Source organism: Amycolatopsis minnesotensis, from assembly GCF_039529815.1.
In the GTDB taxonomy this organism is placed as follows: Bacteria; Actinomycetota; Actinomycetes; order Mycobacteriales; family Pseudonocardiaceae; genus Amycolatopsis; species Amycolatopsis minnesotensis.
Window position 1 is genome coordinate 230687 of sequence record NZ_BAAANN010000004.1, and the last position, 56669, is coordinate 287355.

Genomic DNA, 56669 nt, shown 5'->3' on the forward strand with positions numbered 1-56669 from the left:
CACCTGTGGAATGGCCCGCGATGCCCAGCTTCTCGCGGTCCACGCTGATGCCGTCGGGGCCGAGCCGGACTCCGGTGACGAGGTCGAGCGTGCTGCGCAGGTCCGAGGCGAAGATCCGGTGCGACGGCAGCGGCCCGCGCTGGGTCGCGGGCGCGGCCGCGACGATGCCCCAGCTCGCCAGGTGGCTCAGGAGGTCGCGGTAGCGGCCGGGCGGCTGGAGCCAGCCGTGGCCGAACGCGACCGCGGGGAGCCCGAGCCCGGCGCGCGGGGTGAACACGACGCCCGGGAGCCCGATGAGCGCGAGGTTGCCTCGCAGCACTTCGTGGGGGCCGGGGTGGGACAGCTCGTCGAGCAGCTCCTTGGGCTTGCTGGCCATGCGCGTGACCTTACTGCGCCACTGGCCGCCGAGCCCGCCGACTGCCCGCCCGCGACGTTTAGCGGGCTAAACGTCGCGGGCGGGGGCCCGGGGCAAGTGCCGGGCGAGGGAGACCCAGGTCTCTCGTTACGCTGGTGGGCGTGTGCGGAATCGTGGGATATGTCGGTCATCGCCAGGCGCTCGACGTCGTGCTGGGCGGCCTTCGGCGGATGGAGTACCGGGGATACGACTCGGCCGGTGTCGCCGTGCTGGACGGCGAGGGTGCGCTGACGGTCGGCCGCAAGGCGGGCAGGCTCGCGAACCTGGAGGCCGAGCTCGACTCGACGGGGCGCGCGGGCTTCGCGGGCACGGCCGGGATGGGCCACACCCGCTGGGCGACGCACGGTGCGCCGGTCGACCGGAACTCCCATCCGCACCAGGACGCCTCCGGCAGGGTCGCGGTCGTGCACAACGGCATCATCGAGAACTTCGCCGCGCTGCGGGCCGAGCTCGAGGCCGACGGCGTGGAGATGGCCAGCGACACCGACACCGAGACCACCGCGCACCTGATCGCCAAGGCCTACGCCGACGGCGACACGGCGGGCGACCTGCCCGCCAGCGTGCGCGTCGTGTGCCGCCGTCTCGAAGGCGCGTTCACGCTGGTCGTCACGCACGCCGACGAGCCGGACACGATCGTCGCCGCGCGCCGCTCGTCGCCGCTGGTGGTGGGCGTCGGCGAGGGGGAGACCTTCGTCGCCTCCGATGTCGCGGCGTTCATCGAGCACACCCGCGAAGCGGTGGAACTCGGCCAGGACCAGCTCGTGGTGATCACGCGCGACGGGTACGAGGTGCGCGACTTCTCCGGCGAACCCGCGCAGGCGAAGCCGTTCACGGTGGACTGGGACCTCTCGGCCGCCGAGAAGGGCGGCCACGAGTACTTCATGCTGAAGGAGATCGAAGAGCAGCCCGAGGCGTTGACGAACACGCTGCGCGGGCACTTCGAGTCCGGCCGGATCATCCTCGACGAGCAGCGGATCTCCGATCAGGACCTGCGCGACGTCGACAAGGTCTTCGTGGTCGCGTGCGGTTCGGCCTACCACTCGGGGCTGGTCGCGAAGTACGCGATCGAGCACTGGTGCCGGCTGCCCGTCGAGGTCGAGCTGGCCAGCGAGTTCCGCTACCGCGACCCGGTGCTCGACCGCGACACGCTCGTCGTCGCCGTCTCGCAGTCCGGGGAAACCGCGGACACGCTGGAAGCCGTCCGCCACGCGCGCGAGCAGAAGGCCAGGGTGCTGGCGGTCTGCAACACGAACGGCGCCCAGATCCCGCGTGAGTCGGACGCCGTGCTCTACACCCACGCCGGCCCCGAGATCGGTGTCGCGTCCACGAAGGCGTTCCTCGCGCAGATCGCGGCGAACTACCTCGTCGGCCTCGCGCTGGCGCAGGCGAGGGGCACGAAGTACCCGGACGAGGTCGCCAGGGAGTTCGCCGAGCTCGAGGCGATGCCCGCCGCGGTGCAGAAGGTGCTGTCCACTGTGGACCAGGTGCGCGACCTCGGCCGGAAGATCGCCGAGTCGAAGGCGGTGCTGTTCCTCGGCAGGCACGTCGGCTTCCCGGTCGCGCTCGAGGGGGCGCTGAAGCTGAAGGAACTCGCCTACATGCACGCCGAGGGTTTCGCGGCTGGCGAGCTCAAGCACGGCCCGATCGCCTTGATCGAGGACGGCTTGCCGGTCGTGGTCGTGATGCCGTCGCCGAAGGGGCGTGCGGTGCTGCACGCGAAGCTCGTGTCGAACATCAGCGAGATCCAGGCCCGCGGCGCGCGCACCATCGTGATCGCCGAGGAAGGCGACGAGACGGTGCGCCCGTTCGCCGACGAGCTGGTCGAAATCCCGGCCGTGCCGACGTTGCTGCAGCCGCTGGTGTCGACCGTGCCGCTGCAGGTGCTGGCCGCCGAGATCGCGCGCACCCGCGGTTACGACGTCGACAAGCCGCGTAACCTGGCGAAGTCGGTCACGGTCGAGTAACGGAGGCGCCGCGTGCACGGGATCTGGACGACGGATCGGATTCGCGCGGCGGAGGACCGGCTGCTCGCGATCACGCCCGACGGCGCGCTGATGCGGAAAGCCGCGTTCGGAGTGTCGGTGGTCGCGGCGAGGATGCTGGCCGACCACACCGGGGCCGTGGCGGGGCGTTCGGTGGTGCTGCTCGTGGGTGCCGGGAACAACGGCGGCGACGCGTTGTGGGCCGGTGCTTTCCTGCGCAAGCGCAGCGCCGGCGTGACGGCCGTGCTGCTGAACCCGGAGCGCGCTCATGCCGAAGGGCTGGCCGCGTTGCGACGCGCGGGTGGTCGTGTCGTCGAGGCCGCGGAAGGCCCTCGGTGGATCGAGCGCGCGGATCTGGTGATCGACGGCATCGTCGGGCTTTCCGCGCGCGGTTCGCTCCGCCCGGACGCGGCGGCGCTGGTGCGCCGTGTCGTGGCGCCCGTGCTCGCGATCGACCTGCCGAGCGGCGTCGATCCCGACACCGGAGCCGTCGAGGGAGACGCCGTGCGGGCGTCGTGCACGGTGACCTTCGGCGCGCGCAAACCCGTGCACGCGCTGAATCCGGCGTGGTGTGGCGACGTCGAACTCGTCGACATCGGGTTGCTCCCGGAACTCGGTGATCCGGACTTGGTGCGCCTGGACGTCGGCGATGTCGCGGCCGCTTGGCCGGTTCCGGGACCTGACGACGACAAGTACAGCCAGGGCGTCGTCGGTATCGCGGCGGGCTCGGCGACGTACCCGGGTGCCGCGGTGCTCGCGACCGGTGCGGCCGCGCTGGCGACGTCGGGGATGGTCCGGTACGCGGGCAGTGCCGCCGACCTGGTGCGGGCGCGCTGGCCGGAGGTGATCGCGACCGGCTCGGTGACCGACGCGGGCCGGGTGCAGGCATGGGTCGTCGGGCCGGGGATCGGTACCGGGGGTGAAGGGCGCTCGACGCTGGAAACGGTGCTGGGCGCCGGGGTTCCGGTGTGCGCCGATGCCGACGCGACGACGTTGATCGCGCGCGTGCCCGAGGTGCTGGACGCGCGCGATCCGGGAACGCCGCTGGTGCTGACCCCGCACGCGGGGGAGTTCGCGCGGCTCATGGGGGACAAGCCGGGCGCCGACCGGGTCGAAGCGGCGCGCGCGGCGGCGAAGAAGTACGACGCGGTGGTCCTGCTCAAGGGGCACTGCACGGTGGTCGCCGAGCCGGGCGGGCGCGCGCTGGTGAACACCCCGCGCGGCTCGTGGCCGGCGACGGCCGGATCCGGTGACGTGCTCTCGGGGCTCGTCGGCTCGCTGCTCGCCGTCGGCCTCGATCCGTGGCTCGCGGCGGGCGCGGCCGCGTACGTGCACTCGGTGGCAGGCGAGATCGCGTCGCGGGGCGCGCCGGTGCCCGCCTCGGCGCTGGTGGATGCCATCCCGGACGCCCTGCGCTCCGTCCGCTCGCTGGCCCCTCGGGACGTTTAGCCCGCTGACTGCAGGTCGGGGCGGGGCTGAGCGGGGCCTCCCGCCTGCTGCCACCTGGCCGGGTCCCGCGACGTTTAGCCCGCTAAACGTCCCCCGCAGTTGAGCCGTGAGAATGAAGTTAACTAGTTATGTGTTAGGAATGGGGTCGATTTCTGGTAGGAAGGTCCCGGCGGCTCGGGACGGATGGTGGGAGTGGTGACCGGTGAGCGAGATCCCCGAAGCGATGAAGGTGTCCGTGCTGAACGGGATCCACGAGGTGGTGACGGAGGAGCGCGCGGTGCCCGAGCCCGGCCCGCGCGAGGTGCTGATCAGGGTGGGCGCCGTCGGCACCTGCGGCAGCGACGTGCACTACTACGAGCACGGCCGGATCGGGGACCACGTGGTCCGCGCGCCGCTCGTGCTGGGGCACGAACCGAGCGGCGTCGTCGTCGCGCGCGGTGCCGAAGCGCGGACGCTCGACATCGGCACGCGAGTGGCGATCGAGCCCGGCGTCCCGTGTTCGGTGTGCGCGCAGTGCAAGGCGGGCCGCTACAACCTCTGCCCGGACATGCGCTTCTTCGGCACGCCGCCGATCGACGGCGCGTTCTGCGAGTACGTCGTGCTGCGGGAGGACTTCGCGCACCCGGTGCCCGATTCGATCAGCGACGAGGCCGCGGGCCTGCTGGAGCCGTTGTCGGTCGGCGTGTGGGCGTGCCGCAAGGGCGGTGTCGGTCCCGGCAGCCGCGTGCTGATCACCGGCGCGGGCCCGATCGGGCTGGTCGCGGCGCAGACCGCGCGCGCGTTCGGCGCGAGCGAGGTCGTGGTGACGGACGTGAACGCGCAGCGGCTCGCGGTGGCGAGCGAACTGGGGGCCACCGGCACGGTCGACGTGTCGGCGCAAACGCTTGCCGACAGCGGGTTCGAGCCGGACGTGCTGCTCGAATGCTCCGGGGTGCCCGCGGCCGCCGGGCAGGGCATCCGCCAGGTCGGGCGCGCGGGCAGGGTGGTGCTGGTCGGCATGGGCGGTGACGAGATCCCGCTGCCGCTCGCGCACGTGCAGTCCTGCGAGCTGGAACTGACCGGCACCTTCCGGTACGCGAACACCTGGCCGACCGCGATCGCGCTCGCGGGCACCGGCGAGATCCTGCTGGACCGGCTGATCACGCACCGGTTCGGGCTCGACGAGGTGGAGCGCGCGCTCACCGTCGCCGCGCGGGACCCCGCGGTGATCAAACCCGTGGTGCTGCCCCAGGTCGCCCGTGCCTAGGACACGGCCGTCCGACGCGGAGGTGGAACAGCGCCGCCAGGACGTGCTCGGGCACGTGATCGAGCGCGGCGAGGTGCGGATCGACGATCTCACCGAGCGGTTCGGCGTCAGCCTCATGACCATGCACCGCGATCTCGACGAGCTCGCGGACCGCAGGCTGCTCCGGAAGCTGCGCGGGCGCGTCGCGGCGTATCCCGCGCTGACCATGGAAACCGCGAAACGGTTCCGGGAAGGGCTGAACCTCCGCGAAAAGGAAGCGCTGTGCGCACTGGCCGCGGCCGAGGTCCGGCCGGGGCAGACGGTGCTGATGGACGATTCGACGACGCTGTTCCCGCTCGCGAGGCGCCTCGCGGAGCTGGAGCGGCTCGTGGTGATCACCAACTCGCTGGAGATCGCCAGGATCGCGGGCCCCGCGGAGGCGGTCGAAGTGATCCTTCTCGGTGGCCGGTACACCGAGTTCGATTCCTGCATCGGGCCGGACACACTCGCCGCGCTCGGGAAGCTCCGCGCGGACATCGGGTTCGTCTCCGCGACGGCGGCGGCCGCGGGCCGCTTCTACCACCCGGTGCGCGAATACGGCGAACTGAAGGAAGCCGTGCTCAAGGCGGCCAACCGGAACGTGCTGCTGGCGGACCATTCGAAATTCGGGAAGACCGCCACCTTCGCGCACGGTGACGCGGGCGATTACGACGTGGTGATCACCGATGACATGACACCCCCGGAAGAGGTGGAGGCGATGCGCGGTTTCGGCGCAACTGTCCTAGTCGCAACTCTCGACAAACATGTCCAGACCAACGAAGCTCGGGACCATGAACGGGACGGCTGACGGCGCGCGGCTCGTCGCAGGCGTCGATTCCTCGACCCAGTCGACCAAGATCGTGGTGTGCGAAGCCGCCACCGGCCGGGTCGTCCGCACCGGCAGAGCCGCCCACCCCGACACCACCGAGGTCGATCCGTCGGTCTGGTGGCGCGCTTTCACCGAGGCGTCCGGCGGTTTGCTCGACGGGGTCGAAGCGATCGGGATCGGCGGCCAGCAGCACGGGATGGTCGCGCTCGACGAGTCCGGCGAACCGGTGCGCCCGGCGTTGCTGTGGAACGACACGCGTTCGGCGAAGGCCGCCACGGACCTCGCCGGTGAACTGGGCGGTCCGCGCTCGTGGGCGAAGACGGTCGGTTCGGTGCCCGTAGCCAGTTTCACCGTCACGAAGCTGCGGTGGATGGCGGAGCACGAGCCCGCGCTGGCGGATCGCGTCGCGCGCGTCCTGCTGCCGCACGACTGGCTGACCTGGCGCCTGCTCGGCGGCGAACCGGTGACCGATCGCGGCGACGCCTCCGGCACCGGCTACTTTTCGCCCGCGGAAGGCACCTACCGCACCGACGTCCTCGCGCACGCCTTCGGCGGCCGCACACCGGCACTGCCCAGGGTGCTGGGCCCCGCGGAAGCCGCGGGGCGCACCGCCGACGGCGTGCTGGTCTCCGCGGGCACGGGCGACAACATGGCCGCCGCGCTCGCACTGGACCTGGGCCCGGGTGACGTCGTCGTTTCGCTCGGCACCAGCGGCGCGGTGTTCGGCGTGAGCGAGGCGGCGCCCGCCGATCCGACCGGGACGGTCGCCGGGTTCGCCGACGCCACCGGGCGGTTCCTGCCGCTGGCCTGCACCCTGAACGCGGCGCGCGTGCTCACCGCGACCGCGGCGATGCTGGACGTCGGGCTGGACGAGCTGGACCGGCTCGCGCTCGCCGCGGAACCGGGTGCGGGCGGTCTCACCCTGCTGCCCTACCTGGACGGTGAGCGGACGCCGAACCTGCCCGGGGCGAGCGGTACGCTGCTGGGCTTGCGACGCACGAACATGACGCCGGAAAACCTGGCACGCGCGGCCGTCGAAGGCATGCTGTGCGGGCTCGCGGCCGGGATGGACGCGGTCGCCGAGCACAGCGGGACCGTGCGGCGGGTGCTGCTGATCGGCGGCGCGGCGCAGTCGGCGAGCGTGCGCGCGGTGGCCCCGCTGGTGTTCGGGGTGCCCGTCGTAGTGCCGGAGCCCGGCGAGTACGTGGCGCTCGGCGCCGCACGGCAGGCAGCCTGGGCGCTGAGCGGCGGCCAGGAACCGCCGCGATGGCGCGGCGGCGAACCCGTCGAACTGGGCGCTCCTTCTGCCGGCGGGCTCGAAGCGGGGCGCCGCCTTCGTCTGTCGCATTCGGACGCACGAGAACTCGTACACGGTGTTTCTTCAGGCTCAGGAGAGGACTGACGGATGGCGACGATCACCTACGACAAGGCATCGCGGCGCTACCCCGGCGCGGAGCGGCCCGCGGTCGACGCGCTCGATCTGGAAATCGCCGACGGCGAGTTCCTGGTGCTGGTCGGGCCTTCGGGGTGTGGGAAGTCGACGAGCCTGCGGATGCTCGCCGGGCTCGAGGACATCGACGACGGTGCCGTGTGGATCGGCGACCGTGACGTGACCGAGCTGCCGCCGCGCTCGCGCGACATCGCGATGGTCTTCCAGAACTACGCGCTCTACCCGCACATGACCGTCGGCGAGAACATGGGCTTCGCGCTGAAGATCGCGGGCAAGCCGAAGGACGAGATCAAGCGCAAGGTCGCCGACGCGGCGAAGCTGCTGGACATCGAGGACTTCCTCGACCGCAAGCCGAAAGCGCTTTCCGGCGGTCAGCGCCAGCGGGTCGCGATGGGCCGCGCGATCGTCCGCGAGCCGCAGGTGTTCCTGATGGACGAACCACTGTCCAACCTGGACGCGAAGCTGCGGGTGTCCACTCGCACCCAGATCGCCGCGTTGCAGCGCAGGCTCGGCGTCACCACCGTGTACGTCACGCACGACCAGGTCGAGGCCATGACGATGGGCGACCGCGTCGCCGTGCTCTCCGACGGCCTGCTCCAGCAGTGCGACTCGCCGCGCGCGCTGTACGAACGCCCCGCAAACGTGTTCGTGGCCGGGTTCATCGGCTCGCCCGCGATGAACCTCGCGCCCGCGCGCCTGACCGAAGGCGGCGCGCTGCTCTCGGGGACGACCGTGCCGCTTTCGCGCGAGCTGATCGCCGCGGCGGACGGGGACACGGTGACGCTGGGCTTCCGCCCCGAGTCGCTCGAACGCGCCGATGGACCTGGCGAAGGCATCTCGGTGACGGTCGATCTGGTGGAAGAGCTGGGCTCGGACGCGTTCTGCTACGGCAAGCTCACCGACGACACCGATGCGGCGGACACCACGATCGTGGCCAGGGTGGACCCGCGCACGACGCCCGCCATGGGGGACACGCTGCACCTGCGGATCCGGCCCGACGAGCTGCACGTCTTCTCCGCCACCACCGGGCAGCGCCTGCCGTAGCGAACCTCACCCTCACCGGAGCCGCCGCGCGCGTGCTCCGGTGAGCGTGGGAAAATCGGAGCCGTTATGGCTTCCGATCCCGTACGCGCCGAAGCGGTCATCGACCTGGGCGCGATCAGGCACAACGTCGCGCTGCTCGCCGGACGCGCGGGTGGCGCGGCGACCATGGTGGTGGTGAAGGCCGACGGCTACGGCCACGGTGCGGTCCCGATCGCGAGGGCCGCGGTGGAGGCGGGCGCGAGCTGGCTCGGCGCCTGCTCGGTCGCCGAGGCCGTCGCATTGCGCGAGGCCGGGATCACCGCGCGGCTGTTCAGCTGGCTCGACTTGCCCGGCACGGACTTCGCGCCCGGCCTCGAAGCCGGGGTGGACCTCGCGGTCAGTTCGAGGGCGGAACTCGCGGCCGTCGCCGACGCGGCGGCCCGCACCGGCGTCCGCGCCGAGGTGCACCTGAAGATCGACACCGGGCTGTCGCGCAACGGGTGCCCGCCCTCCGAATGGCAGGCGCTGGTCAAGGACGCCGCCGCCGAGCCGGGTGTGCGCGTGGCCGCGATCTGGTCGCACCTCGCCCGCGCCGACGAGCCGGGGCACCCGTCGATCGACCTGCAGGCGGCGCGTTTCCAGGCCGCGTACGACATCGCGCGCGACGCGGGACTGGACCCGTTGCGCCACCTCGCGAATTCGGCGGCCACGTTGACCAGGCCGGACCTGCACTTCGACCTCGTGCGCCCCGGTATCGCCACCTACGGGCTGAACCCGGTGCCACAGCGGGAAGATCTCCGCCCCGCGATGACGTTCCGCTCGTCGGTCGTGCTGACCAAGCGGATCGCCGCCGGCGAGTCCGTCTCCTATGGACACACCTGGACCGCGGCGAAGGACACCACGCTCGCGCTCGTCCCGGCCGGCTACGCCGACGGGGTGCCGCGCGCGCTGTCCGGGCGGATGGAGGTGTGGCTCGGCGGGAAGCGGCGGCCGGTGGCCGGGCGGGTGTGCATGGACCAGTTCGCGGTGGACTGTGGTGACGACGAACCCGAGATCGGCGCCGAAGTGGTGCTGTTCGGCGACGGTGCGTCGGGCGGGCCGACGGCGCGCGAATGGGCGGACACGCTCGGCACGATCGACTACGAGATCGTCACCGGGATGTACCGGCCGAGGGTGGCGCGCCGGTACGCCGGGGAGACGGGCTAGTGGACCGCAGGCTGCTGACCATCGCCGGCACGGTGACGGCGGTGGTCACCGGCGCGGCCGCGGCGGGGATCGCGATCGCGACCACGCAGCAGCGGCGCAACGGCGAGGATCCGCTGGCGGACGAGGAACTCGGCGACCTCTCGCCGGTGCGAACGTCCACTGTGGCCGCTGACGACGGCACGCCGCTTGCAGTGTCCGAAGTGGACTCCGAGGACGGCGAGCCGGAGCTGACCGTGATCGGGGTGCACGGGTTCGCGCTTTCCCAGCGCTGCTGGTACTTCCAGCGGCGGGCGCTCGGCTCGTTGAGCCTGCCGACGGTGCGGCAGGTCTACTACGACCATCGCGGGCACGGGCTTTCCGGCGCCGCGAACCAGGAAACCAGCACCATCGAACAGCTCGCGCGCGATCTCGACGCGGTGATCCGCGCGGTCGCGCCATCGGGGCCGATCGTCCTCTTGGGACATTCGATGGGCGGCATGGTGCTGATGGAGCTCGCGGAGTTCAACCCGGAGCTGTTCGCCGACCGGGTGCTCGGCGTCGCGTTCATCGCCACCGCGGCCGGGGAGGTCGGTGGCACCGGGCTTTCGCGATCGCTGCTGTCGAAGTACAACCCGCTGACGCGGGGCGTCGGCGGCCTCGCCGGGTGGCAGCCGGGGCTCGTCGAGTTCGTGCGCGCCGCGGGCGGGCAGCTGACCAGGCAGGCGGTGCGGCGGCTCGCGTTCGGCGATCGCGACGTCAGCCCGAGGCTGGTCGACTTCATGCTCGAGATGCTCGCCGTGACCCCGGTGCGGGGGCTGGTGAACTTCATCGACACGCTCGGCAGCCACAACCGGTACGCCGCGCTGGCCGGGCTGAAGCACGCGCACGTGCTGGTCGTCGGCGGGGATTCCGACCGGATCACGCCCTACGCGCACGCGGAGCGCATCGCGGCCGAACTGCCGGACGCCGAGCTGGTGCGGGTGCGCGGCGGCGGGCACATGGTGCAGCTCGAACAGCCGGACCTGGTGAACAGCCACCTGATCGACCTGGTGCAGCACTGCCTCGGGGTCGACGGTGCGGAAGGCAGGCGGCGGAACTGGTGGTGGAAACGGTGACGGTGGAACTGCGGACGCCGGAGGACACGGTGGCGTTCGGGGAACGGCTGGGCGCCTCGCTCGCCGCGGGTGACCTGGTGCTGCTCGCCGGGCCGCTCGGTGCCGGGAAGACCGTGCTGGCACGCGGCGTCGCGGCGGGGCTCGGCGTGGCGGGCCGGGTCAGCTCGCCGACCTTCGTGATCGCGCGCGTGCACCCCCCTGGCGCACGCGGCGTCGGGCTCGTCCACGTCGACGCGTACCGGCTCGGCGGCGATCTGGCCCAGCTCGACGACCTCGACCTCGACTCGGATCTCGAACGGTCCGCCGTCGTCGTCGAATGGGGCGAAGGCGCCGCGGACCGGCTCTCCGCCGACCACCTCGTGATCCGGCTGGAGCGGCGGCCCGACGACGTACGGGTGGCCACCCTGGAGCCCCACGGCACCTGGACCACCCGGCTGCCCGGCCTGCGGTTAGCGGGCTGAACGCAGTCCTTCGACGCGTCGAAGGACCCGGCCGAAGCGCGGCTACCCGGGGAAGCCGTACGAACGGACCGTTCGTGTGCCCAGGGACCCCCCGAATTCAACGTTACCGCGAGGGGCCGACGATTCCGGTGGCGACGCCGAGGTCGACGACGTCCTGGGGCCGCAGGCGGAGCTGGTCCGCGGTGGCGGGCACCTGGTCGTCGTCGCGTTTGAGGATGGCCGCCGCGGCTTCGGGCGAGGTGACCGAGAAGTAGCTGTCGGGTGCCATCCAGGTCCGGCCCGGTGCGGCGAACGCGAGCGCCCCGCCCGAGCCGCCTTCGCCGGCCACGAGCGTCGTGATCGGCACCCTCGCGGCGCCGACGGCCGCGAACATTTCGGCGATCGCGGGCCCGGCCCCCGCGTGCTCGGCCCCGGGTCCGTTCGCCGCACCCGGGGTGTCGACGAGGGTGAGCACCGGGATTCCGAGCTTGTCGGCGAGCCGGACGAGCCGCGCCGCCGTGCGAAACCCGGCGGGCGTGGTCGCCGTGCCCCGTTGCGCCGCGTACGCGATCGTGCGCCCGCCACGCGAGCCGAAACCGCACCGCACGCCGGGATCGACGCCGCCGCACCGGTCGCCGCTGATGTCCTCGCACCAGTCGAAGTAGGCGGCGAGGTAGTCATCGGCGTGGGGCCGCTCCGGCGCGCGTGACCGCAGCACCGATTCCCATCCCGTCGACGGCGGCTCTTCATCGCCCAACGCGTGCGGTGGTTCCGGCGCTTCGGGAAACGGCCTGGTCAGCAAGGCCAGCCAGCGGCCGAGCGAGCCGGGGAGATCGCTGACGATCTGGTCCACCTGGCCGGACGAATGGTGCCCTTCGGCGGTGTAGGCGGTGGCGTCGCCGTCCGGCCGCACCCGCGACCCGGCGAATCCGATCTGCGCGCCGGGCAGCGCCAGCGTCACGTCCGCGGCACCGCCGAGCGTGGCCCACCCGCCGCCGGTCGTCGGATTCCGCAGCACCGCGACGTGCGGCAGCCCGGCACGCGCCACCAGCGCCAGCTGGCCCGCGATGCGCTGCAGCTGCGACAGCGCGCGCATGCCTTCCTGCATCCGGCTGCCGCCCGTCGCGATCAGCGACACCACCGGGGTGCCGAGTTCTCGGGCCTTCGTGAACGCCAGCTCCAGCCGGTCGCCGGTGCGCGCGCCGAGCGAGCCGCCGAGGAAGGCGAACTCGAACACGATCAGCGTCGCGGTGACACCGCCGATCTCGCCCGTCCCGCACAGCACCGATTCCCGCTCACCGGAGGAGTCCACCGCCCGCTCCCGTGATTCCCCGTACCCGCGCCAGCCGATCGGTCCGTCCACATCGGACGGACCGGTGGCGACGCTGAACTCGTCGAACCGGTTGGTGAGCGCGCCGATCAGGTCGCGCGCTTCACCCATCGAGCGCTCGTTTCAGCACCTTGCCCATGTCGTTGCGCGGCAACGCGTCGAGGTACCGCACGACCCGCGGCCGCTTGTGCGGTGTGAGCAGACGCGCGACGTGGTCGGCGAGCTCCTGCTCGCTCGGGCGCTCGCCGTCCGGCACGATCCACGCCACCACCCGCTCGCCGAGATCGGGATCCGGTTCGCCGGTCACCGCGGCCTCGGCCACGCCGGGATGCTCGAGCAGGGCGTTCTCGATCTCACCGGCGCCGATCTTGTAGCCGCCGCTCTTGATCAGGTCCGTCGCCTTGCGGCCGACGATCTTGAGGTACCCGTCCGCGTCCCGCGTCGCCATGTCGCCGGTGCGGAACCAGCCGTCGGCGAACGCCTCCGCCGTCGCGTCCGGCCGGTTCAAGTACTCGGTGAACAGGTTCACGCCGCGGACCTGGATCTCGCCCACCGATTCGCCGTCCGAACCTTCGAGCACCGCGCCGGACTCGTCGACCAGCCGCACCTCCACCCCTGGCAGTGGCACGCCGACCGTGCCGGGCCTGCGCTCGCCGTCCACCCGGACGCTGGTGTTCATCAGCGTCTCGGTCATGCCGTACCGCTCGACGACCTGCTGCCCGGTGGCCGCGGTGATCCGCTCGTGGTCGTGCACGGGCAGCGCCGCCGACCCGGACACGAGCAGGCGGGCACCGCGCAGCGCCGCCGCCAGCTCGGGCTTCGCGCCCGCTTCCTCCGCGATGCGGTGGTACATCGTCGGCACGCCGAACAGCATGGTGCCGCCGCTCGCCAGCGCCGCCGCGACGCCGTCGGTGCTGAACCTGCCGAGGTGCCGCACCGTGCCGCCGCGGCGCAGCGGTCCCAGGATGCCGAGGATCAGTCCGTGCACGTGGAACAGCGGCAGGCCGTGCACGAGCACGTCGCCGGAGGTCCACGCCCAGGCTTCCCGCAGCGCGTCGAGGGTCTTGGCGACCGCGCGCCGCGGGAGCACCACGCCCTTGGGCGGGCCGGTGGTGCCCGAGGTGTAGACGATCAGCGCGGGTGCTTCGGCGTCCGGCTCGGGGAGCGGCTCGACCGGATCGCCGGTCAGCTCGACGTCGATCCGGGGCAGCTCGGCGAGCGGGCCGGGCAGCGCCGCACCGGGTTCGGCGAGCACCAGTGCCGGCTCGCTGTCCCCGATGATGTGCCCCAGCTCGCGCTCGCCGATCTTCGGGTTCACCGGGACCGCCGGTGTGCCCGCGAGCAGCGCCGCCACGACGGCCACGCTCGTTTCGATCGTCGGCGTCGCCCATACCGCGACCCGGCCGGCGCCTTCGAGACGACGCGCGAGCGTGCCCGCGACCGCGGCCAGCTCCGGATAGGTCAGGCCGCGGCCGCCGAAGCGGAGCGCTTCCTTCGTCGGCGGTGTGACCAGCGCGGGGAACAGGTGCTCGGGCACTCGGCGGCCTCCTCGTCCTCGGATGGGCCCCTACGGCCCCGATGACCATGATGGCGGCCGAGGCGGGCGCCGAGCAGCCCGAGTGCGCATCCCCACTGGCCCGCCCGCGACGTTTAGCCCGCTAAACGCAGCTCAGGGCGTCACCGTCAGATCGACGCCGCCCGCGTTGCCGCCCCCGCAGCGCTGGCCGACGTGGTAGACGCCGGGTGCGACGTCCGCCCTGACCACGGTCGAGCCCTTCAGCCCGCCGTCGGCCTCGTCGTGGAACGGCACGACGCCCCCATTGCCCTGGTACGGGCCGTCGTCGCCGGTGGGGGAGAAGGCCTCCGAACCGACGAAGTTGAGCCCCTCGCCGTCGCTGCACCTCGCGACGACGCGCACGGTGTCGCCGGTGGTGACCGTCGTCCGGTCGAGGTGCAGGTAGGTTCCCCCGTCGGCGGACGCGACGCCGGAACCCGCGGCGGCGATGCCTGCCACGGAAAGGGCGACGAATGCGGTGCGAACGATGTTCATGATCAGACCCCTTCCTTCGAACAGCGATTAGTTACCAAGTGGCGACTTATCGCCTTGGTTTGCCAGACTTTCACTAAGGAAGACGCGCCGGACCCGGACGGGTTGCGTGCCGGGAGCCGAAACGCCGGTCGTAGGCTCGTAACGTGCTTGTTCTCGCCATCGACACCTCCACCCCCGCGGTCACCGCGGGCGTCGCGACCGTGACCGACGAGGGGATCACCGTGCTCGGCGAGCGGATCACCCACGACGCCAGGGCGCACGGCGAACTGCTCACCCCGCACGCGCTCGAAGCCGTCGTCGCGGCCGGGGCGACGCTGCGCGACCTCGACGCGATCGCCTGCGGGGTCGGCCCCGGCCCGTTCACCGGCCTGCGCGCGGGCATCACCACCGCCGCGACGCTGGCCGACGCGCTCGGCATCCCCGCGCACCCCGTCTGCGGTCTCGACGCCATCGCTGCCGACGTGACGCCGGGCGAACCGTTCCTCGTCGCCACCGACGCGCGCAGGCGCGAGGTGTACTGGGCCGCCTACGACGCGAAGGGCGCGCGGATCGACGGCCCGCACGTCCAGCCGCCCGCCGAACTGCCCGGTGCCGGACTCGCGGCGGGCGACGGCGCACGGCAGTACTCGCTCGGCGCGCGGACGATCGAGCCCTTCTTCCCTTCGCCACGGGGCCTTGCCGCCGCCGCGCGCGCCGCCCTGCTGTCCACAGTGGACCCGGAGCCGCTGGTGCCGCTGTACCTCCGCCGTCCCGACGCCACCGAGCCCGGTGCGCGCAAGAGGGTGAGTGCCTCGTGAAGCTGGAGGCCATGCGGCGCGCCGACATCCGCGCCTGCGTGCAGATCGAAAAAGTGCTCTTCGCAGGCGACGATCCGTGGAGCGCGTATGCGTTCCACTCCGAACTGGACATGGGCGGCTACTACCTCGTGGTGCGGACCGACCACGGTGAAGTGGCCGGGTACGGGGGCCTCGCCGTGGTAGGCGGGCCGGGGGAGTACGAAGCCAGCGTGCACACGCTCGGCGTCCTGCCGCAGTACCAAGGGAACGGCTACGGCTCCGCGCTGTTGCGCGCCCTGCTCGACCGCGCCGATTCGCTCGACGCCCCGGTTTTCCTCGAAGTCCGCACGGACAACGAAACCGCGCTCGCGCTCTACGCGCGCTACGGGTTCAGCCGGATCGGCTTGCGCAAACGCTACTACCAGCCCTCGGGCGCGGACGCGTACACGATGGCGCGCCCCGCGCGGTCCGCCCAGGAGGTGAACGGCTGATGCCCAGGATCGTGATGGGGATCGAGAGCTCGTGCGACGAAACCGGGGTCGGCCTGGTCCGCCTGCACGACGACGGCTCGGTCGAACTGCTCGCCGACGCGGTGGCGTCCAGTGTGGACCAGCACGCGCGGTTCGGCGGCGTGGTGCCCGAGGTCGCCAGCAGGGCGCACCTGGAGGCGATGGTGCCGACGGTGCACCGCGCGTTCGCGGACGCGAGCCTGAAACTGTCCGATGTGGACGCCATCGCGGTGACTGCGGGGCCGGGGCTCGCCGGTGCGCTGCTCGTCGGCGTGTCCGCGGCGAAGGCGTACTCGGCGGCATTGGACGTTCCGCTCTACGGCGTGAACCACCTCGCCGGGCACATCGCGGTCGACACCCTGCAGCACGGGCCGCTGCCAACCCCGTGTCTCGCGCTGCTCGTTTCGGGCGGTCATACGCAACTGCTGCGAGTGGACGACATCGCGTCCTCGATCACCGAACTCGGGTCCACTGTGGACGATGCGGCCGGTGAGGCGTACGACAAGGTGGCCAGGCTGATCGACCTGCCCTACCCCGGTGGCCCGCCGATCGACAAGGCCGCCGCCGACGGCGATCCCGCCGCGATCGCGTTCCCCCGGGGCATGACCGGCCCGCGCGACGCGAAGTTCGACTTTTCCTTCTCCGGCTTGAAGACCGCGGTCGCGCGCTGGGTCGAGGCCGCCGAACGCCGTGGCGAGCCGATCCCGGTCGCGGACGTCGCGGCCTCCTTCCAGGAGGCCGTCGCGGACGTGCTCACCGCGAAGGCGGTCCGGGCCGCGAAGGAGTCCGGAATCGGCACACTCGTGATTTCCGGTGGTGTCGCGGCGAATTCACGGCTCTCCGCACTCGCCGCGCAGCGCTGCGCGGATGCCGGTATCGAACTGCGCGTGCCACGGCCACGGCTGTGCACCGACAACGGCGCGATGATCGCCGCGCTCGGTGCGCACGTCGTCGCCGCGGATCGCCCAGCGTCCTCTTTGGACATTTCGGCGAACCCGGCGTTGCCGGTCGGCACCGTGTCAGTCTGAGAGTGCTGCCTTCGCGAGTAGCGGTTCGGGTAGGCAGAGGAGGCTTTCGATGGCGGTGACGGCTCGCGCGGACGCTTTGCCGTCGCCGTAGGGGTTTTCGACGCCACTGGCGCTGATTTCGCCGGAGAGCACGCGGGCCGCGGTGGTGAGGATGCGGTCGGTGTCGGTGCCGACGAGCCAGGCGCAGCCCGCATCGACGGCTTCGGCTCGTTCGGTGACTTCGCGCAGGATCAGCACCGGGGTACCGAAGGTCGGGGCTTCTTCCTGGATGCCGCCGGAGTCGGTGAGCACGAGTTCGGCGAGCCGGAGCGCGCGCACGAGATCGGGGTAGTCCAGCGGATCGGTGAGGGTCACGCGGCCGAGGTCGCCGAGCGCGGCCCGGACCTGGGCGCGGACGTCGGGGTTGGGGTGGACGGGGAACAGCACGTGCACGTCGGGGTGTGCTGCCACGAGTTCGCGGACGGCGTCGAGGATGCGCCGGAGCGGCTCGCCCCAGGACTCCCGGCGGTGCGAGGTCACCAGGACCATGCGCTTGGCCCCTTCGCCGATTTCCATTTCCAGCAGCGCGAGCGCGGTGTCGCGGGCGGGGAGATCGCGCGCCGCGACCGCCCGCACCGCGTCGACGACGGTGTTGCCGGTGACCGTGATCCGCTCGGCGGGAATGCCCTCGGCGCGCAGTGCGGCCGCGGCGGGTTCGGTCGGCGCGAGGTGCAGGGTGGCGACCCGCGCGGCCATCTGCCGGGTGCCCTCTTCGGGGAACGGCGCCGCGAGATCGTGCGTGCGCAGGCCCGCTTCGAGGTGCACGACGGGAATTCCGCGCCAGTACGCGGCGAGCGCGCCCGCCAGCACGGTCGCGGTGTCGCCCTGGAGCACGAGCGCGCCGGGGCGGTGGCGGGTGAGCGTTTCGTCGAGTGCGGGCAGCAGGCCCGCGAACAGTTCGGCCTGCGACCCGCGCACGCGCGGCGGCACGTCGAGCCAGAGGTCGACGCCGAGGCCGAACGAGGACAGCGCCTGTTCGACCATCCGCTCGTGCTGGCCGCTGTGCACGAGGACGGGCCGGAACACGGGGTGCTCGGCCAAGGCCAGCGCGAGCGGGGCGAGTTTGACCGCTTCCGGGCGCGTCCCGGCGAGCAACATGACATCCACGGGTGGGGACTCCTCTGGGACGGCGGACATGCTTTCAGCGTCCTCGGAACGGGACACGGCGTTGGTCGTGTGACCGGCGGACGGCACGCAAGGGGCGGGTGCCGTCCGCCGGTCGCGCCTAGCTCAGGAGCGGGACCTGGCGAGGCGCTTGGTGCGGCGGTGTGCGGCGATGACCGCGGCGGTGCCGAGGACCAGCAGCACCACGCCGACCGCTATCCACCAGCCGACATCGGCACCGGTGGCGGCGAGGGTGCCCACCCCGCCACCGGCCGCGCCGACACCGGCACCTGGCAGCTTGTACATCGCGACCTCACCTCGGCGATCAGGCCGCGGCCGATGCCGAGGACCTGCGGTTGCGGGTCACGCGGATGCCGACCGGCACCGCGATCGCGCCGAGCAGGCCGAACCCGATCCACATACCGGCACCCGAGGCGAGCGGCACCGGAAGACCGGCGGGGCCGCAGGTCGCCGAGGAGATGATCACGTCGCCGGAGCCGATCGCCCCCGCGAGCCCGCCACCGAGCAGCTTCACGTGCAGCGCGTTGACGGTCAGGCTGCCGTCCTTGGTGTTGTTGATCTGCTCGTTGAGGATGACCGTCGCGACGTTGCCGATGACCGGCAGCTTGACCTCGAGCTTGGTGTTCGCCGCCGGGGTCACCGGGACCGAACCGAGGCTGCCGAGGTTCGCACCGGCCAGCGTGCTGCTGCCCGTGACGCCCTTCTGCGTCGCGACGCAGGTGGCCTCGATCGCTTTCGCGCCGACGTTGCCGAGCGCGGCCTTCAACAGCGGGAGGCCGACGTCGGCGGTGCTCGCCTTCGCGTCCACCTGGCCGGAGTTGTCGTCACGCTTGGCCTCGGTGTTGATCACACCGGAGGTGAGCACGCCGGGGAGGTTGACGCCCGCGAAGGTGTTCTGCGTCGGGCCCTTGGTGCTGGCGGCGGCGAACGGGCCCGCCTTGACCGCGTCCGCGCCGAGCAGCTTCACGTCAACGGAAAGGCCGAACGCGGAACCGTCGCCGGGGGCCGCGGCCGCGGTGCCCGCGCCGACCAGCGCGACGCACGCGACCACCGCTGCGAGGAGCCCCCCGCGCCGAAGGTGGGTCTTCATCAAATGTTCCTCTTTTCTGTTGAGAACACACGATCACCGAGGGGAGAAAGGCAGGAGAAACCCGGCCATACCCGAGGTCGGTTCGTGGATGCTGTATCGACGGAAGTGGCCGAAGTGGCACAGAAAATATCTGTTACTACCCGAATGGGTTACTTTTTTCGACGTTTCCGCAGGTCGGCGCGAAGAGTACCCGTTTGGAGCAGTCGGTCTAGCGGATAGTAGGCCGGACGGCCGTAATGAAACGGCACGTGCGGGCGATAGGGGTGCACAGACGGGTGGCGGCGGGTTCGCGCTCCCACTTCGCGGAACCAGGTGACGATCGAGAGGACCGCTGTGTCCGTAGCCAGTACGCCGACGTCGAAGTCGTGGCAGTTTCCCCTGCGCTGGGGCGTTTTCGTGGTCCTCGCGGCCGCTGTCGCCCTCGTCGTGGCGGAGCGCGCCTACCGGGTTTTCGAGGTCCAGTTCGCCGGGGCGATCCTCAAGGTCATCACCTCATCGGGGGTATACGTGGCCGGTGAGCGGGAAACTGTTTACTTTGGGTTGTCCGGCACTGATCCACTCGGGTTGAGAATGACGCCGGAATGCTCATCGGCGTTCATGCTCATCCCGTTGTTTCTTGTCACCGCTGTGATGATGTGGTTCCGGCCACGGAATACCCGCCGCCTCTTCCTTTCGTTGGCGATCTCCGCGATCGCGGTCATTCTGGTCAACCAGTTACGGATCCTGGCCATCGCCGGGCTCGTGCACTGGCTCGGCATCGACCGCGGGTACTACTGGGGCCACACCCTGCTCGGCTCGCTGGTGAGCGTGCTCGGCGGCGCGCTGGCGCTGGTGCTGTTCGTCTGGCTGGGCACCCGCGGCTCGAAGGGGCCGAAGAACCGCGAGAGCGCCTCGTGAGCGGTGAGTCCTTCAAGGTCCTGCTGGCGATCACGCAGGCGTTCGCGCTCACGATGAGCGTCGCGTTCATCGTCTACGTGATCGTCATCGTGGTCCCGTTCCTGCGGCGCGAACCGGCCCCGGTCGGCGACGCGGACCGGTTCTCCTGGCACTTCTTCGTGCCGTGCCGTGACGAGCAGACGGTGATCGGCGAGACGGTGCGCTACCTGCGCTCGACGTTCCCCGCCGCGCACGTGTGGGTCGTCGACGACGACTCGGAGGACCGCACCGCGCGCGTGGTGCGGTCGCTGTGGCGGCGCGACGGCCAGTACGACCCGTTCCTGCACCTGGTGTGCCGCCGCCGTCCCGACGCCAGGACCGGCAAGGGCGACGCGCTGAACGCCGCCTACCGCGAGCTGAACGCGTGGAGCGACGGCTCGGTCCCGCGATCGGACGTCGTGGTGGTCGTGGTCGACGCCGACGGCAGGCCCGCGCCGAACTGCCTCACCGTGTGCGCGGCGGACCACCTCTTCGGCGACGGGACGATCGGCGCGGTCCAGCTCGACGTCCGGATGGGCAACCGGTCCACCCCGCCGCCGCGGAAGTCGTGGTTCGGCAGGGCTTTCGGGCTGAAGCTCGCGCAACTGCAGGACCTCGAGTTCCGCACCGCGATCGCCGCGATCCAGACCTCGCGCGGTTTCACCGGCACCATCTCGATGGGCGGCAACGGCCAGTTCACCCGGCTCACCGCGCTCGACTCGATCGCGGGCGAGGACGGCACGCCGTGGCGCGGTTCGCTGCTGGAGGACTTCGAGCTCGGCGTCCACCTGCTGACCGCGGGCTGGCGGACCGGCTACACCCCGGACTCGTACGTGGCGCAGGAGGGCCTGTACAGCCTGCGCCGGTTCCTCGTGCAGCGGACGAGATGGGGCCAGGGCACCATGCAGTGCCTGCGGTACCTGCGGCGGATCTGGGACTCACCGCACATCAGCACGTTCGGCGCGGCCGAGATGATGTACTATCTCGCCCAGCCGTGGATGCAGCTGCTCGGCTCGCTGCTGTACCCGATCCCGTTCCTCGTGCTGCTGGTGAACACCGCCGGTGATCCGGCGACGATGTGGTCGTGGTTCACCGACGGCGCCTGGATCCTGTTCGCGATCTACGGCTCGTTCGGGCTGCTGCCGTTCGTCATGTGGGGTCCCATCTACCAGTGGAAGTGCTTGCGCAGCAAGAACATCCTCGCCGGGTTCGGCATGGGGCTCGCCTACGCCGCGTACATCTACACCTTCTACATCACGTCGTGGCGCGCGCTGTTCCGGCTCGTGCGCGGTCGCAACGGCTGGTCCAAGACCCGCCGCAACACCGAGGCCGCGACGGGCGCGAAGGTAGCGTTGGACAGCTGATCAGAACGCGGGCAGCACCAGCACGTCGTCGGCGTTGACGTAGGCGATCCGGTGTCCGAACTGGACCTGCACGTACTTCGTCCTCCCTTTGACCACAAGGTGTTCGGCCGGGTCGAACCGGGTGGCGTAGTAGTACTCGGAACCGATCGTGCCGCTCGACGAGTAGCGCTGACCGGACTGCAGCGAGTACGGCAGCGGCACGATCGGCTGCGGTGTCCGCCCCGCCGGGTACGCGGACGCCTCGGGGTAGGCGGTGCCGTAGACCGGGACCGAGGCCTTGCCCGGCTTCGGCACCACCACGGTGCCGATCGCGGGCTTGGCCGTCGGTGCCCTGCGCGGGTTGAGGAACCAGCCCTTCTGGCCCAGGTACCAGACCGCCGTCCAGTCGCCGCGGACCTCGGCGACCGCGTAGCGCTGGCCCGCGTCGATCCGGCTGCCCACATCGGACACGTCCATAGTGGACGGAGTGCCGTCCGGGTGCAGGCCGATGTCCTTGAGCAGCGGCGCGTCCGCGGCCGGCTCGGTGTGCAGTATCTGCGAGGCTGAACCCCTTGGCGTACAAGGCTTTCCCGGTGATTCGCAGCCGGTGAACGCGGGCTGGTTCGCCGCGAAGCCCGGCGTGCTCGTCACCAGTTTCGAGCCGGGCAGGCCGAAGCCGTGGTCGAACGGGGCGCCGAGCAGGTCGAAGTAGTGCGACCAGTCCCAGTAGGGGCCCGGGTCCCAGTGCATCGACGGGATCTTCGCGGCGTTGATCCCCGGCACGTTGTCGTGGCCGATGATGTGCGCGCGGTCGAGCGGGATCCGGTTCTTCTCCGCCAGGTACCGCACGAGCTTCGCGGACGTGCGGTACATCGCCTCGGTGTACCAGGCGCCCTTCGCGGCGAACCCTTCGTGCTCGACGCCGATCGACTTGGAGTTCACGTACCAGTTGCCCGCGTGGTAGGCGACGTCCTTCGTCGGCACGTGCTGGGCGATCTGCCCGTCGGACGAGCGGATCGAGTAGTTCCAGCTCACGTACGCCGGATCCTGGACGAGCTTGAGCACGTCGTCCCAGTAGCCCTCGGTGTCGTGGATGACGATGTAGTCGATCTTCTGGCTCTGCGGGCGGTTCGCGAGGTCGTGGTTGCCGTAGCCGCCGCCGGGCAGCTCCTGGTACGGCGCCGGGACGGACTCGCACGAGACGGACCGCGGGCATTCGACCTTGCCGCCCGCGGGCGAGCCGGTGCGCGGCAAGAGGTTCGGTGTCGGCGCGAGGGTCAGGTGCTGGCCGTCGTCGGTGACGCGGTCGACGCCCGACTTCAGGGTTTCGAAGACCTCGTCGGCGAACGAGGAAGCGTCGGGTGTGCCGCCGTAGCGGGCGATCGCGCCGTACCAGTCGGCCGGGGTCTCGCCGCGCGCGCCGGTCTGGCGCTGGTAGTCGGCGAGCAGCGCCGCGCCGCCGCGGATGTTCTGCGCCGGGTCTTCGCGCAGCGTCTCGGCGCTCTCCCCGATGAGCTGGGCCGCGCGGTCGACGGTCTGCAGCGGCGGCGTCACCGGCGCGGGGCCGGGGGAGGACGGGTGCAGCTCGGGACGGCGCCCGTCGCCGCGCGGGTCCTCGCCGCCTTCGTCGTGGTGGCTGCCGCCGGTCCCCGCGGCGCGCAGGTCCGTGAGGTGCATCGGGCCGTAGCCCGCGGCGGTGCTCGGCGTGCCCGCGTTGTAGTCCCAGCGCGATTCGAGGAACGAGACGCCGAGGAGCACGTTCTCGGGAACGCCGAACTCGTCGGCCGCGGCCGCGAAGTCGCGCTGGCGCTGCTGGTCGGCGGGGGCGGCCTGGGCGGTTGCGGCCGGGGCGGCGAGCGCGAGACTCGCGACGGCGAGCAGTGCGCCGCCGCGGCGGAACGAACGACGAGACATGTCGGGACCCCTCGTGAGTTCTCGGAAGGATCTGAACCTTACAAGAAAATCCCCATCTCCAGCCCCTCCGAGCCGAGCGGGCCCGGGTCGCGTTTAGCCCGCTAACTGCAGGTGGGCGCCCCGGACCCGTTCGAAGTGCAGTTAGCGGGCTAAACGTCGCCGGCGTCAGGCGCGGTGCAGGGCGGGGCTCCGGTCCTCCACCACGAAGCTCGCGGCCGTCTCCGCGGCGGCGTCCGGCTTCGACACGAACGGCACGATCCGGTAGTCCGCGCGCAGCTCGCCCGCGGTGAACTTCGTCCGCACGTAGCCCCGCCGGTTCTTGTGGAACTTCACGTGCGGGTTCTCGTCGAGCACGGCCTGGTTGGTGCCGTCGTCACCGTCCTTGCCGCTGGTGATCGAGGTCGTGATGAACTCGGTGCCGACCCCCTTCGAGTCCGGCGAGCCGTAGGTCTCCTTGATCTCGGCGGCCCAGTGCCGGTGGACATCGCCGGTGAGCACCACGCCGTTGCGCACCCGCGAGTTCCCCATCGCCGACGCGATCCGGTCGCGGTTCGCCTGGTAGCCGTCCCAGGCGTCCATGTTGTAGCCCTCGGCGGCACCGGGCGTGAGGTCGATCTGCGAGAAGAACACCTGCTGCCCGAGTACGTCCCAGCGCGCACGCGAGCTGTGGAACCCGTCGACGAGCCACTTCTCCTGGCGCTCGCCCGTGATCGACCTCGTCGGGTTCAGCCGCTCGTCGCAGCCGGCCTTGACGCCGTCGCCGCAGGCCTGGTCGTCCCGGTACTGGCGGGTGTCGAGCATGTGGAAGGTCGCCAGCGAACCCCAGTTCAGGCGCCGGTAGAGCTGAATGTCCGAGCCATGCGGCTTCGCCGAGCGCCGCAGCGGCATGTTCTCGTAGTACGCCTGGAACGCGGCCTTGCGACGAGCCATGAAGGCGGGCCCCCGTGGCGTCTGCGAGCCGGCTTCGGGGACCTCGCCCGCCCAGTTGTTCTCGGTCTCGTGGTCGTCGAACACCACCAGCCACGGCGCCGTCGCGTGCGCGAGCTGCAGGTCGGCGTCGGTCTTGTACTGGCCGTGCCGCAGCCGGTAGTCGGCCAGTTCGACGGTCTCCGGGCCGAGCACCTTCCGCACGTCCTTCGCCTTCGACGCGTACTCGTACTGGTAGTCGCCGAGGTGCAGCACGAGATCGGGGTGATCTTCGGCGAGCCGCCGGTAGGCCGTGAAGTAGCCCTCGCCGTAGTGCGCGCACGACGCGAAGCACATCGTCAGCGCGCCGAGCGTGCCGAGAGCGGGCGCGGTGCGGGTCCGCCCGACCCGCGAAACCGCCTTGCCGCTGCGAAACCGGTAGAAGTACTCGGTGCCCGGCGCCAGGCCCTCGACTTCGACGTGCACGCTGTGCGCGGAATCCGGCGTCGCCACCGCGTTCCCGGCCCGCACGATCTTGGTGAACTGCTCGTTCTTCGACAGCTGCCACTGCACCGGCACCGCGCGGCCCGGCATGCCGCCGAGGCCGTTTTCGGCGACCGGGTCGACCGCGAGCCGCGTCCAGAGGACGATGCCGGTGGCCGTCGGCTCGCCGGACGCGACGCCGAGGGTGAACACTTCGCCGAGCGGCTGGGCGAGTCCGGCGCCTTCGCTCGCGCCGGCCCTGGTGAGTCCGGCGGCGCCGGCGGCGACCGCCACCGCTCCCGCGCCGCCGAGCAGGAAAAGCCTGCGGTTGACCGATTCGGGCATGGCTGACCTCCGTGTGGTGGGGGACCGTCCCGTCGATCGCACCTTCGGGAAGACGAACGGGACAAACCCGAAAGGGTGACCGCGAGGTGAATTCCCGGCATGCGTGAATTTGGTCAAAGATCCGCCGTGGTGGCCGGGGGCTCTGGGACCGTGGACGGATGGACGGATCCGGCTGGACTCCGCGCGATCACGCCGAACTGGTCGCGGGCTGGCGCCTGTGGCTTGAGCTGAGCTCGGGCGTGCACCCCGGACCGGACTGGGACGGCACGCCCGCGGCCGCCGTCGCCCGCCTGCGGGACCTGGTCGGCCTCTGCGACGCGATCCAGGCCGAGTACGTCGCGGCGTCCGGCGATCCGCACGGGGCGATCCTCGCGATGCTCCGCTCGGTGGTGTTCCTCGCGAGCTCGTCGATCGAAAACTGGTGGGACGACGATCTCGATTTCTGGTCCGGCGGGGCCCGCCCGCTCGACGCCGAACGGCTCACCCTGCTCCACGCCGACCTGGCCGCGTTCAGCGAGCGACTGGCGGTCTTCCGGGCAGCGCTCGCCGAGGGCGGCGGCTGGCGGGGAATCGAGCCCGCCTTCCCGTCGGCTTGAGGGTTCTGAGCTGCGTTTAGCGGGCTAAACGTCGCGCGGCGGTGTCTCAGGATGAGGCACCGAGGGCACCCTCCTTGCGAAGCTGGCACTCGCGTGGCTAGAGTGCTAATTGCACGGCACCGCACACGCCCCGGCACCCGCGACGGCGGGGGTGGTAGGAGTCGTAACCAACAGAAACCTGCCAACGCTTTCGACGACCCGTGGAGGTCAACCCGGTGAGCGTGAACATCAAGCCGCTCGAGGACAAGATCGTTGTCCAGACGAGTGAGGCCGAGGAGACGACGGCTTCCGGTCTCGTCATCCCCGACACCGCCAAGGAAAAGCCCCAGGAGGGCAAGGTTCTGGCCGTGGGCCCCGGTCGCATCGACGACAAGGGAAACCGCGTGCCGGTCGACGTCAAGGAAGGCGACGTCGTCATCTACTCGAAGTACGGCGGCACCGAGGTCAAGTACAACGGTGAGGACTACTTGATCCTGTCCGCCCGCGACGTGCTGGCCGTCATCAACTGACGTCCGGTTCCAGCGGTGAACGCCCCGGGCCCCGATAGACCGGGGGCCGGGGCGTTTCGCTTTCCCATCATCGAAAGGTAAGCGGAACTCGCTATGCCCAAGCAGATCAATTTCGACGAGGACGCTCGTCGGGCGCTGGAGCGCGGCGTCAACAAGCTCGCCGACGCCGTGAAGGTGACGCTCGGCCCGCGCGGCCGCCACGTCGTACTCGACAAGAAGTTCGGCGGCCCGACCATCACGCTCGACGGTGTCACCGTCGCCCGTGAGATCGAGCTGGACGACCCGTTCGAGAACCTGGGCGCCCAGCTCGCGAAGAACGTCGCCACCAAGACCAACGACGTCGCCGGTGACGGCACCACCACCGCCACGGTGCTGGCGCAGTCGCTGGTGAAGGTTGGCCTGCGCAACGTCGCGGCCGGCGCCAACCCGACCGCGGTCGGGCGTGGCATCGAAGCGGCGGCCGAGAAGGTCGTCGAGGTGCTCAAGTCCAAGGCCACCCCGGTCAAGGGCCGCGACAACATCGCCCAGGTCGGCACGGTCACCTCGCGTGACGCCAACATCGGCGCGCTTCTCGGCGAGGCCGTCGAGAAGGTCGGCGAGGACGGCGTGATCACCGTGGAGGAGTCCTCCACGCTGGCCACCGAGCTCGAGATCACCGAAGGCGTCCAGTTCGACAAGGGTTTCCTGTCGGCGCACTTCGCCACCAACCCCGAAGAGCAGCGCGCGATCCTCGAGGACGCGTACGTCCTGCTGCACCGCGAGAAGATCTCGGCGCTGGCCGATCTGCTCCCGGTGCTGGAGAAGGTCGTCGAGGCCAAGAAGCCGCTGCTGATCATCGCCGAGGACGTCGACGGCGAGGCGCTGTCCACCCTCGTGGTGAACTCGCTGCGCAAGACGATCACCGCGGTCGCCGTCAAGGCGCCGTTCTTCGGTGACCGCCGCAAGGCGTTCCTGGACGACCTCGCGGTCGTCACGGGCGCGCAGGTCATCTCCTCCGAGATCGGCCTGAAGCTGTCCGAGACCGGCCTCGACGCGCTGGGCAAGGCGCGGCGCATCGAGATCACCAAGGACGTCACCACGATCGTCGACGGTGCGGGCACCAAGGACGACGTGCAGGGCCGGATCGCGCAGATCCGCCGCGAGATCGACGCGACGGACTCCGACTGGGACCGCGAGAAGCTGCAGGAGCGGCTCGCGAAGCTCGGCGGCGGCGTCGCGGTCATCAAGGTCGGCGCGGCCACCGAGACCGAGCTGAACGAGCGCAAGCACCGCATCGAGGACGCGGTGGCTTCCACCAAGGCGGCCGTCGAAGAGGGCATCGTCCCCGGCGGCGGCTCGGCGCTGGTGCACGCGGTCAAGGAATTGGCAGCGCTCGAGTCCTTGACCGGTGACGAGGCGACCGGTGTCGCGATCGTCCGTGACGCGCTCACCGCGCCGCTGTTCTGGATCGCCACGAACGCGGGCCACGAAGGCGCCGTGATCGTGAACAAGGTGCGGGAGCAGGGCTGGGGCCACGGGTTCAACGCGGCCACCGGCGAGCTGACCGACCTGCTCGGCGCCGGCATCATCGACCCGGTGAAGGTGACCCGCTCCGCGGTCGCCAACGCCGCGTCGATCGCCAGGCTGGTGCTCACCACGGAAAGCTCCGTGGTCGAGAAGCCGGTCGAGGAGGACGAGTCCGCGGCCCACGGCGGCCACGGGCACGCCCACTGACGTACCCGGACACCGGAACGGGGCGGCACCCACCTGGGGTGCCGCCCCGTTCTTTTTGCCCGCTTCATCCGGTTTCGCAGGCTCGCCGCGCACAGTTAGCGGGCTAAACGCGGTAGTGAGCAGTGCTAAGCGTTTATGCCGCCGTCGACGGTGATGGTGGACCCGGTGACGAACCGGCCCGCTTCGCCTGCCAGGTGGGTGACGGTCGCGGCGATGTCCGACGCCGCCGCGTACCGGCCGAGCGCGCTGATCTCCCGCTGCGCGTCCGAGTGCGCGCCGTCTTCGGGGTTCATGTCGGTGGCGGTGGATCCCGGCTGCACGAGCGCCGCGGTGATCCCGCGCGCTCCGAGGTCGCGGGCCAGCCCCCTGGTCAGCCCGGACAGCGCCGACTTGCTCGCCGCGTACAGGCTCAGCCCCGGCCACGGCACCCGCTCCGCGAGGTTGCTGCCGATCGTGATGATCCGCCCGCCGTCGGGCAGGTGCTTCACGGCCTCCCGCGCGGCCACGAACACGGCGCGGACGTGGATCGCGAACGTCCGGTCGATCTCCTCGACGGTCAGCTGGTCGATCGTCGCGCTGGGGAAGACGCCCGCGTTGCTGACCAGGATGTCCAGCCCACCCAGCTCGGTGGCCGCGGTGCCGACCGCGGCGGCCACGTCGTCGGCTTCGGCGACGTCGGCCCTGATCGCGAGCGCCCTGCGGCCGAGTCCTTCGATCGCCGCGACGACCGCGTCGGCGCGGTCCTTCTCGGCCCGGTAGGTCAGCGCCACGTTCGCGCCGTCTTCGGCAAGGCGTGTCGCGATGGCCGCGCCGATGCCGCGGCTGCCACCGGTCACCAGTGCCACCTTGCCCTCGAGTGGGGACATGTCGGACTCCTTTTCTGTAGTGGTCGACACATAATTCACCGGCGTACGATCGGACGTCAAGAACTTGTGTGCGGATCAGTACAGAAAGAGGCTCATGTCACCTCGGGGACGCCCCCGCGGTTTCGACCGCGAAGTCGCGCTGCGAGAGGCCATGCACGTGTTCTGGGAGCGCGGCTACGAAGGCGCCTCGCTGGCCGACCTGACCGCCGCGATGGGGATCAACTCGCCGAGCATGTACGCGGCGTTCGGGGGCAAGGAAGCGCTGTTCCGCGAAGCGCTCGCGCTCTACGGGAGGACGTCCGGCAGCCAGACCGATCGCGCGCTGGCCGCGGCGACGACCACCCGTGACGCGGTCGAAGCGATGCTCAGGGACAACGCGCGCGTCTACGTCGAGCCGGGGCATCCGCGCGGCTGCATGGTCGTGCACGCGGTGACCAACTACGCGCCGGGCAACCAGGTCCTGCACGACGATCTCGCGAAACTGCGGCGCGGTGCCGTCTGCGCGCTACGGGACCGAATCCGGCAGGGGGTGGCTGCGGGCGAGCTGCCTGCGGACCTGGACGCCGAAGGGCTCGCGTCGTTCTACGTGGCGGTCCTCAATGGACTGTCCACATTGGCCAGGGACGGCGCGGGCGGGGCGGAGCTGGACGCCGTGGTCGAGCGCGCGATGAAGGCATGGAACACGTTGAGCGGTATGAAAGACGACGAGGGGGCGGCACCCAGGTGAGCGCCGCCCCCTCGATCGCGATCTCAGCTCGAAGACAGGCTCAGCGTCCGCTTGCCCGACTTGATGATGTTCTCCCGCTCGGATTCGGACAGGCCGCCCCAGATGCCGTAGGGCTCGTGGACGGCCAGCGCGTGCTGGCGGCACAGCTGCAGCACCGGGCAGGCCTGGCAGATCGCCTTCGCTCTGGCCTCCCGCCGTGCCCTGGCCGGCCCGCGTTCGCCGTCGGGGTGGAAGAACGAACCGCTGTCCATTCCGCGGCACGAGCCCTCCAGCTGCCAATCCCAGATATCGGCGTTGGGGCCGGGGAGCCTGCGCGTGTCTGCCATCGTGACCGCCTCCGTCGTGACCTGCGGTTGCCGGTACTGCGACTACTCCATTTGGTGCAACGGCGGTAACGTTAGAAGCGCGCCAATAGTTGTTCAAGAGATTCGGTCCGATTCAGCCGTTAGGCATCCCCCGTATGTGTGAGCGGCGTCTCGGACTCCGGTTGCCGCGCCCTCGGCCCGCCTGGATATTGGGTCGAGTGGGATCCGACGCCGACACCGAACCCACGATGCCGGTCGCCTCCGTCGCACGGCGCCTCGGCGTCGCGCCGTCCACGCTGCGCACCTGGGACCGCCGCTACGGGCTCGGGCCCAGCAGGCACACGGACGGCAGGCACCGCCGCTACGGCGCGTCGGACATCGGCAGGCTCGAACTGATGCAGCGCGCGCTCCTGCGCGGCGCTTCGACGGCCGAAGCCGCCCGGTACGCCCTCGAACAGATGCCCAAGTCGACGCCGACGCGTCCGGTCGCCGAGGAACCGCGGCCGAAGGCGTCCGTGCGGATCGACACCCCGGCGGGCGCGGTCGTGCTGCCCGCGGAGGAATCCGGTGACGGCGACCCGATCGGCGCCTCGCGGCTCGCGCGCCGGGTGAGCGCCGCCGCGCTCGCGATGGACGGCGGCGCGGTGCAGCGCCTGCTCGCGTCCGGCGTCGCCGATCTCGGCGTGCTCACCGCGTGGGAGGTGGTCGCCCAGCCCGTGCTCACCGCCTTCAGTCCGCGGTGGCGCGGCAGCGAGGTCGGCGGCGAGGTCGAACAACTGCTCGCGGAGTGCGTGCTCGCGACCCTCGTCAGGGCGACACCCGTGCTCGACGAGCCGCGGAACCACCGGCCGGTGGTGCTGTGCGGCGCGCCGGACGAACGCGACACGCTCGCCCTCTACGCGCTGGCCGCGGGGCTCGCCGGGCGCGGTGTCGGTACGCAGGTGTTCTCGGCGCCGCTCCAGACCGAGGTGCTGGCGGTCGCCGTCCGCCGCAGCGAACCGTCGGCGACCGTGCTGTGGGCGCAGCGGGCGGCCGCCGCCGACCCGAGGCTGTTCTCGCGGGTTTCGCGCGGCAGGAACCGGAGCAGGCTCTTCGCCTGCGGGGCCGGGTGGCAGCACGACGTTCTGCCCGCGAAAGTCGAGGTGCTGGGAGATCTCCCGTCGGCGGCGGACCGGATCGAGTACGTGCTGTTCGGCCGCGCCCGCCGCCGGGAGAATGCCGTCCGTGGATGAAGACGAGCTGCGGAGGGTGGCGTTCGGCCGGTTGACCTCGCCCGCCGATGCGGATGACGTCGCGTTGCTCCGGCCGGGGCCGAACTGGTTCGCGGGCGTCGTACTCGGCGCGCGAGGCCGGTATGCCGCGGCCGCGTCCGTGTTCGGCGGGCTGGCTCGCGGGAAGGACCCGGTCATCGCGGCCGCCGCCCTGACCGCGCTCGCCTCCCACCGGCGCCAGCTCGGCGGGCACGCCGTCGCGCGAGGCCTCGACGGGAGAGCGTTTAGCCTGCTAACTGCAGGCAGCGGGGCCGAGGATCCGGACGGGGTGGACGCGGCAGGGATCAGGGCCGACGCGCTACTCGGGCTCGCCGCGGACAACCTCGCCCTCGGCGGCCAGCGCGCCGCGCGGCGGTTGATCGCCGCGGTGACCGACACCCGCTGGCGGGCCGCCGTGCGCACCGGGTGGGTCAGCGCGGAGGTGGAGCTGGCCGCGGGGCGGGCCGCCGAAGCGGTCGCGCCCGCCCGGCGCGCGCACGAGATCGCCACCGCGCGCGGCGCCGACCGCCACCGGGTCAAGTCGGCGCTCGTGCTGTCCGCCGCCCTCGTCGCTACCGGCGAGTCGCCGGCGCGCGGCCGGGCTGCCGAACTCGTCGAATCCGCGCTCGGGGACGTGGAAAAGTTCGGGCTGAGCTCGCTGGCGTGGCCCGCCTGCCTCCTCGCGGCCGATCTCGTTCCGGCCAACGCCGAACGGTATCGATCCAGAGCACTAGAGGTGTTGCACGCAGTGTTACTACGCTCGGACCCTGAAGGGAGGCGGATCGCCGCTCGATCGCCATGGATGCCGCGGTGACCCGGGTGAGACCCGTCGGAGCGGGTCATACCGACATCCGGGCTAAGAACTTTTAAAAAAAGCCACCGGATCGTGTCAAGGTGGGGTCTAAAGCGTCCGATAGGGGATATGGAATGTCACCCGGCTGCAGGAAGGAAACCCCGTGACGACGGTCTTGATCTGCGACGACCGACGCAGTGTCCGCGAAGGGCTCACCCGCGTGATGTCTGCCGTCCCCGGCGTCAGTCGCATCGACTGTGTAGCGCACGGTGACGAGTTGCTTGCCCGCTACTCGCGGCAGCCGGTGGACGTCGTTCTCGTCGGCACCCAGCGCGCCGTGCCCACCGGAGTGGAAGCGACCCGCCGGCTCGTGTCGGCCAACCCGCAGGCGAACGTGATCGTGTTCGGCGCACCGGACGACGCGGGCAGCATCGCCGCCGCGATCGCCGGCGGTGCCCGCGGCTACCTCCGCTGGGACGCCTCCCGGCCGGAACTGGTCGCCGCGCTGGCGCACACCCTCGCCAGCACCTCGGTGCCCGCGCCGAGGCAGCCTTCGGATCCCGGCGTCCAGCTCACCGAGCGCGAACTCCAGGTGCTGCGCGGGATGAGCCAGGGCAAGAGCAACGGCCAGATCGGGCGCGAGCTGTACCTGTCCGAGGACACCGTGAAGACCCACGCGCGGAGGCTGTTCCGCAAGCTCGGCGTGCGCGACCGCGCGCAGGCCGTGGCGCACGGCTTCCGCCGCGGTTTGGTGTCCTGACGGCTTGCTTCGCCGTCAGCGTGAGCCAGGACACCGCGTCTCGCTTCGTCGTGTCCTGGTGTCACCGCCTGGCCGGGAGATCGGACCTGGGTTCACTCGAACGGACGCGCTGCCGGCGTATCTAGTGCCGTACTTGTCGCCTCTTTGTCACTGCGCCGTATCCCCCGCGCGAGCCTTTTCGTTGAAACTTTGATCAGTCAACGGAGAGGTGGTCCTGAGGCCGTACGCGTGGGGGCGCGCCGGGAGCGACCGTGAGTGAGCGCTGTCGGTGTCGGAAGGTACGGTGGGTATCACCGGCGTGAGGGACACTTAGCCGCACGCCGGCCTCTTTGCACGCCTACACGTAACACTGGGACTGTTGTCTGCGATGGCCAATGTGGGGGATGGACTGGATGAGCCAGTCGCCGCTGCTGTCGAGGGTGATCCCCAGGCAGTAGAGCGGCTGCTGGCCGCTATCCGTCCCCTTGTGGTGCGGTACTGCCGCGCCCGAGTTGGCAGGCAGGAGCGTTCGTTCGCTTCCGCAGACGATGTGGCCCAGGAGGTGTGTCTCGCGGTGCTCACGGCATTGCCCTCGTACCGTGACCAGGGGCGCCCGTTCCTGGCGTTCGTCTACGGCATCGCACAGCACAAGGTGGCGGACGCGCATCGCGCCGCCGCCCGCAACCGTGCGGAGCCCGTCGCGGAAGTGCCTGACGAGATCGAAGGCGGCGTCGGGCCCGAGCAGCGCGCACTCCAGGGAGAGCTGAACGAGCGCATGTCACAGCTGCTCAGGGTCCTTCCGGACAAACAACGTGAGATCGTCGTGCTCCGCGTCGTGGTCGGGCTGTCCGCCGAGGAGACCGCGGACGCGGTCGGTTCCACCCCCGGCGCCGTCCGGGTGGCCCAGCACCGGGCACTCGCACGGCTTCGCAAAGTACTGGCGTCCGAGGAGGTGGTCTGAGTGACCGATCGCGACAGAGCCCACGATGTCCGCCGCGACCGCGGTCCCGGCCCCGACCGGTCCTCGTTCGTCGCGGACGGCTTCGCCTCGTCCGAGGCCGAGTTCGCCGCCGACCTCTCCGCCGTGCAGGCGGACGACGCGCTGCTCGACGCGCTCGGCGGCTCCGACCCGAAGGTCGCCGACGGCCTCGGCGACCAGGAGCTGAACGCGCTGCTGCTCGCGTGGCGCCGCGACATCGACAGCGAGCCGCTCGCCGAGCTCGTCGACACCGACACCGCCGTCGCCACCGTGAAGACCGCCGCGCTCGCCCGCAAGCACGCGGGCACCGGCCGCAAGCGCCGCTTCATGGTGCCCGTCGCCGCGGCCGCCGCCGTGCTCGCCATCGCGTTCACCGGCACCGGGCTCGCCGCGCGTGACGCGCAGCCCGGCGACACGCTGTGGGGCCTGACGAAGGTCCTCTACGCCGATCACGCCCGGTCGATCGAGGCCGCCGCCACCGTCCGCAGCGATCTCGAGGCCGCGAACGTCGCCCTGCTCCAGGGCCGCTACGACGACGCGCGCAAGGCGCTCGACGCCGCGCAGGCCGCGCTCAAGCAGGTGTCCACCGAGGACAGCCTCGCCCAGCTCATGGCGAGGCACCAGGAACTGAGCGCGATGCTGCAGCAGAACCCCAGCGGCCAGCCGCCGGTGCAGAGCAAGCCGAATCCGCCGCCGCCGGGCAGCCAGCCGGGCACGGTGCCCTCGACCAGCAACCCGCAGCCGGGCACTCCGCCGGAGAACACCGGCCTGCCGCCGCTGACGTCGTCGAACAAGCCGACGCCGCCCAGCTCGGACACGTCTCCGCCACCGCCGTCCACGAGCACGCCACCAACGTCGTCCTCGCCCAATCCGCCCAACCCGCCGGGCGGGGGCACCGGAGGCGAGCAGCCGCGCAGCGACCCGCCAGCGGGCACCCCGGAAGGGGCCGCGCAGGTCCCGGCGAACTGACGAACACCGAACGCGCGAAGGGGCCCCACCCGGACTCGGGTGGGGCCCCTTCGCGCGTCAGGTCAGTAGGCGCTTTCGGTGGCTGTGACACCGTCCGCGAAGCCCCGGCAGTAGTCCCAGCTCACGTAGTCGGTGGGATTCGGGTCGAACGCGGGCTCGTGCGGGCGCATTCGGCCGTCCGAGAGCAGCTGTTCGAGGCTGGCGCGCAGCAGGTGCCAGTCGTGGTAGTGCGGCTGGTCACAGTCGCCGCAGTCCACCACGATGCCGCGGACACCACGCGGTTCGAGAAGCGCCTGGTAGACGGCGAGATCGGACAGGTCGGCAAGCAGTTCCGTCCGTTCGTCGGCGCCGATCGGCTCGTCCACGGGATCGTCGAGGTCAGCGATCTCCTTGGCCGGGTCGTCCGGGTCGTCGGCGAACGGGTCTGGGGGCAACACGTCGTGCGGCACAGCTGGCACGGTACCGGGCGGGCCACCGGCACGTGCCAGATACCATCGGTTGAGGGCTCTCACCCACCCTTGCGCCCCGTCTCCACAGCGTAGGAAGGCCACCCGCCAGCCATGACGAGCGAGCACCCCGCCGATTTCCCGAGCAAGTTCGCGATGCTCGGGCTGACCTTCGACGACGTACTGCTGTTGCCCGCGGAATCGGACGTGGTGCCGAGCTCGGTCGACACGGCCACCCGCCTTTCCCGCAACGTCACCCTGCGCGTGCCGCTGGTCTCGGCGGCCATGGACACCGTCACCGAGGCGAGGATGGCCATCGCGATGGCCCGCCAGGGCGGGATGGGCGTGCTGCAGCGCAACCTGCCGATCGACGAGCAGGCCGCCGCGGTGGAGGTGGTCAAGCGCTCCGAGGCGGGCATGGTCACCGACCCGGTCACCTGCTCCCCGGAGGACACCCTCGCCGAGGTCGACGCGCTGTGCGCGCGCTTCCGCATCTCCGGTGTCCCGGTGACGGACGCGGCGGGCACCCTGGTGGGCATCATCACGAACCGGGACATGCGGTTCGAGGTCGATCACAGCCGCCCGGTCAGCGAGGTGATGACGAAGCTGCCGCTGGTGACCGCGCAGGTCGGCGTCACCGCCGAGGCGGCGCTGGGGCTGCTGCGCAGGCACAAGATCGAGAAGCTGCCGATCGTGGACGGCGCGGGCAAGCTGCGCGGGCTGATCACGGTCAAGGACTTCGTCAAGACCGAGCAGTACCCGAACGCCACCAAGGACCCCGACGGCAGGCTGCTGGTCGGTGCCGCGGTCGGGGTCGGTCCCGACGGCCACCAGCGCGCGATGGCGCTCGCCGACGCCGGGGTCGACGTGCTCATGGTCGACACCGCGCACGGGCATTCGCGAGCGGTCATCGACACCGTGACGACGCTGAAGAAGGAACTCGGCGACACCGTCGACGTCGTCGGCGGGAACGTCGCGACCAGGGCGGGCGCTCAGGCGCTCGTCGACGCGGGCGCCGACGGCGTGAAGGTGGGGGTCGGGCCGGGCTCGATCTGCACCACGCGCGTCGTCGCCGGGGTGGGCGTGCCGCAGATCTCGGCGATCTTCGAGGCCGACCAGGCGTGCCGTCCCGCGGGCGTCCCGGTGATCGGGGACGGCGGCATCCAGTACTCCGGCGACATCGCGAAGGCGATCGCGGCCGGCGCGTCGGCGGTGATGCTGGGCAGCCTGCTCGCGGGCACCGCGGAGGCGCCGGGCGACCTGATCCTGGTCGGCGGGAAGCAGTTCAAGACCTACCGCGGGATGGGCTCGCTCGGTGCGATGCAGTCGCGTGGCGAGGCGAAGTCGTACTCGAAGGACCGCTACGCGCAGGACGATGTGCTTTCCGAGGACAAGCTGGTGCCCGAGGGCATCGAGGGCCGGATCCCGTTCCGCGGCCCGCTGGTCAACGTGGTGCACCAGCTCGTCGGCGGCCTGCGGTCGGGGATGGGCTACGCGGGCGCGCAGACGATCCCGGAGCTGCAGGGGGCGCAGCTGGTGCGGATCACCGCGGCCGGGCTCAAGGAGAGCCACCCGCACGACGTCACCATGACCGTGGAGTCCCCGAACTACTCCGGCCGCTGAGCGCGTTTAGCGGGCTAAACGTCGTCGGGGACCCCGGGCGCGAGGCGCCCGGCCCGCTGGCGAGAATGATCGGCGCAGGTTAGACGTCGAGAAGGGACTTCACGTGCGGGATCTGGTCGAGATCGGCATGGGACGCACCGCGCGACGGGCATACGACCTCGATGACATCGAGATCGTGCCCTCTCGTCGCACGCGGTCCTCCGCCGCGGTGTCCACGAGCTGGAAGATCGACGCCTACCAGTTCGACCTGCCGTTGGTGACGCATCCGACGGACGCCATCGTGTCTCCGGGCACCGCGGTGTCGGTCGGCGAGCTGGGCGGGCTCGGCGTGCTCAACGCCGAGGGCCTGTGGGCGCGGCACGCCAACGTCGAGGACGCCATGTTCCGGCTCGTCCGCGCCGCCGAGGACACCCCGGAGGACCCGACCGCGCTGGTCAGGGTGCTCCAGGAGCTGCACGCGGCGCCGATCCGCACCGATCTGGTCACCGAGGCGATCAAGACCGTGCGGGAGTCGGGCGTGACGGTCGCCGCGCGGGTGAGCCCGCAGCACGCGGCCGAGCTGACCCCCGACCTGCTCGCGGCCGGCGTGGAGATCCTGGTCGTGCAGGGCACCATCATCTCGGCCGAGCACGTCGTGCGGGACCGCGAGCCGCTCGACCTCAAGGACTTCATCGGCAGGCTCGACGTGCCGGTGATCGCGGGCGGCGTCGGCGACTACCGCACCGCGATGCACCTGATGCGGACCGGCGCGGCGGGCGTGATCGTCGGGCACGGCTACTCCGCTGGCGTGACCAGCACCGACCGCGTGCTCGGCATCGGGGTGCCGATGGCGACCGCGATCATCGACGCCGCCGCGGCCCGCCGCGACTACCTCGACGAGACCGGCGGCCGGTACGTCCACGTGCTCGCGGACGGCGGCGTCAACTCCTCCGGTGACATCGCGAAGGCCGTCGCCTGCGGGGCCGACGCGGTGATGCTCGGCGCGCCGCTGGCCGCCGCGGCCGAGGCGCCGGGGCAGGGCCTGTACTGGACGGCCGCGGCCGCGCACCCGTCGCTGCCGCGCTCGCGGGTCGCCGCGGGCCCGGACTACGAGGTCGACCTCAAGACCCTGCTCTTCGGCCCGTCCTCGGACGCCGAAGGGGCGGTGAACCTGTTCGGCGCGCTGCGCCGGGCGATGGCGAAGACCGGCTACTCGGACCTGAAAGAGTTTCAGCGTGTCGGCCTGACGGTGCGCCGCTGAGGACGTTTAGCCCGCTAAACGCACTCCGCGCCCACCAGGAAATCGGGCGAAGGGGACGGAAGGGGCTAACTGGCCGGTAACTTACTACTGGTCAGCGGCGGGGGCCGGGGTTACAGTTTATGTGTGACTGCGCGTAACACCACCACAGAACCGGACTACGACGTCATCGTCGTCGGCTCCGGCTTCGGCGGCAGCGTCGCCGCGCTCCGGCTGACCGAAAAGGGCTACCGGGTCGCGGTCATCGAGGCAGGCCGCCGGTTCGCCGACGACGAGTTCGCCAAGACGTCCTGGGATCTGCGCCGCTACCTCTGGGCGCCGGACGTCGGGTGCTTCGGCATCCAGCGGATCCACCTGCTCAAGGACGTGATGGTGCTGGCGGGCGCCGGGGTCGGCGGCGGGTCGCTGGTCTACGCGAACACGCTGTACCGGCCGCTCAAGCCGTTCTACCGCGACCGCCAGTGGGCCCACATCACCGACTGGGAGTCCGAGCTCGCCCCGCACTACGACCAGGCGAGCCGGATGCTGGGCGTGGTCACCAATCCGACGGTCACGCCGTCGGACGAGGTGATGCGGAAGGTCGCGAAGGACATGGGGGTCGAGGACTCCTACCACCCGACCCCGGTCGGGGTGTACTTCGGCGAGCCGGGCGAACCGGCCGCGGACCCGTACTTCGGCGGCGCCGGGCCCGCGCGCACCGGCTGCACCGAATGCGGCTCCTGCATGACGGGCTGCCGGGTGGGCGCCAAGAACACGCTGGTCAAGAACTACCTGTACCTGGCGGAGCAGGGCGGCGCGAAGGTCATCCCGCTGACCACGGTCACTTCCGTCACCGAAGCGGACGACGGCACGTTCGAGGTCGGCCTGCGCAAGACGGGCAGGCGCGGCCGCCGGTTCACCCACCGCCTCACCGCCACCAAGGTGGTGTTCGCCGCGGGCACCTGGGGCACGCAGAACCTCCTGCACCGCATGCGCGACACCGGCGGCCTGCCGAGGCTGTCGCCGAAGCTCGGCGAGCTGACGCGCACGAACTCCGAGGCGATCATCGGCGCCGGCCGCACGACGGTCGACCCCGAGCACAACTACAGCAACGGCGTCGCGATCACGTCGTCGATCCACCCCGACGAGATCACGCACATCGAGCCCGTCCGGTACGGCAAGGGCAGCAACGCGATGAGCATGCTGCAGACCATCGCCACCGACGGCGCGTCCGAGGTGCCCCGCTGGCGCCAGGCGGTGCGGTTCATCTTCAAGCACCCGGTGCAGACCGCGCAGCTGCTCAACGGGCACCGGTGGAGCGAGCGGACGGTCATCCTGCTGGTGATGCAGAGCCTCGACAACTCGATCACCACCTACACCAAGCGCGGCCTGTTCGGCCGTCGCAAGTACACGTCGCGGCAGGGGCACGGTGAGCCGAACCCGAGCTTCATCGCCGCGGGCTACGAGGCGAACCAGCACACCGCCGAGCACATCGGCGGGATCGCGGGCGGCACCTGGGGCGAGATCTTCGACATCCCGCTCACCGCGCACTTCATCGGCGGCGCGCCGATCGCGACGAGCGCGGCCGAGGGCGTGATCGACCCCTACCACCGCGTTTTCGACTATCCCGGGCTGTCCATTGTGGACGGGACGGCGATCACGGCGAACCTCGGCGTGAACCCGTCGCTGACCATCACCGCGCAGGCCGAGCGGGCATTCTCGCTGTGGCCCAACAAAGGTGAGCCGGACCAGCGCCCGGCGCAGGCGGAGGAATACCGGCGGCTGGAGCCGGTGGCGCCCAAGAACCCCGCGGTGCCGGCCGAGGCGCCGGCCGCGTTGCGGCTACCCGTGGTGTGAGGGCTGCCGCGGCGCGGCCAGCTCGTCGTCGTCGCCGATGATGCCGAGCTGCTGGAGCATGCCGAACCGGTCGGTCATCGCGTCCAAGCGGCTGATCCTGCCGTCGCGGATGTGCGCGACCACGAACCCGCGCCATCCGGCGTGCCTGCCGGTCGCTTCGCCGCGCCGGTAGTGGCCGGTGTTCGTCGCGCGCAGCGAAATCGTCGCGGCGACCTTGCCGGGTTCGGCCACGATCTCGTCGATCGTGACCGCCAGGTCGGGGAACGAGCCGAGCATCATCTGCCAGCCCGCGCGAAACGCGTCGAGGCCGCCGCTCGGCGCGTCGACGACGATGGGGCCCGCCTCGGTGACGTCCTCGGCGAGCACTTCTCGCAGGTCCGACAGGTCGTGCGCGTTGACCATCGCCACGAATCTCCGGACCAGCTCCTTTTCGGCGCTCATGGTGGTCCTTCCTTTTCTTACATTGTAAGAGTAGTGGTGACCCTAAGGTACTCTTACGGTGTAAGGCAAGGAGGGGTGATGGCCGACCGGCGAGCGCGTCCACGGGCGGGGCTCACCCGTGAGCGCGTGCTCGACGCGGCGCTCGACTTCGCCGACCGGCACGGCGTCGCCGCGCTCTCGATGCGCAAGCTCGGCGCCGAGCTGGACGTCGAGGCCATGACGCTCTACCACTACGTGCCGAACAAGGACGCGCTCTTCGAAGCGATGGTCGACCGGCTCGTCCAGTCGCTGGCGCGGGTCGAGCCCGGTGACGGCGAGGACTGGAGCGCCTGGCTGATCCGGCTGGGCGGGGCCTTCCGCGACGCGCTGCTGGCGCATCCCGGCGCATTGCCCGTGCTCGCGACGCGTCCGGTGACGAGCGGGCCCTCGGTCGAGCTGGTGGAATCCGCGCTGCGCTATCTCGGGCGGGCGGGGTTCGAGCCGCCGCGGGCGCTGGACGTGCTCAACGCGGTGATGACGTTCGTGCTCGGCCACGCGCTCGCCGAAGCGGGGAGCCCGCCCGGCGCCGACGAGTCCGAAGTGGACAGTTTGGCGAACGTGGACGGCGCGGACTTCCCCTTGCTGGCACTGGCGCTGTCCGCGGGGCCGCGGCATGCCGAGCGCTTCGCATTCGCGCTCGGCACGCTGGTCCGCGGTTTCGCTACAGCTCGATCCCGGTGAAGACGGTGACCCGCTCCTCGGTGAGGTCCTGCATCGCGGCGGGCACGCCTTCGCGGCCGACGCCGGAGCCCTTCACCCCGCCGTAGGCCAGCTGGTCCGCGCGGTAGGACGGGACATCACCGATGATCACGCCGCCGACCTCCAGCTCGGCGGAGGCGTGGAACGCGAGGTGCACGTCGCGGGTGAAGACCCCGGCCTGCAGGCCGTAAGCCGACGCGTTGACCGAGGCGAACGCCTCGTCCACACCGTCCACAACGGACACCGCGAGCACCGGGCCGAAGATCTCCTCCGCCCACGCCTTCGCATCCGGCGGCACGTCGGCGAGCACCGTCGGCTCGACGGTCGCGCCGTCGCGCCCGCCGCCGGTCAGCACGCGCGCTCCCGCGGCCACCGCCTCGTCGATCCACGCGACGATCCGCTCCGCCGCCGCCTCGTCCACCACAGGGCCCACTTCGACCTGGGTGTCGTACGGATCGCCGGTGCGCAGCGCCTGGACGGCTTCGACCAGCGCGGGCACGAACTCGTCCGCCACGGCGCGTTCGACGATCACGCGCTGCACCGCGATGCACGACTGGCCCGCCTGGTAGTTGCCGAACGTCGCGATCCGCTCCGCCGCGCCCTCGATGTCCGGCCAGTCCGCGAGCACCACGGCCGCCGCGTTGCCGCCCAGTTCGAGCACCACGTGCTTGCGGGGCGCGGCGTCGGCGAGCGACCAGCCGACCGGTCCCGACCCGGTGAACGACACCACCGGCAGGCGGGGGTCGGCGACCAGCGCCGCCGTTTCGGAGTTGCCGAGCGGCAGCACCGAAAAGGCGCCTTCGGGAAGGTCCGTCTCGGCGAGGACCTCCCCGAGGATCAGCGCGGCGAGCGGGGTGCGCGGCGCGGGTTTGACGATGATCGGCGCCCCCACCGCGAGCGCGGGCGCGACCTTGTGCGCCACCAGGTTCAACGGGAAGTTGAACGGCGCGATGCCCAGCACCGGGCCGCGGGACACCCTCCTGGTCACCGCCATGCGGTCCTCGCCGGAGGTGTCGGCGTCGAGCCGCTGGATTTCGCCGGTGAAGCGGCGTGCCTCCTCGGCGGCGATCCGGAACACCGACACCGCGCGGCGCACTTCGGTCTCCGACCACTTCAGAGGCTTGCCGTTCTCCGCCGTGATCACCTCGGCGAGCTCCTCGGCCCGCGCCGCCAGCCCGCGCGAAACGTGCTCCAGCGCGTCCGCGCGCAGGTGCGCCGGTGACCTGCGGAACCTCGGCGCCACCGCCACCGCCGCGGCCACCGCGCGCTCGATCTGCTCGGCGCCGGGCACGGCCACGGTCGCGACCTCGCTCCCGTCGTAGGGATGCGTGACGGCGAGCGTGCTCTCGCCCTGTTCCGCGCGGCCCGCGATCCAGGCAGCGCGAGGCTCCGGGGTGATCATGTCCATACCCTGCACGGTATTAGGTGGGGGTGTACTCGGCGTGAACACTCACCTGTTCGGGAATTTCAGGGTTTGACCAGCACCTTCAGCGCCTCGCGGTCCGCCATCGCGCGATAGCCCGCCGGCACCTCGTCGAGGCCGACCGTGCGGTCGAACACCCGGCCCGGCTCGACGCGGCCGTCGAGGACGTCCGGCATCAGTTCGGGGATGTAGTGGCGCGCCGGGGCGATCCCGCCGGTGATCGTGACGTTGTCGCGGAACACGCGCGACCCGATCGGGCCCTCTTCGTACTGCGGCGCGCCGACCCTGCTGATCGTGCCGCCCGCGCGGACCGCGCCGACGCCCATCTCGAACGCGGCCTTCGTGCCGACGCATTCGAGCACGGCGTGCGTGCCGGACCCGCCGGTCAGCTCGCGGACCTTCGCGATGCCCTCCTCGCCGCGGTCCGCCACCACGTCCGTCGCGCCGAATTCGCGGCCGAGATCGGTGCGGTCGGTGTGCCTGCCCATCAGGACGATCCGCTCGGCGCCGAGTCGTTTCGCGGCCAGAACGGCGCACAGGCCGACCGCGCCGTCGCCGATCACGGTGACGTCGGTGCCCGCCGCGACGCCCGCCTTGACCGCCGCGTGGTGGCCCGTCGAAAACACGTCCGACAGGGTCAGGAGCGAGGGGAGGAGCGCGTCGTCCTCGCCCACCGGGAGCCCGACGAGCGTGCCGTCGGCCTGCGGGACCCGGATCGCCTCGGCCTGCGCGCCGTCGACGCCCGCGACGCCGTACATGCCGCCGTCGCGGCACGAGGTGTGCAGGCCCTCGGTGCAGAACTCGCACGTGTTGTCCGAGTAGACGAACGGCGCGACGACGAGGTCGCCCGCCTTGACGTTCGTGACCGCGGAGCCCGTGTCGGTGACCACGCCGAGGAACTCGTGCCCGATACGGCTGCCCTTCTCGTCGGGCTCGCGATCTTGGTAGGGCCACAGGTCGCTGCCGCAGATGCAGGAGCGGACCACGCGCACCACGGCGTCGGTCGGCTGCTCGACCTCCGGATCGGGCACCTCCTCGACCCGCACGTCCCCCGCGCCGTAGATGACCGTCGCTCGCATGAAGCTCCCTCCCCGAATCCGTGTGCCCCCATGCATACCCGGTCCGCCAGCCGACCACACGGCGACGACGTTTAGCCCGCTAAACGCAGGTAGAGGGCCGACGGCCGGGTGGCCGGGCTCACCTGGGACGATGGGGCCGACAGCGCGCGCTCAGCCAGGAGGTCCCAGGTGCCAAGTCCCGCCGGTCCGGTTCTCGTCGTGGACTTCGGGGCGCAGTACGCCCAGTTGATCGCGCGCCGCGTCCGTGAGGCGCAGGTCTACTCCGAGGTCGTGCCGCACACGATGCCGGTCGCGGAGATCCTCGCGAAGGACCCGGCGGCGATCATCCTGTCCGGCGGCCCGTCGAGCGTCTACGAAGAGGGCGCCCCGGGCATGGACTCCGCGCTCGTCGAGGCGGGCGTCCCGGTCTTCGGTATCTGCTACGGCTTCCAGCTCCTCGCCCGCGCGCTCGGCGGAACGGTCGAGGCCACCGGCGCCCGCGAGTACGGCCGCACCGAGGTGCGGATGACCGGTGACGGCGGCGTGCTGCACCACGAGCTGCCCGGCACGCACCCGGCCTGGATGAGCCACGGCGACAGCGTCACCAAGGCCCCGGAGTCCTACGTCGTCACCGCGACGTCCGAGGGCGCGCCGGTCGCCGGGTTCGAGAACGCCGAGGCCAGGATCGCCGGCGTCCAGTACCACCCCGAGGTCGGCCACTCGCCGCACGGCCAGGAGGTGCTCCGCCGGTTCCTGCACGACATCGCGGGCATCCGCCCGCACTGGACGACCGCGTCGATCGTGGAGGACCAGGTCGACCGCGTGCGCGCGCAGATCGGCGACGGGAGCGCGATCTGCGCGCTGTCCGGCGGGGTGGACTCCGCGGTCGCCGCGGCGCTCGTGCAGCGCGCCATCGGCGAGCGGCTCACCTGCGTCTTCGTCGACCACGGCCTGCTGCGCGCGGGCGAGCGCACCCAGGTCGAGCGCGACTTCGTGGCGGCGACCGGCGTCAACCTCGTGACCGTCGACGCGCGTGAACGGTTCCTCGACGCGCTCGCCGGGGTCACCGACCCCGAGCAGAAGCGCAAGATCATCGGCAGGGAGTTCATCCGCGTCTTCGAGCAGGCGGAACGCGATCTGAAGGCCAAGGGCGACTACCGGTTCCTCGTGCAGGGCACGCTCTACCCCGACGTCGTCGAATCCGGCGGCGGCGCGGGCACGTCCAACATCAAGAGCCACCACAACGTCGGCGGCCTCCCCGAGGACCTGCAGTTCGAACTCGTCGAGCCGCTGCGGCTGCTGTTCAAGGACGAGGTGCGCCGCGTCGGGCTGGAGCTCGGCCTGCCGGAGACGATCGTGCAGCGCCAGCCGTTCCCCGGGCCGGGGCTCGGCATCCGGATCATCGGCGAGGTCACCGGTGACCGGCTCGAAACCCTGCGCGCCGCGGACGCGATCGCGCGCGAGGAGCTCACCGCGGCCGGTCTCGACCGCGACATCTGGCAGTGCCCGGTGGTGCTGCTCGCCGACGTGCGCAGCGTCGGCGTCCAGGGCGACGGCCGCACCTACGGCCACCCGATCGTGCTGCGGCCGGTGTCCAGCGAGGACGCGATGACCGCCGACTGGACGCGCCTGCCCTACGACGTGCTCGAACGGATCTCGACCCGGATCACCAACGAGGTGGCCGAGGTCAACCGGGTGGTGCTGGACGTGACGAGCAAGCCGCCGGGCACGATCGAATGGGAATGAGCGTCGAACTGGGGGAGTGACGATGGCCTTCATCGTGCTCGGCGTGCTGCTCGTGGTGGCCGCCGTCGCGGGGTTCTTCTACATGCGGCACACCAAGAGCGAGCTGCACGCCATGATCGGCACCGAGACGCTGTCGATCCCGGAGCTGGAGCGCCTGCGCGGGATCTCCGACGAACTCGGGGCACAGGGCGGGTTCCGGAAGGTCTCCGAGGTCGTCGGCGCCGCCTACCAGCGGCCGGAGGGGCTGCTGACCTCGGAGGTCAGCAAGACGCCGTGCGTCTGGTACCGGTACCGGATCGACCGGGAGTACGAGCACGTCCAGTACCGCGACGGCCGGCGTTATCGCTCGAAGCGCACCGAGAAGGTCGCCGACTTCACCTCGTCGGAGGGGTACGCGCTGCTCGACGAGGAGAACCGGACCATCGGCGTCGACCCCAACGGCACGTCGCCGGAGGGCGTGGAGCGGAGCGTCGACCGGTTCGAGCGGGCCGGCGGCGAGCAGCAGCCGTTCGAGCTGTTCGGCATCCGGCTGCCGGACTTCTTCTCCAGCAGCCGCGACGACACGATCGGCTACCACTACAAGGAGTGGATCATCCGGCCCGGCCGCCGCATGTACATCCTCGGCGAGGTGCACGACAAGATCGGCCCGCTGGTGATCGGCAAGCCCGACCAGAAGGGGCACTTCATCGTCGCCGCGCGCACCGAGGACGAGCTGCGCAAGTCGCGGTCGCAGCGGCACCGGCTGCTGGCCGTCGGCGTGATCGTCGCCTTCGTCGCGGGCCTCGCCTCGACCGTTTTCGGCATCGTGCGCTGACGTGCATTTAGCGGGCTAAACGTCGTCAGGGACCCACGCGAAGCGGCCCCCGGGAAAACCCGGGGGCCGCTCGTATGAGTGGGGGCCGCGGTCAGGTTCGCTTGCGGAACGAGGCGCCGAGGAGCATCACGCCGACGAACACGGCGCCGCCGGCGAGGATCCAGCGCAGGTCCAGCCCCGGAAGCCACGACGAGCCGTCGGTCATCACGTAGGCCGAGACGAGCAGGACCGCGACGCCCGCGATGAGGGTGAACACGTCCACCCCGCGCTTGCGCACCGGTGCGGCCTGCTGATCGGTGTCGTAGCTGTCGTAGCTGTCGTAGTCGTAGGCGTCCTCAGCCACGGCGCACCTCCACCTTCCCGGCGGTGTTGTGGATGTTCAGCTTGATCTGCTGCCCGCCCGCGCCGTCGTCGCCGAGGTCCACGGCGGTCACCGGTCCCCAGCCGACGCCCTCCTGCTCGTGGCCGAGGCAGTCGATGTTGCCGGCGGAGGTCTGGCAGGTGAACGTGACGTCCGCATCGCCGGGCACCTTGACCTCGACGGAACCGGCGCCGTTGCGGATCTCGGTCGAGACCGGCGGGCCGCCCGCGGGCAGTTTCGTCAGGTCGAGGGTGATGTCACCGGCGGAGCGCTGGTACACCGGCTGCAGTTCGGCCGCGGAACGCGGCGTGAGGTCCAGGTCGCCGAAGCCGCCGTGGACGCCGCCGGGCACCGAGGTGAGCACCACGCCCGCGATGGACAACGGGATCGCGAGGCCGATGAGGCCGCGCCCGCCGCCGGTGAAGGCGCCGATGACCAGGCCGACGCCCAGCACGCCCAGCGTCATCCCGATGACGTGCTGGACGGTGAACCAGTCGACGCCCGTCAGGTTCCCCGCGACGCCCGCTCCCGCGGTGAGCAGCGCGATCCCGAAGGTCGCGATGCCGACCTTGGACCGGCGCCGCCGCGGTGGCGCGGGGGGTGCCGGGGGAACGGGTTCCGGAGCCGGGTTGGGGTCGGGCAGGTCCCACGCGAACGGCGCCGCCCCGAGCGGGTCCCACTTGGGCGGCGTGGCGGGGGAATCAGCTTCCCCGCTCGCCTTCGCGTCGGTGCCCGACATGGAGAACGCGGCGTTGAACTCGTGGCCGGTGGCGCCGAGGCCGGCGCCGGAGCCGGTCGCCGCGAGCGGGCGGTTGAGGTGCCCTCGGTCGCGGTGTAGCAGGAACAGCCCGGCGAGCAGCAGCGCGGTGCCGATGAAACCGCCGCCGCCGAGCCAGCCGGCGGAGAACCAGCTGCCGCTGAACACCCAGCTGACGATCGGGATCAGCGCGATGCAGGCCACCACCGTGAAGCCCTTCGACATCGCGCTGTGGCCGCGGCCGATCATGCTTTCGAAACCGGAGACCTGGTCGCGCTCGTCGGCGAAGAGCAGCCAGCCGAGTAGGTAGAACAGCAGGCCCGCGCCGCCGAACACGGTCGCGGTCACGAGTGCGACGCGCACGACGACCGGGTCGAGGCCGTACCTCTTGCCGATCCCCGCCGCGACGCCGGCGACCTTCCTGCCTTCTTGCGGCCGCCTCGGCCTGCTCGCCCAGAAGTCCTTGACGACGTCCTCGAAGCCACCTGGGCCGTGCTTCGACCGCGCTTCCGCTGTACCACTCATGACGACGAGCATGCGGTACCGGACGGGCCGGTGACATCCGGGAACGACCCTGAGTTTCGGGCGTGGTCCTGGGTCAGGGGTTTCCCTGATGAATCCGGCTCGCCCCCGTGTGACCATGGACGTCATGCACGACCAGGCCGAGGAGACCGCGACCGAAGCGAGCGCGGTACCGGTGGAGAACGCCGTCCCGGCGGCGTCGAAGCCCGGGCAGCCGGTGCTGCCGTCGCCGCGCGCCGAGCCGTCGGCCGAACTGGCCGAGGACGGCCAGCCGAAGATGTTCCGCCGCCGCTCGTCGCGCGTGCTCTCGGGTGTCGCAGGCGGGCTCGCCGACCATCTCGGCGTCCGCGTGCTGTGGGTCCGCGTGGCGTTCGCGCTGCTCGCGGTCGGTGGTGCCGGTGTGCTGGCGTACGGGCTGCTGTGGGTCTTCGTCCCGCAGCGGGCTCACGAGGAGACCGTCAAGACGGAGTCGCCTCGCGAGAAGCAGCAGGCAGTCGGGCTCGTCGCGCTCGGGATCGGGCTCGCGGTCGCCAGCGGCACGATCACCGGGGCGATCAGCGGCTGGGTCGCGGTCCCGATCGCGGTGGCGCTGATCGGTGCCGCGCTGGTCTGGCGCGAAGCCGACGAGAGCCAGCGGCGCCGCTGGCTCGGCAAGAGCGGGGTCGCCGGCGCGGTGCTCGGCGGCGGTGGCTGGTCGGCGGCGCTGCGCGTGCTCGCCGGGGTCGCGCTGGTGATGACCGGCATCGGCGTCGTCGTGCTGCGGTCGGGGAGCCTCGAACAGGTTCAGTTCGCGTTGATCGCGGTGTTCGCGACACTGGTCGGTGTCGCCGTGCTGACCGTCCCGTTCTGGCTGCGCATGGTGCGCGACCTCGGCGAGGAACGCCGGGCCCGCATCCGCACCGAGGAGCGCGCCGAGATCGCGGCGCACCTGCACGACTCGGTGCTGCAGACGCTCGCGCTCATCCAGAAGCAGGCGGACGCGCCGAGGGAGGTCGCGCGCCTGGCCAGGGGGCAGGAGCGCGAGCTGCGCGGCTGGCTCTACGGGCCGTCGGGGTATGGCAAGAACGGGGTGGCAGGCGACGACGGGAACGACGAGGCGACGCAGGCGGGGCGGCTCTCCGAGGTGCTCGCGCTGGCCTGCGGCGAGGTGGAGGACACCTTCGCGATCTCGGTGCAGCAGGTGGTCGTCGGCGACGTCGAGCTCGACGAACCGCTCGGCGCGCTCGTCCAGGCGGCGCGGGAGGCGATCGTCAACGCGGCGAAGCACGCGGGTGTCGAAGAGGTCAGCGTGTACGCCGAGGTGGAGCCGACCGAGGTCACCGTGTTCGTGCGCGATCGGGGGGAGGGATTCGACCCGGACGTCGTTCCGGCCGACCGGCATGGCCTCGCGGAGTCCATCCGGGGCAGGATGGAGCGCAACGGTGGCAGCTGCCGCCTGCGCACGGCGCCGGGTGAAGGCACCGAGGTGCAGCTGGCGATGCCGGTCAAGGTCGGCAAGGGAGCTTGACGGTGGACGAGGGAGTGGCGTGACGGGCAACGAACAGGCCAGGGAACCGGTCAAGGTGTTCCTTGTCGACGATCACGCGCTGTTCCGCGCGGGGGTGCGCACGGAGCTGGATTCGATCACCGACGAGGTCCGCGTGGTCGGGGAGGCGGGCTCGGTCGCCGAGGCGGTCGCCGGGATCGCCCGCGCGAACCCGCAGGTGGTGCTGCTCGACGTGCACATGCCCGACGGCGGCGGCGCCGAGGTGCTGCGGCGGGTCCGTCCCGAGCAGCCGGACGTGGTGTTCCTCGCGCTGTCGGTGTCCGACGCCGCCGAGGACGTGATCGCGGTGATCCGGGCGGGGGCGCGCGGGTACGTCACGAAGACGATCTCGTCGAAGGAGCTGGTCAGGGCGGTCGTCAGGGTGTCGGACGGGGACGCGGTGTTCTCGCCGAGGCTCGCCGGGTTCGTCCTCGACGCGTTCGCCGACCGGCCCGGTTCGGCGCCGATCAGCGACCCCGAGCTGGACCTGCTGACGCCGAGGGAACGCGACGTCCTGCGGCTGCTGGCGCGCGGGTACGCCTACAAGGAAATCGCGTCGGAGCTGTTCATCTCGGTGAAGACGGTCGAGACGCACGTGTCGAGCGTCCTGCGGAAGACCCAGCTGTCCAACCGGTACGAACTCTCCCGCTGGGCCTCCGACCGCCGCCTCGTCTGAAGTGCGTTTAGCGGGCTAAACGCACTTCGGCGGCCGCCGGTTCGGGGAGGGGCTCGGGGGTGCGGCGGCGGACGCGGGTGAGTGCGACGCCGCCGAGGACGACGAGCATGCCCGCGATGACCCGCGGGTTCAGCTGCTCGTCCAGGAACACCGTGCCGAGCAGCACCGAGACGATCGGCAGCAGGTAGCCGACGGTGGAGGTCGCGACGGCGCCCTCGGTCTCCAGCAGCCGGTAGTTCATGGCGAATGCGATACCGGTGCCGAACACGCCGAGGATCACCACCGCGATCAGCGCGCCGGGGTCGAGGGTGATCGGGGTGAGCCCGCCGACGGGGAGCGCGAGCAGGGTGAACCCGCTGGCCAGGATCATCTGCGCGCCCGAGAGCGCGATGGGCGACACCCCGGTGTTGGCCAGGAACCTGCCTTCGTAGACGAACACGAACCCGTAGCTCGCCGACGCCACGAGGCAGGCGAGCGCGCCCCAGCTGAGCAGGCCGGACGCGTGCCACGGCGCGAAGATGAGCACGATGCCGCCGAGGCCGAGCACGAGCCCGGCGAGCCGGACACCGGTGACGCGACGGTCCTGCCGGAACAGCACGGCCGCGAGCAGCGCCCACAGCGGTGTGGTCGCGTTCAGCACGCCGGTGATGCCGGAGTCGACGGTCTGCTCGCCGATGGCGAAGAGCAGGAACGGCATCGCGTTGTGGAAGAAGGCGGCGACCGCGATGAGGCCCCACAGGCTGCGTTTAGCGGGCAAACTGTCGCGCTGGGCGTAGCAGATGACGGTGAGCACGGCGGCCCCGAGCACGACCCGCGCGAGCACGAGCTGCACCGGGGAGAACGCGTGCAGTCCCAGTTTGATCCAGAAGAAGCTCGACCCCCACATCACTGCCAGCGCACCCATCCGCAGCAGTGTCTTCGCCTCGCCCACCCGGGTTCCTCCTTGTCCGTTGCCGCCAGCCTCACCCACCCCGGACGTAAGGACAAGTGAAATAAACTGCAGGAACGCTTAAGGAGTTCTGTAGAATCGGGGTCATGCTCGACGCCAGGCGCATGCAGGTCCTCCGCGCGGTCATCACCAGCGGCTCGGTCACCGCGGCCGCGCGCAACCTCGGCTACACCCCGTCCGCGATCAGCCAGCAGCTGTCCACTTTGGAGCGTGAGGCCGGGGTGGCGCTGCTGGAGCGCGCGGGGCGGGGCATCCGGCCCACCGCGGCGGGCACCCTGCTCGCCGAGCACGCCGAGTTGGTCGGCGCGCAGCTCTCGAAGGCCGAAGCCGCGCTCAACGACCTGAAGGCGGGCCGGACCGGCAGTCTGTCGATCCGCTACTTCAGCACCGCGGGCGCCTCGCTCATGCCCCGCGCGGTCGCCGCGATGCGCCGCGAGCATCCCGGCATCGGGCTCGACCTGAAGCTGATCGACCCCGGCGACCCGATGCCCGAAGTGGAATCCGGCAAGGCCGATCTCGCGATCGTGGTCCTGCACAAGGGCGCCACCCCGGCCCGCGAAGTCGAGCTCGTGCACCTGCTCGACGACCCGCACCGCGTGGTGCTGCCGAAGGGGCACCGGCTGGCCCGCAAGCGCGTGATCGATCTCGGCGAGCTGGCCGACGAGCCGTGGGTCGGCAACGAGTACCCGCGCGGCGCGTGCAGCGCGATCCTGTTCGACGCCTGCGCGGCGGCGGGGTTCACCCCGGACATGGCGGTCGAGTCCGAGGACTACCGCACCGCGCAGGGTTTCGTCGCCGCCGGGCTGGGCATCTCGGTCATCCCGGAACTGGGCGTCGGCGGCCCGTACCCCGGCGTCGTGGTCCGGAAGCTGCGGCGGCCGGAGCCGGTGCGCAGCATCCACGTCGCGATCGCGGCCCGCGCGCGGGACCGGCCCGCGGTGCGCTACCTGATCGACAGCCTGCGCGAGGCGGTCAGAGGAACAGCAGCTGCGTGATCCCGATGCCGACCGACGCGGCGACGACGATCGCCAGGATGGCGAGGATCCACGCCCTGCCCTTCGCGGTCGAGGTCGCGGTGGCCAGCGGCGCCTTCAGCTTCTCGGGGATCGACGGCTGGGCCTGCCGCGGCGGTGCGGGCCGGTGCTGCGGGATCGGCCACGCGGGCACGGTCGGCATCGCGGGCGCCGTCGGCGGGATGAACGCGGTCTGACGGCCCTGCGTGATCGCCTCGAGCGAGGAGATCGTGTCCGACATCGTCGGCCGGATGAGCGGGTCGAGGCGCAGCAGCTTGGAGAGCGCGCCGGTGAGCGCGCCCGCGCGCTCCGGGGTGCGCAGCTGGCCGGAGCCCTGCTCGCCGAACGGCGGCACGCCTTCCACCGCCGTGTAGAGCGTCGCGCCGAGCGAGAACGCGTCGGAAGCCTGTGTCGCGGCGGTGCCGCGGGCGACCTCGGGCGCCAGGTACGCCGGGTCGGGCCCGCCGCCGGTGATCCCGATATCGGTCACCTTCACGCCGCCGTCGTCGGCGAGCAGCACGTTGCCCGGTTCCAGCCGCCGGTGCAGCACGCCCGCGGTGTGCGCGGCCGTCAGCGCCGAGGAGAGCTGGATGCCGAGGAAGGCGGCCTGCTCCGCGGTCAGCTGACCGTGCTCGGTGAGGAAGTCCGCCATGTTCCGCGACGGCACGTACTCCATGATCAGCCAGGGCTGGCCGCCGTCGTTGAGCACGTCGTGGACCGTGATCACGCAGGCGTGCGAGACCCTCGTGGCATCTCTGCCTTCGCGAACGGCCTGCTCGGGGTCGGTTCCCGGCGGCACCAGCATCGGCTTCGCGGCGACCGTGCGGTGCAGCCTGGTGTCGAAGCCGAGCCAGACGATTCCCGCGCGTCCGCGCCCGATCGGCTGATCCAGCCGGTATCGGCCACCGACGAGTGATCCCTCAGTAGCCAAATCTGCCTCTCGTCGTGACGGTCAGGGACTGGGGGGAGTGGTCGGCTGCGTCGTTGGTGCCGTCGTCTTCGTCGGCTTGGTGCTGCTCGGCGGCTTTTCCGAAGTCGACGGCGGGTCCGGGTCACCGCCACCGGGGTTCGTCGGCTGGCCACCGGGCGGCGGGCGCTCGCTGGTCTTCTTCGGCGACGACTTCTTCGTCGACCCGCCGTTGTTCGACGTCGACGTGTCGCTCGACGAGGACTCCGTGCTGGGCTCGGTGGTCATCGACGAGGACGAGGACGGCGGCTGCGACGGTTGCGAGGTGGGCGACGGGCTGGGACCGCTGCTGTCCGCGCTGCGCGGGCTGAACACCCACACCCCGAGCGCGATGAGCGCGATGAGCACGAGGCCGCCGACCGCGGCGGGCTTCTTCCAGCGCCCCGGCTGCTCGTCTTCGTCGTCATCGTGCGCCACGGGACTGGCGGCGGGGCGGTGGTCGTCGTAACCGTCGTCGTAGGCGTCCCGGCCGGCCGGGGAGACGGCCCTGGTCGGCATCGGGCCCCGGTCGTAGTCGTTGACGGGGTAACCGGGCTCGTCCGCGTAGTCGTCGACCGGATCGTGGTCGTAGAAGCCCTGCGCCGGGTCACCGCCGGGGGAGAGCGTGCCGGAATGCGCGTCGAGGAGGTCGTCGCCCTGGAACGCGCGGGTGCCGGCGGCGCCGAGCGCGGCACCGGCGGCACCCGCGGCGAGCATGCCGCCGGCCGGGTTCATCCGGGTCTCGTCCGACGGGCCGCCGAGCGGGGTCTCGCCGCGCGCGACCGCGTCGAGCAGCTCCTCGGACTCCTCCGCGGTCGGGCGGTGCTGGATCTCGGGGTGCAGCAGCACCGCGAGCACGCTGGCGAGCGTGCCCGACTGGCGCGGCGGGTTGATCTGCCCGGCGGCGACCGCGTGCAGCAGGCCGAGCGTGTTCTCGCTCAACCCGAACGGCGGCTGGCCCTCGCAGGCGGCGTAGAGCGTGGAACCGAGCGAGAAGATGTCGGACTCGGGGCCGGGGTCACCGCCGATGGCGACCTCGGGCGCGAGGTAGGCGGGCGTGCCCGCGATCATCCCGGTCTTGGTGACGGTGACGTCGTCCTTGGCGCGGGAGATGCCGAAGTCGGTGATCTTCACCAGGCCGCTCGAGGTGAGCAGGATGTTGCCCGGCTTGATGTCGCGGTGCACGATGCCGACCGCGTGCGCCTCCTTGAGCGCGGCCGCGACCTGCGCCCCGATGCGGGCGACTTCGATCGGCGGCAGCGTCCGGCGGTCCTGCAGGACCGCCGCGAGGCTGGTCGACTCCAGGTACTCCATGATCAGGCACGGCTGGCCGTTGTCGTCGGTCACCACGTCGAACACGGTGATCGCGTTCGGGTGGTGCAGCCTGGCGGCGATCCGGCCTTCGCGCATGGTGCGCTGGCGGGCGTCCTCGGCTTCGTTCTCCTCGAGACCCGGCTGCAGCAGGAGCTGCTTGATGGCGACGGAGCGGGCCAGGACCTCGTCCTGCGCCTGCCAGACGGCACCCATGGCGCCGCTGCCGATCCGCCGGATGATGCGGTACCGGCCGGCGACCAGGCGACCCTCGTCGCTCACGCGACCTCCTCTTGGGGCTCTGTCTTCCGAGCGCGGTCTGGGGGCACGGGCACCGTGCGCGACCGGCCCTGGCGTGTGGCAGGAGCGTAGGCACAAATCTTCACCCGTGTGCCGGCTTTCCCGAGACCGGCCCGTGACAAGGCTAGGTGCTCACTCTGCGCACACGAACTTGGCACGCATGAGGAGGGCTTCGCGTTGCCTTCCTCCGGCGATCACTGCACGTGTTCCGCGGAGAGCAGCGTCACACCCGTGATCAGGTTCCGGATCGGATCCGTGAGCTTCAGGAGCTGAGTGATCCGGAGGTGCCCGCCGTCGGGATCCGCCATCGTCACGACGGCCAGCACGGCCCCGTCGGCACGCTGCGTCACCTGGGTGACCTCGATGTCGTCCATCCCGGCCCAGGCGTCGACGAGGTTCTCCGCCTGATCGCCCGCGAGGACCGGGTCGAGCAGCGACAGCGCCTGCCTCGGCGCGTTGGCCACCAGCCGGTAGAAGGAGCGCACGACCTCGGCCTTGCTCGCCGACCCGGCCTTCATCGCGCCCGCGGCCGCGGTGGTGGCCGACGTGCCGGGGGCGCCGCTCGGCGTGCTCGTGCCGCCGGTGGTGTCGGGCGCGGCGGGCGCGGTGCGCTGCCGCTTCGGCTGCGAGGTTTCGTGCGACCCGCTGCCCTTGTCCCCGTGGCCGCCGCCGGAGGCCGGCGCGGAGCGGTCCGGGGTGGCGAAACCGCCGAGCGCCGCGACCCCGGTGATCTCCGGCGGTGCGGGCTCCTCGGCCCTGCCCTGGCCGTCGTGGCGGCCGGCGAGCAGCGCGGAGGCGACCACGGCACCGGTGAGCAGCCCGCCCGCGACCAGGAGCCCGACGAACTTCGCCCCGCTGGCGAGGCGGCTTTCGGGTTCTCTTGGCGGCTGTGGCGCGCGCCGCGGCTTCGACCGCGGGGGCGGCAGGAACTTGTGCGGCTCGCGGAGGACGCGCGCCAGGTACTCCCGGTCGGCGCCGCTGGCGGACAGTACTTCCGCGGAAACGGCGTCCTCGACTTCGGCGGTGGCGGGTTCGCCGCCGCGTCGCCGATCGTGCACGAAGGTCATCGCCTTGGGTTCGGCCTCTGTGTCTCGATGTCGCGGGATTACGGGCCGTGGACCGTACCCCGTTCGACAGGGGGTGTGCTGCTTCGGTGTCCGTGGCCGCCTCGTGGGCCGTGCCGGACGTCTGTTCATCAGGGAACCCCGGTCCGGCGTTACCTGCCAGACTCGATCGGTGGAGGGTTGCCGCGCTACGACGAACGGCACAACGGTTCACCCGGGCAGACCAGTGCGGGCGGTCGGAACGGCGCAACGGCGGCGCCCGCGGCGGCTATTTCCCGTCGTCGGAGATCTTGGCGCCGTCGTCGAAGGTGAGCTTCTTCTGCTCGGTGGTCTCGGTGCCGTCGCTGTGCACCGTCTTCACCGTGCAGACCGTGACGCCCTTGCCGTCGTACTGGTGCACCTGCACGTGCTCGACCTCGAAGTACGCGACGTCGGCGTACTTCTTCTTCAGCCCGCTCGCGCCCTCGTCCTTGAGCCCGCCGGTGGTGAGGCCGTGCGCCTTGCCCGGGTTCTCGGTGACCTCGTCGAGGTACTTCTGGGAAATGGACTTGAGCGTTCCGGGGTCGTTGACGGGCGGCGTGACGTACATCGGCTCGTCCTGGCTCCAGGTCGGGTCGCTGGGGCCGGGCTTCTTCGGCTTGGGCGGCGTGGCGGGCGGCGCGGGCGGGACGAACGTGCCGCCGCTGGTGCCGGTCGTCGTCGGCTCGGTGCTGAAGCCTTCGGTGGGGCCGGGCTGATCGTTCGGCCGCGTGGTCAGGCTGTCGGCCAGCGTCGTGTCGCTGGTTTCGCGCTGGGAGGTTTCGCCGCGCGTCGTCGGCGGCGTGTCGGAGGCGGGGCCGCTGAAGGTCTCGCCGTCCAGCGTCGGCTGGCCCTGCATACCCGGCCAGTTCGGCATCGCCCTGCTGTCCTCCGGCTTGCCCATCAGGTACGAGCCCGCGAACAGCAGTGACACCACGACGCCGCCGGAGGACACCGCGGCGAACCAGGCCGCCTTCCGCCAGGTGCGCGGCGGGGTGACGGACGCGGGCACGCTGCCGAGGTCGAACGTGCCGAGCCCGTCGGCTGGGGGCAGCGCGTACACCCTGGCCTCGTCGTCGTCATCGCGACGGCGCTTCGGCGGCGTCAACGTCACGCGGGTGCGGGCCGGGGGACCGGGCGCGACCAGCGGGTTGGCGGTGCCGGTCGGCTCGTCCGCCTGGCCGGGCGGGGGCAGCGGCGCGGGCTCGGGCGTGGGTGCGGGCTCGGGCGATGCCGTCCTCGGCACGGGGAGGCTCCCCGTCGAAGAGAGGAAGCCGGAGGTGCTGCCGCGGCTGGTGCCCTCCTCCATGATCTGCGAGATCAGGGGCAGCGAGCCGCTGGCGGGCGGGTCGGCGAACTCCGGCGCGGCACGGCGGTGCCTGCGGGGGACCTGCTGCGGCGGCGGCACGGCGGG

54 protein-coding genes (2 of these 54 running past the window's edge) are annotated in these 56669 nt (G+C 71.4%); 32 read left to right on the forward strand and 22 right to left on the reverse strand.

Annotated features, from left to right (window positions below):
• Positions 1-376, reverse strand: partial view of a dienelactone hydrolase family protein gene (locus ABD256_RS06760; protein ID WP_344414617.1) — the 5' end (the start) only. It extends 440 nt beyond the left edge of the window; 376 of the gene's 816 nt are visible here — the first part of the coding sequence; its start codon is at positions 374-376; its stop codon lies off the left edge, out of view.
• Between the two features lie 140 nt (positions 377-516).
• Between ABD256_RS06760 and glmS the strand changes: the two genes are divergently transcribed.
• From glmS to tsaE, 9 genes are all read left to right on the forward strand, one after another.
• Positions 517-2379 (forward strand): glutamine--fructose-6-phosphate transaminase (isomerizing), encoded by a 1863-nt coding sequence (glmS, locus tag ABD256_RS06765; protein ID WP_344414619.1) that lies wholly within the window; start codon positions 517-519, stop codon positions 2377-2379.
• A gap of 12 nt (positions 2380-2391) precedes the next feature.
• A complete protein-coding gene (locus tag ABD256_RS06770) occupies positions 2392-3846 on the forward strand; it encodes an NAD(P)H-hydrate dehydratase (protein ID WP_344414621.1) in 1455 nt (484 codons plus the stop codon).
• Between the two features lie 211 nt (positions 3847-4057).
• Positions 4058-5092: an NAD(P)-dependent alcohol dehydrogenase gene (locus ABD256_RS06775; protein WP_344414878.1), complete on the forward strand. Its 1035-nt coding sequence runs from the start codon at positions 4058-4060 to the stop codon at positions 5090-5092.
• Positions 5085-5918 (forward strand): DeoR/GlpR family DNA-binding transcription regulator, encoded by an 834-nt coding sequence (locus ABD256_RS06780; protein WP_344414623.1) that lies wholly within the window; start codon positions 5085-5087, stop codon positions 5916-5918. The genes ABD256_RS06775 and ABD256_RS06780 overlap by 8 nt, the downstream gene beginning before the upstream one ends.
• Positions 5902-7341: a xylulokinase gene (gene xylB / locus ABD256_RS06785; protein ID WP_344414625.1), complete on the forward strand. Its 1440-nt coding sequence runs from the start codon at positions 5902-5904 to the stop codon at positions 7339-7341. Before ABD256_RS06780 ends, xylB begins: the two co-directional genes overlap by 17 nt.
• 3 nt (positions 7342-7344) lie before the next feature.
• Positions 7345-8433: an ABC transporter ATP-binding protein gene (locus ABD256_RS06790; RefSeq protein ID WP_344414627.1), complete on the forward strand. Its 1089-nt coding sequence runs from the start codon at positions 7345-7347 to the stop codon at positions 8431-8433.
• A gap of 66 nt (positions 8434-8499) precedes the next feature.
• Entirely contained in the window at positions 8500-9618 is a 1119-nt protein-coding gene (gene alr, locus ABD256_RS06795; RefSeq protein ID WP_344414629.1) for an alanine racemase, read from the forward strand.
• Positions 9619-9629: 11 nt separating this feature from the next.
• Positions 9630-10712, forward strand: a complete 1083-nt coding sequence (locus tag ABD256_RS06800; RefSeq protein ID WP_344414881.1) for an alpha/beta fold hydrolase — start codon at positions 9630-9632, stop codon at positions 10710-10712.
• A complete protein-coding gene (gene tsaE / locus ABD256_RS06805) occupies positions 10709-11173 on the forward strand; it encodes a tRNA (adenosine(37)-N6)-threonylcarbamoyltransferase complex ATPase subunit type 1 TsaE (protein WP_425546392.1) in 465 nt (154 codons plus the stop codon). The genes ABD256_RS06800 and tsaE overlap by 4 nt, the downstream gene beginning before the upstream one ends.
• Positions 11174-11276: 103 nt before the next feature.
• On the opposite strand, the gene ABD256_RS06810 is transcribed toward tsaE, so the two are convergent.
• The 3 genes from ABD256_RS06810 to ABD256_RS06820 form a co-directional block, all read right to left on the reverse strand.
• A complete protein-coding gene (locus ABD256_RS06810) occupies positions 11277-12593 on the reverse strand; it encodes a carboxyl transferase domain-containing protein (RefSeq protein WP_344414633.1) in 1317 nt (438 codons plus the stop codon).
• On the reverse strand, positions 12586-14019 hold the full coding sequence (locus tag ABD256_RS06815; protein ID WP_344414635.1) for an acyl-CoA synthetase: 1434 nt from the start codon (positions 14017-14019) through the stop codon (positions 12586-12588). Before ABD256_RS06815 ends, ABD256_RS06810 begins: the two co-directional genes overlap by 8 nt.
• A gap of 132 nt (positions 14020-14151) precedes the next feature.
• A complete protein-coding gene (locus ABD256_RS06820; protein WP_344414637.1) occupies positions 14152-14532 on the reverse strand; it encodes a hypothetical protein in 381 nt (126 codons plus the stop codon).
• Between the two features lie 143 nt (positions 14533-14675).
• Between ABD256_RS06820 and tsaB the strand changes: the two genes are divergently transcribed.
• From tsaB to tsaD, 3 genes are read left to right on the forward strand one after another with little or no spacing between them, the layout of a single operon-like run.
• Entirely contained in the window at positions 14676-15329 is a 654-nt protein-coding gene (gene tsaB / locus ABD256_RS06825; RefSeq protein WP_344414639.1) for a tRNA (adenosine(37)-N6)-threonylcarbamoyltransferase complex dimerization subunit type 1 TsaB, read from the forward strand.
• The gene (gene rimI, locus ABD256_RS06830; RefSeq protein ID WP_344414641.1) at positions 15326-15799 is read left to right on the forward strand and encodes a ribosomal protein S18-alanine N-acetyltransferase; all 474 of its coding nucleotides are present in this window, start codon (positions 15326-15328) and stop codon (positions 15797-15799) included. The genes tsaB and rimI overlap by 4 nt, the downstream gene beginning before the upstream one ends.
• Positions 15799-16845 (forward strand): tRNA (adenosine(37)-N6)-threonylcarbamoyltransferase complex transferase subunit TsaD, encoded by a 1047-nt coding sequence (gene tsaD / locus ABD256_RS06835; protein ID WP_344414643.1) that lies wholly within the window; start codon positions 15799-15801, stop codon positions 16843-16845. The genes rimI and tsaD overlap by 1 nt, the downstream gene beginning before the upstream one ends.
• Here the strand turns inward: tsaD and wecB are convergent.
• The 3 genes from wecB to ABD256_RS06850 form a co-directional block, all read right to left on the reverse strand.
• Entirely contained in the window at positions 16837-17991 is a 1155-nt protein-coding gene (wecB, locus tag ABD256_RS06840; RefSeq protein ID WP_344414645.1) for a non-hydrolyzing UDP-N-acetylglucosamine 2-epimerase, read from the reverse strand. The genes tsaD and wecB overlap by 9 nt on opposite strands.
• 123 nt (positions 17992-18114) lie before the next feature.
• A complete protein-coding gene (locus ABD256_RS06845; RefSeq protein ID WP_344414647.1) occupies positions 18115-18294 on the reverse strand; it encodes an LPXTG cell wall anchor domain-containing protein in 180 nt (59 codons plus the stop codon).
• A 19-nt stretch (positions 18295-18313) separates the two neighbouring features.
• Complete coding sequence (locus ABD256_RS06850) at positions 18314-19099, reverse strand: choice-of-anchor protein CoaP (protein ID WP_344414649.1); 786 nt, start codon at positions 19097-19099, stop codon at positions 18314-18316.
• A 396-nt stretch (positions 19100-19495) separates the two neighbouring features.
• On the opposite strand from ABD256_RS06850, the gene xrtP reads away from it, so the two are divergent.
• Together xrtP and ABD256_RS06860 are read left to right on the forward strand one after the other, a co-directional pair.
• A complete protein-coding gene (xrtP, locus tag ABD256_RS06855) occupies positions 19496-19996 on the forward strand; it encodes an exosortase P (protein WP_425546393.1) in 501 nt (166 codons plus the stop codon).
• Positions 19993-21378: an XrtP-associated glycosyltransferase gene (locus ABD256_RS06860; protein ID WP_486303463.1), complete on the forward strand. Its 1386-nt coding sequence runs from the start codon at positions 19993-19995 to the stop codon at positions 21376-21378. The genes xrtP and ABD256_RS06860 overlap by 4 nt, the downstream gene beginning before the upstream one ends.
• On the opposite strand, the gene ABD256_RS06865 is transcribed toward ABD256_RS06860, so the two are convergent.
• Positions 21379-23271, reverse strand: a complete 1893-nt coding sequence (locus ABD256_RS06865; RefSeq protein WP_344414653.1) for an N-acetylmuramoyl-L-alanine amidase — start codon at positions 23269-23271, stop codon at positions 21379-21381.
• A gap of 165 nt (positions 23272-23436) precedes the next feature.
• Positions 23437-25005: an alkaline phosphatase D family protein gene (locus ABD256_RS06870; RefSeq protein ID WP_344414655.1), complete on the reverse strand. Its 1569-nt coding sequence runs from the start codon at positions 25003-25005 to the stop codon at positions 23437-23439.
• Between the two features lie 158 nt (positions 25006-25163).
• Between ABD256_RS06870 and ABD256_RS06875 the strand changes: the two genes are divergently transcribed.
• The 3 genes from ABD256_RS06875 (at position 25164) to groL (ending at position 27823) form a co-directional block, all read left to right on the forward strand.
• A complete protein-coding gene (locus tag ABD256_RS06875) occupies positions 25164-25601 on the forward strand; it encodes a hypothetical protein (protein ID WP_344414657.1) in 438 nt (145 codons plus the stop codon).
• A 215-nt stretch (positions 25602-25816) separates the two neighbouring features.
• A complete protein-coding gene (gene groES / locus ABD256_RS06880) occupies positions 25817-26110 on the forward strand; it encodes a co-chaperone GroES (RefSeq protein WP_026360373.1) in 294 nt (97 codons plus the stop codon).
• Positions 26111-26203: 93 nt separating this feature from the next.
• Positions 26204-27823, forward strand: coding sequence for a chaperonin GroEL (gene groL / locus ABD256_RS06885; protein ID WP_344414670.1), 1620 nt, complete (start codon positions 26204-26206; stop codon positions 27821-27823).
• Positions 27824-27948: 125 nt separating this feature from the next.
• Here groL and ABD256_RS06890 read toward each other — a convergent pair whose 3' ends face one another.
• Entirely contained in the window at positions 27949-28689 is a 741-nt protein-coding gene (locus ABD256_RS06890; RefSeq protein ID WP_344414672.1) for an SDR family NAD(P)-dependent oxidoreductase, read from the reverse strand.
• Positions 28690-28783: 94 nt separating this feature from the next.
• Here ABD256_RS06890 and ABD256_RS06895 point away from each other — a divergent pair, with 94 nt between their 5' ends.
• Positions 28784-29416, forward strand: coding sequence for a TetR/AcrR family transcriptional regulator (locus ABD256_RS06895; RefSeq protein WP_344414674.1), 633 nt, complete (start codon positions 28784-28786; stop codon positions 29414-29416).
• A gap of 23 nt (positions 29417-29439) precedes the next feature.
• Here the strand turns inward: ABD256_RS06895 and ABD256_RS06900 are convergent, their stop codons facing one another.
• Positions 29440-29742 carry a WhiB family transcriptional regulator gene (locus ABD256_RS06900; protein ID WP_215547889.1) on the reverse strand — a complete coding sequence of 101 codons (303 nt, stop codon included), beginning with the start codon at positions 29740-29742 and terminating at the stop codon, positions 29440-29442.
• 227 nt (positions 29743-29969) lie between these two features.
• Here ABD256_RS06900 and ABD256_RS06905 point away from each other — a divergent pair, with 227 nt between their 5' ends.
• The 5 genes from ABD256_RS06905 (at position 29970) to ABD256_RS06925 (ending at position 34451) form a co-directional block, all read left to right on the forward strand.
• On the forward strand, positions 29970-30953 hold the full coding sequence (locus tag ABD256_RS06905) for a MerR family transcriptional regulator (RefSeq protein WP_425546397.1): 984 nt from the start codon (positions 29970-29972) through the stop codon (positions 30951-30953).
• Positions 30937-31785 carry a hypothetical protein gene (locus ABD256_RS06910; RefSeq protein ID WP_344414679.1) on the forward strand — a complete coding sequence of 283 codons (849 nt, stop codon included), beginning with the start codon at positions 30937-30939 and terminating at the stop codon, positions 31783-31785. The genes ABD256_RS06905 and ABD256_RS06910 overlap by 17 nt, the downstream gene beginning before the upstream one ends.
• Positions 31786-31927: 142 nt before the next feature.
• Positions 31928-32524, forward strand: a complete 597-nt coding sequence (locus ABD256_RS06915; protein ID WP_003073605.1) for a response regulator transcription factor — start codon at positions 31928-31930, stop codon at positions 32522-32524.
• 367 nt (positions 32525-32891) lie between these two features.
• Complete coding sequence (locus tag ABD256_RS06920; protein WP_344414885.1) at positions 32892-33464, forward strand: sigma-70 family RNA polymerase sigma factor; 573 nt, start codon at positions 32892-32894, stop codon at positions 33462-33464.
• Positions 33465-34451: an anti-sigma-D factor RsdA gene (locus ABD256_RS06925; protein ID WP_344414697.1), complete on the forward strand. Its 987-nt coding sequence runs from the start codon at positions 33465-33467 to the stop codon at positions 34449-34451.
• Between the two features lie 62 nt (positions 34452-34513).
• Here ABD256_RS06925 and ABD256_RS06930 read toward each other — a convergent pair whose 3' ends face one another.
• A complete protein-coding gene (locus tag ABD256_RS06930) occupies positions 34514-34909 on the reverse strand; it encodes a DUF5319 domain-containing protein (protein WP_215547887.1) in 396 nt (131 codons plus the stop codon).
• A 102-nt stretch (positions 34910-35011) separates the two neighbouring features.
• Here ABD256_RS06930 and guaB point away from each other — a divergent pair, with 102 nt between their 5' ends.
• The 3 genes from guaB to ABD256_RS06945 all read left to right on the forward strand — a co-directional run bounded on the left by guaB (position 35012) and on the right by ABD256_RS06945 (position 39593).
• Positions 35012-36520, forward strand: coding sequence for an IMP dehydrogenase (guaB, locus tag ABD256_RS06935; RefSeq protein WP_344414700.1), 1509 nt, complete (start codon positions 35012-35014; stop codon positions 36518-36520).
• Positions 36521-36623: 103 nt separating this feature from the next.
• Positions 36624-37760 carry a GuaB3 family IMP dehydrogenase-related protein gene (locus ABD256_RS06940; protein WP_344414702.1) on the forward strand — a complete coding sequence of 379 codons (1137 nt, stop codon included), beginning with the start codon at positions 36624-36626 and terminating at the stop codon, positions 37758-37760.
• Positions 37761-37883: 123 nt separating this feature from the next.
• Positions 37884-39593 (forward strand): FAD-dependent oxidoreductase, encoded by a 1710-nt coding sequence (locus ABD256_RS06945; RefSeq protein ID WP_344414706.1) that lies wholly within the window; start codon positions 37884-37886, stop codon positions 39591-39593.
• Here ABD256_RS06945 and ABD256_RS06950 read toward each other — a convergent pair.
• A complete protein-coding gene (locus ABD256_RS06950) occupies positions 39579-40034 on the reverse strand; it encodes an ester cyclase (RefSeq protein ID WP_344414708.1) in 456 nt (151 codons plus the stop codon). The genes ABD256_RS06945 and ABD256_RS06950 overlap by 15 nt on opposite strands.
• Before the next feature lie 78 nt (positions 40035-40112).
• On the opposite strand from ABD256_RS06950, the gene ABD256_RS06955 reads away from it, so the two are divergent.
• Complete coding sequence (locus ABD256_RS06955) at positions 40113-40754, forward strand: TetR/AcrR family transcriptional regulator C-terminal domain-containing protein (protein ID WP_344414710.1); 642 nt, start codon at positions 40113-40115, stop codon at positions 40752-40754.
• Here the strand turns inward: ABD256_RS06955 and ABD256_RS06960 are convergent.
• Positions 40735-42180, reverse strand: coding sequence for an aldehyde dehydrogenase family protein (locus ABD256_RS06960; RefSeq protein WP_344414712.1), 1446 nt, complete (start codon positions 42178-42180; stop codon positions 40735-40737). The genes ABD256_RS06955 and ABD256_RS06960 overlap by 20 nt on opposite strands.
• Positions 42181-42239: 59 nt before the next feature.
• Positions 42240-43274 carry a zinc-binding dehydrogenase gene (locus ABD256_RS06965; protein WP_344414714.1) on the reverse strand — a complete coding sequence of 345 codons (1035 nt, stop codon included), beginning with the start codon at positions 43272-43274 and terminating at the stop codon, positions 42240-42242.
• 168 nt (positions 43275-43442) lie between these two features.
• Here ABD256_RS06965 and guaA point away from each other — a divergent pair, with 168 nt between their 5' ends.
• Both guaA and ABD256_RS06975 read left to right on the forward strand, forming a co-directional pair.
• Positions 43443-44999, forward strand: a complete 1557-nt coding sequence (gene guaA / locus ABD256_RS06970) for a glutamine-hydrolyzing GMP synthase (RefSeq protein ID WP_344414716.1) — start codon at positions 43443-43445, stop codon at positions 44997-44999.
• Positions 45000-45021: 22 nt separating this feature from the next.
• The gene (locus ABD256_RS06975; RefSeq protein ID WP_344414718.1) at positions 45022-45813 is read left to right on the forward strand and encodes an E3 ubiquitin ligase family protein; all 792 of its coding nucleotides are present in this window, start codon (positions 45022-45024) and stop codon (positions 45811-45813) included.
• A 91-nt stretch (positions 45814-45904) separates the two neighbouring features.
• On the opposite strand, the gene ABD256_RS06980 is transcribed toward ABD256_RS06975, so the two are convergent.
• Positions 45905-46090: a hypothetical protein gene (locus tag ABD256_RS06980; protein ID WP_425546398.1), complete on the reverse strand. Its 186-nt coding sequence runs from the start codon at positions 46088-46090 to the stop codon at positions 45905-45907.
• Between the two features lie 58 nt (positions 46091-46148).
• A complete protein-coding gene (locus ABD256_RS06985) occupies positions 46149-47456 on the reverse strand; it encodes a PspC domain-containing protein (RefSeq protein WP_344414722.1) in 1308 nt (435 codons plus the stop codon).
• Positions 47457-47580: 124 nt separating this feature from the next.
• Between ABD256_RS06985 and ABD256_RS06990 the strand changes: the two genes are divergently transcribed.
• Both ABD256_RS06990 and ABD256_RS06995 read left to right on the forward strand, forming a co-directional pair.
• Complete coding sequence (locus ABD256_RS06990; RefSeq protein WP_425546394.1) at positions 47581-48960, forward strand: PspC domain-containing protein; 1380 nt, start codon at positions 47581-47583, stop codon at positions 48958-48960.
• Positions 48961-48979: 19 nt separating this feature from the next.
• On the forward strand, positions 48980-49654 hold the full coding sequence (locus ABD256_RS06995; protein ID WP_344414727.1) for a response regulator: 675 nt from the start codon (positions 48980-48982) through the stop codon (positions 49652-49654).
• 7 nt (positions 49655-49661) lie between these two features.
• On the opposite strand, the gene ABD256_RS07000 is transcribed toward ABD256_RS06995, so the two are convergent.
• On the reverse strand, positions 49662-50585 hold the full coding sequence (locus ABD256_RS07000) for a DMT family transporter (protein ID WP_344414729.1): 924 nt from the start codon (positions 50583-50585) through the stop codon (positions 49662-49664).
• Between the two features lie 104 nt (positions 50586-50689).
• On the opposite strand from ABD256_RS07000, the gene ABD256_RS07005 reads away from it, so the two are divergent.
• Positions 50690-51598, forward strand: a complete 909-nt coding sequence (locus ABD256_RS07005) for a LysR family transcriptional regulator (protein ID WP_344414731.1) — start codon at positions 50690-50692, stop codon at positions 51596-51598.
• On the opposite strand, the gene ABD256_RS07010 is transcribed toward ABD256_RS07005, so the two are convergent.
• The 4 genes from ABD256_RS07010 to ABD256_RS07025 all read right to left on the reverse strand — a co-directional run.
• A complete protein-coding gene (locus ABD256_RS07010) occupies positions 51576-52547 on the reverse strand; it encodes a serine/threonine-protein kinase (protein ID WP_344414733.1) in 972 nt (323 codons plus the stop codon). The genes ABD256_RS07005 and ABD256_RS07010 overlap by 23 nt on opposite strands.
• A gap of 21 nt (positions 52548-52568) precedes the next feature.
• Positions 52569-54155 (reverse strand): serine/threonine-protein kinase, encoded by a 1587-nt coding sequence (locus ABD256_RS07015; protein ID WP_344414735.1) that lies wholly within the window; start codon positions 54153-54155, stop codon positions 52569-52571.
• Positions 54156-54367: 212 nt separating this feature from the next.
• Positions 54368-55240: a hypothetical protein gene (locus ABD256_RS07020; RefSeq protein WP_344414737.1), complete on the reverse strand. Its 873-nt coding sequence runs from the start codon at positions 55238-55240 to the stop codon at positions 54368-54370.
• A gap of 265 nt (positions 55241-55505) precedes the next feature.
• On the reverse strand, positions 55506-56669 hold the 3' portion of the coding sequence (locus tag ABD256_RS07025) for a hypothetical protein (RefSeq protein WP_344414739.1). The gene runs 81 nt beyond the window's last position; only the last 1164 of its 1245 coding nucleotides appear in the window; its start codon lies beyond the right edge, outside the window — the gene reads right to left on this strand; its stop codon occupies positions 55506-55508.

What these genes read in the sequence shown, in the direction of transcription:
- ABD256_RS06955 (WP_344414710.1), top strand. Translation starts at nt 40,113, where the DNA reads ATGGCCGACCGGCGAGCGCGTCCACGGGCGGGGCTCACCCGTGAGCGC.
- ABD256_RS06900 (WP_215547889.1), bottom strand. Translation starts at nt 29,742, where the DNA reads ATGGCAGACACGCGCAGGCTCCCCGGCCCCAACGCCGATATCTGGGAT.
- groL (WP_344414670.1), top strand. Translation starts at nt 26,204, where the DNA reads ATGCCCAAGCAGATCAATTTCGACGAGGACGCTCGTCGGGCGCTGGAG.
- guaB (WP_344414700.1), top strand. Translation starts at nt 35,012, where the DNA reads ATGACGAGCGAGCACCCCGCCGATTTCCCGAGCAAGTTCGCGATGCTC.
- ABD256_RS06820 (WP_344414637.1), bottom strand. Translation starts at nt 14,532, where the DNA reads ATGAACATCGTTCGCACCGCATTCGTCGCCCTTTCCGTGGCAGGCATC.
- ABD256_RS06845 (WP_344414647.1), bottom strand. Translation starts at nt 18,294, where the DNA reads ATGTACAAGCTGCCAGGTGCCGGTGTCGGCGCGGCCGGTGGCGGGGTG.
- ABD256_RS06865 (WP_344414653.1), bottom strand. Translation starts at nt 23,271, where the DNA reads ATGTCTCGTCGTTCGTTCCGCCGCGGCGGCGCACTGCTCGCCGTCGCG.
- ABD256_RS06850 (WP_344414649.1), bottom strand. Translation starts at nt 19,099, where the DNA reads ATGAAGACCCACCTTCGGCGCGGGGGGCTCCTCGCAGCGGTGGTCGCG.
- ABD256_RS06790 (WP_344414627.1), top strand. Translation starts at nt 7,345, where the DNA reads ATGGCGACGATCACCTACGACAAGGCATCGCGGCGCTACCCCGGCGCG.
- ABD256_RS06910 (WP_344414679.1), top strand. Translation starts at nt 30,937, where the DNA reads ATGCCGTCCGTGGATGAAGACGAGCTGCGGAGGGTGGCGTTCGGCCGG.
- alr (WP_344414629.1), top strand. Translation starts at nt 8,500, where the DNA reads ATGGCTTCCGATCCCGTACGCGCCGAAGCGGTCATCGACCTGGGCGCG.
- ABD256_RS06985 (WP_344414722.1), bottom strand. Translation starts at nt 47,456, where the DNA reads ATGAGTGGTACAGCGGAAGCGCGGTCGAAGCACGGCCCAGGTGGCTTC.
- ABD256_RS07005 (WP_344414731.1), top strand. Translation starts at nt 50,690, where the DNA reads ATGCTCGACGCCAGGCGCATGCAGGTCCTCCGCGCGGTCATCACCAGC.
- ABD256_RS06990 (WP_425546394.1), top strand. Translation starts at nt 47,581, where the DNA reads ATGCACGACCAGGCCGAGGAGACCGCGACCGAAGCGAGCGCGGTACCG.
- ABD256_RS06870 (WP_344414655.1), bottom strand. Translation starts at nt 25,005, where the DNA reads ATGCCCGAATCGGTCAACCGCAGGCTTTTCCTGCTCGGCGGCGCGGGA.
- ABD256_RS06875 (WP_344414657.1), top strand. Translation starts at nt 25,164, where the DNA reads ATGGACGGATCCGGCTGGACTCCGCGCGATCACGCCGAACTGGTCGCG.
- ABD256_RS06895 (WP_344414674.1), top strand. Translation starts at nt 28,784, where the DNA reads ATGTCACCTCGGGGACGCCCCCGCGGTTTCGACCGCGAAGTCGCGCTG.
- ABD256_RS06905 (WP_425546397.1), top strand. Translation starts at nt 29,970, where the DNA reads ATGCCGGTCGCCTCCGTCGCACGGCGCCTCGGCGTCGCGCCGTCCACG.
- ABD256_RS06965 (WP_344414714.1), bottom strand. Translation starts at nt 43,274, where the DNA reads ATGCGAGCGACGGTCATCTACGGCGCGGGGGACGTGCGGGTCGAGGAG.
- ABD256_RS06975 (WP_344414718.1), top strand. Translation starts at nt 45,022, where the DNA reads ATGGCCTTCATCGTGCTCGGCGTGCTGCTCGTGGTGGCCGCCGTCGCG.
- ABD256_RS06810 (WP_344414633.1), bottom strand. Translation starts at nt 12,593, where the DNA reads ATGGGTGAAGCGCGCGACCTGATCGGCGCGCTCACCAACCGGTTCGAC.
- ABD256_RS07020 (WP_344414737.1), bottom strand. Translation starts at nt 55,240, where the DNA reads ATGACCTTCGTGCACGATCGGCGACGCGGCGGCGAACCCGCCACCGCC.
- ABD256_RS06920 (WP_344414885.1), top strand. Translation starts at nt 32,892, where the DNA reads ATGGCCAATGTGGGGGATGGACTGGATGAGCCAGTCGCCGCTGCTGTC.
- ABD256_RS06890 (WP_344414672.1), bottom strand. Translation starts at nt 28,689, where the DNA reads ATGTCCCCACTCGAGGGCAAGGTGGCACTGGTGACCGGTGGCAGCCGC.
- ABD256_RS06950 (WP_344414708.1), bottom strand. Translation starts at nt 40,034, where the DNA reads ATGAGCGCCGAAAAGGAGCTGGTCCGGAGATTCGTGGCGATGGTCAAC.
- tsaD (WP_344414643.1), top strand. Translation starts at nt 15,799, where the DNA reads ATGCCCAGGATCGTGATGGGGATCGAGAGCTCGTGCGACGAAACCGGG.
- xylB (WP_344414625.1), top strand. Translation starts at nt 5,902, where the DNA reads ATGAACGGGACGGCTGACGGCGCGCGGCTCGTCGCAGGCGTCGATTCC.
- ABD256_RS06960 (WP_344414712.1), bottom strand. Translation starts at nt 42,180, where the DNA reads ATGGACATGATCACCCCGGAGCCTCGCGCTGCCTGGATCGCGGGCCGC.